The organism is Nostoc sp. DSM 114159 (assembly GCF_053470285.1).
This window is the reverse complement of sequence record NZ_JBPFEH010000001.1, coordinates 5,999,421-6,057,091: the sequence shown is the minus strand read 5'-3', so window position 1 is coordinate 6,057,091 and position 57,671 is coordinate 5,999,421. Positions and strand designations below refer to the sequence as shown.

The 57,671-nt window shown below is 41.1% G+C and carries 48 protein-coding genes, 1 tRNA gene and 5 pseudogenes (1 of these 54 only partly in view); 25 read left to right on the top strand and 29 right to left on the bottom strand.

Annotated elements, in window-relative coordinates; translation table 11 throughout:
• The first annotated feature begins 400 nt into the window (after positions 1 to 400).
• Together ACR5KR_RS25400 and ACR5KR_RS25395 are read left to right on the top strand one after the other, a co-directional pair.
• Positions 401 to 2,449: a GAF domain-containing sensor histidine kinase gene (locus tag ACR5KR_RS25400; protein ID WP_448268454.1), complete on the top strand. Its 2,049-nt coding sequence runs from the start codon at positions 401 to 403 to the stop codon at positions 2,447 to 2,449.
• A gap of 8 nt (positions 2,450 to 2,457) precedes the next feature.
• Positions 2,458 to 3,045 (top strand): SRPBCC family protein, encoded by a 588-nt coding sequence (locus tag ACR5KR_RS25395; protein ID WP_445629936.1) that lies wholly within the window; start codon positions 2,458 to 2,460, stop codon positions 3,043 to 3,045.
• 93 nt (positions 3,046 to 3,138) lie between these two features.
• Here ACR5KR_RS25395 and ACR5KR_RS25390 read toward each other — a convergent pair.
• Positions 3,139 to 3,211 (bottom strand) — tRNA-Glu (locus ACR5KR_RS25390).
• A gap of 326 nt (positions 3,212 to 3,537) precedes the next feature.
• Here ACR5KR_RS25390 and ACR5KR_RS25385 point away from each other — a divergent pair.
• From ACR5KR_RS25385 to ACR5KR_RS25375, 3 genes and pseudogenes are all read left to right on the top strand, one after another.
• A complete protein-coding gene (locus tag ACR5KR_RS25385) occupies positions 3,538 to 5,457 on the top strand; it encodes a cation:proton antiporter (RefSeq protein ID WP_445629937.1) in 1,920 nt (639 codons plus the stop codon).
• Between the two features lie 433 nt (positions 5,458 to 5,890).
• Positions 5,891 to 6,457: a hypothetical protein gene (locus ACR5KR_RS25380; protein WP_448268453.1), complete on the top strand. Its 567-nt coding sequence runs from the start codon at positions 5,891 to 5,893 to the stop codon at positions 6,455 to 6,457.
• Between the two features lie 152 nt (positions 6,458 to 6,609).
• Positions 6,610 to 7,017, top strand: a pseudogene (locus tag ACR5KR_RS25375) (IS4-like element ISSysp3 family transposase); the annotation flags it as partial.
• 422 nt (positions 7,018 to 7,439) lie between these two features.
• Here the strand turns inward: ACR5KR_RS25375 and ACR5KR_RS25370 are convergent.
• The 5 genes from ACR5KR_RS25370 to ACR5KR_RS25350 all read right to left on the bottom strand — a co-directional run bounded on the left by ACR5KR_RS25370 (position 7,440) and on the right by ACR5KR_RS25350 (position 13,136).
• Positions 7,440 to 9,119, bottom strand: coding sequence for an iron uptake porin (locus tag ACR5KR_RS25370; protein ID WP_448270331.1), 1,680 nt, complete (start codon positions 9,117 to 9,119; stop codon positions 7,440 to 7,442).
• Between the two features lie 132 nt (positions 9,120 to 9,251).
• On the bottom strand, positions 9,252 to 9,881 hold the full coding sequence (locus ACR5KR_RS25365; protein ID WP_448268452.1) for a Crp/Fnr family transcriptional regulator: 630 nt from the start codon (positions 9,879 to 9,881) through the stop codon (positions 9,252 to 9,254).
• A 432-nt stretch (positions 9,882 to 10,313) separates the two neighbouring features.
• Positions 10,314 to 10,982: a phosphate signaling complex protein PhoU gene (phoU, locus tag ACR5KR_RS25360; protein ID WP_445629942.1), complete on the bottom strand. Its 669-nt coding sequence runs from the start codon at positions 10,980 to 10,982 to the stop codon at positions 10,314 to 10,316.
• A 28-nt stretch (positions 10,983 to 11,010) separates the two neighbouring features.
• The gene (locus ACR5KR_RS25355; RefSeq protein WP_448268450.1) at positions 11,011 to 12,330 is read right to left on the bottom strand and encodes a sensor histidine kinase; all 1,320 of its coding nucleotides are present in this window, start codon (positions 12,328 to 12,330) and stop codon (positions 11,011 to 11,013) included.
• Between the two features lie 53 nt (positions 12,331 to 12,383).
• Positions 12,384 to 13,136, bottom strand: a complete 753-nt coding sequence (locus ACR5KR_RS25350) for a winged helix-turn-helix domain-containing protein (protein WP_094349166.1) — start codon at positions 13,134 to 13,136, stop codon at positions 12,384 to 12,386.
• 514 nt (positions 13,137 to 13,650) lie between these two features.
• Between ACR5KR_RS25350 and ACR5KR_RS25345 the strand changes: the two genes are divergently transcribed.
• The 4 genes from ACR5KR_RS25345 (at position 13,651) to ACR5KR_RS25330 (ending at position 16,926) form a co-directional block, all read left to right on the top strand.
• Positions 13,651 to 14,634, top strand: coding sequence for a hypothetical protein (locus ACR5KR_RS25345; RefSeq protein ID WP_445629944.1), 984 nt, complete (start codon positions 13,651 to 13,653; stop codon positions 14,632 to 14,634).
• Positions 14,635 to 14,687: 53 nt separating this feature from the next.
• On the top strand, positions 14,688 to 15,767 hold the full coding sequence (locus ACR5KR_RS25340; RefSeq protein ID WP_448268449.1) for a hypothetical protein: 1,080 nt from the start codon (positions 14,688 to 14,690) through the stop codon (positions 15,765 to 15,767).
• 514 nt (positions 15,768 to 16,281) lie between these two features.
• Positions 16,282 to 16,485 carry a hypothetical protein gene (locus ACR5KR_RS25335; RefSeq protein WP_448268448.1) on the top strand — a complete coding sequence of 68 codons (204 nt, stop codon included), beginning with the start codon at positions 16,282 to 16,284 and terminating at the stop codon, positions 16,483 to 16,485.
• A 99-nt stretch (positions 16,486 to 16,584) separates the two neighbouring features.
• Positions 16,585 to 16,926, top strand: coding sequence for a hypothetical protein (locus tag ACR5KR_RS25330; RefSeq protein ID WP_448268447.1), 342 nt, complete (start codon positions 16,585 to 16,587; stop codon positions 16,924 to 16,926).
• A gap of 93 nt (positions 16,927 to 17,019) precedes the next feature.
• Here the strand turns inward: ACR5KR_RS25330 and ACR5KR_RS25325 are convergent.
• The 5 genes and pseudogenes from ACR5KR_RS25325 to acpP all read right to left on the bottom strand — a co-directional run.
• A pseudogene (locus tag ACR5KR_RS25325) lies at positions 17,020 to 17,181 on the bottom strand (VapC toxin family PIN domain ribonuclease); the annotation flags it as partial.
• Positions 17,182 to 17,187: 6 nt separating this feature from the next.
• Positions 17,188 to 17,472 carry a hypothetical protein gene (locus ACR5KR_RS25320; protein ID WP_448268446.1) on the bottom strand — a complete coding sequence of 95 codons (285 nt, stop codon included), beginning with the start codon at positions 17,470 to 17,472 and terminating at the stop codon, positions 17,188 to 17,190.
• A gap of 122 nt (positions 17,473 to 17,594) precedes the next feature.
• Positions 17,595 to 19,622 (bottom strand): transketolase, encoded by a 2,028-nt coding sequence (tkt, locus tag ACR5KR_RS25315; protein WP_448268445.1) that lies wholly within the window; start codon positions 19,620 to 19,622, stop codon positions 17,595 to 17,597.
• 347 nt (positions 19,623 to 19,969) lie between these two features.
• Positions 19,970 to 21,220, bottom strand: coding sequence for a beta-ketoacyl-ACP synthase II (gene fabF, locus ACR5KR_RS25310; protein ID WP_448268444.1), 1,251 nt, complete (start codon positions 21,218 to 21,220; stop codon positions 19,970 to 19,972).
• A gap of 235 nt (positions 21,221 to 21,455) precedes the next feature.
• Positions 21,456 to 21,710, bottom strand: a complete 255-nt coding sequence (gene acpP / locus ACR5KR_RS25305) for an acyl carrier protein (RefSeq protein WP_448268443.1) — start codon at positions 21,708 to 21,710, stop codon at positions 21,456 to 21,458.
• Positions 21,711 to 22,128: 418 nt separating this feature from the next.
• Here acpP and ACR5KR_RS25300 point away from each other — a divergent pair, with 418 nt between their 5' ends.
• Positions 22,129 to 23,034, top strand: coding sequence for a CoB--CoM heterodisulfide reductase iron-sulfur subunit B family protein (locus ACR5KR_RS25300; protein WP_448268442.1), 906 nt, complete (start codon positions 22,129 to 22,131; stop codon positions 23,032 to 23,034).
• A gap of 842 nt (positions 23,035 to 23,876) precedes the next feature.
• Here ACR5KR_RS25300 and ACR5KR_RS25295 read toward each other — a convergent pair.
• From ACR5KR_RS25295 to ACR5KR_RS25285, 3 genes are all read right to left on the bottom strand, one after another.
• Positions 23,877 to 24,608, bottom strand: coding sequence for an iron-containing redox enzyme family protein (locus ACR5KR_RS25295; RefSeq protein ID WP_448268441.1), 732 nt, complete (start codon positions 24,606 to 24,608; stop codon positions 23,877 to 23,879).
• A 674-nt stretch (positions 24,609 to 25,282) separates the two neighbouring features.
• A complete protein-coding gene (gene lpxD, locus ACR5KR_RS25290; protein WP_448268440.1) occupies positions 25,283 to 26,335 on the bottom strand; it encodes a UDP-3-O-(3-hydroxymyristoyl)glucosamine N-acyltransferase in 1,053 nt (350 codons plus the stop codon).
• A gap of 133 nt (positions 26,336 to 26,468) precedes the next feature.
• Positions 26,469 to 27,551 (bottom strand): hypothetical protein, encoded by a 1,083-nt coding sequence (locus tag ACR5KR_RS25285; RefSeq protein ID WP_448268439.1) that lies wholly within the window; start codon positions 27,549 to 27,551, stop codon positions 26,469 to 26,471.
• 379 nt (positions 27,552 to 27,930) lie between these two features.
• Between ACR5KR_RS25285 and ACR5KR_RS25280 the strand changes: the two are divergent.
• A pseudogene (locus ACR5KR_RS25280) lies at positions 27,931 to 28,329 on the top strand (SMI1/KNR4 family protein); the annotation flags it as partial.
• A gap of 140 nt (positions 28,330 to 28,469) precedes the next feature.
• Here the strand turns inward: ACR5KR_RS25280 and ACR5KR_RS25275 are convergent.
• From ACR5KR_RS25275 to ACR5KR_RS25265, 3 genes are all read right to left on the bottom strand, one after another.
• Entirely contained in the window at positions 28,470 to 29,711 is a 1,242-nt protein-coding gene (locus ACR5KR_RS25275; protein ID WP_448270330.1) for an NAD(P)/FAD-dependent oxidoreductase, read from the bottom strand.
• A 51-nt stretch (positions 29,712 to 29,762) separates the two neighbouring features.
• Positions 29,763 to 29,927 (bottom strand): rubredoxin, encoded by a 165-nt coding sequence (gene rd, locus ACR5KR_RS25270; RefSeq protein WP_292774831.1) that lies wholly within the window; start codon positions 29,925 to 29,927, stop codon positions 29,763 to 29,765.
• 292 nt (positions 29,928 to 30,219) lie between these two features.
• Positions 30,220 to 30,414: a hypothetical protein gene (locus ACR5KR_RS25265; protein WP_322683898.1), complete on the bottom strand. Its 195-nt coding sequence runs from the start codon at positions 30,412 to 30,414 to the stop codon at positions 30,220 to 30,222.
• Positions 30,415 to 30,835: 421 nt separating this feature from the next.
• On the opposite strand from ACR5KR_RS25265, the gene ACR5KR_RS25260 reads away from it, so the two are divergent.
• Positions 30,836 to 31,393 carry an SRPBCC family protein gene (locus tag ACR5KR_RS25260; RefSeq protein ID WP_448268438.1) on the top strand — a complete coding sequence of 186 codons (558 nt, stop codon included), beginning with the start codon at positions 30,836 to 30,838 and terminating at the stop codon, positions 31,391 to 31,393.
• A gap of 106 nt (positions 31,394 to 31,499) precedes the next feature.
• Here the strand turns inward: ACR5KR_RS25260 and clpB are convergent.
• A pseudogene (gene clpB, locus ACR5KR_RS25255) lies at positions 31,500 to 34,120 on the bottom strand (ATP-dependent chaperone ClpB).
• A gap of 170 nt (positions 34,121 to 34,290) precedes the next feature.
• Here clpB and ACR5KR_RS25250 point away from each other — a divergent pair.
• From ACR5KR_RS25250 to ACR5KR_RS25215, 8 genes are all read left to right on the top strand, one after another.
• Positions 34,291 to 34,515 (top strand): hypothetical protein, encoded by a 225-nt coding sequence (locus ACR5KR_RS25250; protein ID WP_445629956.1) that lies wholly within the window; start codon positions 34,291 to 34,293, stop codon positions 34,513 to 34,515.
• A gap of 209 nt (positions 34,516 to 34,724) precedes the next feature.
• Positions 34,725 to 35,273 carry a hypothetical protein gene (locus ACR5KR_RS25245; protein ID WP_445629957.1) on the top strand — a complete coding sequence of 183 codons (549 nt, stop codon included), beginning with the start codon at positions 34,725 to 34,727 and terminating at the stop codon, positions 35,271 to 35,273.
• 838 nt (positions 35,274 to 36,111) lie between these two features.
• The gene (locus tag ACR5KR_RS25240) at positions 36,112 to 36,495 is read left to right on the top strand and encodes a hypothetical protein (RefSeq protein ID WP_448268437.1); all 384 of its coding nucleotides are present in this window, start codon (positions 36,112 to 36,114) and stop codon (positions 36,493 to 36,495) included.
• 91 nt (positions 36,496 to 36,586) lie between these two features.
• Complete coding sequence (locus ACR5KR_RS25235; protein WP_322672297.1) at positions 36,587 to 36,841, top strand: TIGR02450 family Trp-rich protein; 255 nt, start codon at positions 36,587 to 36,589, stop codon at positions 36,839 to 36,841.
• A gap of 737 nt (positions 36,842 to 37,578) precedes the next feature.
• On the top strand, positions 37,579 to 38,445 hold the full coding sequence (gene bchL, locus ACR5KR_RS25230; RefSeq protein ID WP_138503144.1) for a ferredoxin:protochlorophyllide reductase (ATP-dependent) iron-sulfur ATP-binding protein: 867 nt from the start codon (positions 37,579 to 37,581) through the stop codon (positions 38,443 to 38,445).
• A gap of 32 nt (positions 38,446 to 38,477) precedes the next feature.
• On the top strand, positions 38,478 to 39,266 hold the full coding sequence (locus ACR5KR_RS25225) for a DUF5331 domain-containing protein (protein ID WP_448268436.1): 789 nt from the start codon (positions 38,478 to 38,480) through the stop codon (positions 39,264 to 39,266).
• 204 nt (positions 39,267 to 39,470) lie between these two features.
• Entirely contained in the window at positions 39,471 to 40,874 is a 1,404-nt protein-coding gene (locus tag ACR5KR_RS25220) for a ferredoxin:protochlorophyllide reductase (ATP-dependent) subunit N (protein ID WP_334912169.1), read from the top strand.
• Positions 40,875 to 41,043: 169 nt separating this feature from the next.
• On the top strand, positions 41,044 to 41,307 hold the full coding sequence (locus ACR5KR_RS25215; protein ID WP_448268435.1) for an AbrB/MazE/SpoVT family DNA-binding domain-containing protein: 264 nt from the start codon (positions 41,044 to 41,046) through the stop codon (positions 41,305 to 41,307).
• A 29-nt stretch (positions 41,308 to 41,336) separates the two neighbouring features.
• Here ACR5KR_RS25215 and ACR5KR_RS25210 read toward each other — a convergent pair whose 3' ends face one another.
• The 4 genes from ACR5KR_RS25210 to ACR5KR_RS25195 form a co-directional block, all read right to left on the bottom strand.
• Positions 41,337 to 42,341 carry a hypothetical protein gene (locus tag ACR5KR_RS25210; protein WP_448268434.1) on the bottom strand — a complete coding sequence of 335 codons (1,005 nt, stop codon included), beginning with the start codon at positions 42,339 to 42,341 and terminating at the stop codon, positions 41,337 to 41,339.
• A gap of 19 nt (positions 42,342 to 42,360) precedes the next feature.
• Positions 42,361 to 43,494, bottom strand: coding sequence for a reverse transcriptase domain-containing protein (locus ACR5KR_RS25205; RefSeq protein WP_448268433.1), 1,134 nt, complete (start codon positions 43,492 to 43,494; stop codon positions 42,361 to 42,363).
• Positions 43,495 to 43,913: 419 nt separating this feature from the next.
• Entirely contained in the window at positions 43,914 to 44,246 is a 333-nt protein-coding gene (locus ACR5KR_RS25200; RefSeq protein ID WP_448268431.1) for an element excision factor XisI family protein, read from the bottom strand.
• Positions 44,234 to 44,650, bottom strand: coding sequence for an element excision factor XisH family protein (locus ACR5KR_RS25195; protein WP_448268430.1), 417 nt, complete (start codon positions 44,648 to 44,650; stop codon positions 44,234 to 44,236). Before ACR5KR_RS25195 ends, ACR5KR_RS25200 begins: the two co-directional genes overlap by 13 nt.
• 266 nt (positions 44,651 to 44,916) lie before the next feature.
• Between ACR5KR_RS25195 and ACR5KR_RS25190 the strand changes: the two genes are divergently transcribed.
• Positions 44,917 to 47,607 (top strand): DUF3656 domain-containing U32 family peptidase, encoded by a 2,691-nt coding sequence (locus ACR5KR_RS25190; protein WP_448268429.1) that lies wholly within the window; start codon positions 44,917 to 44,919, stop codon positions 47,605 to 47,607.
• On the opposite strand, the pseudogene ACR5KR_RS25185 reads toward ACR5KR_RS25190, so the two are convergent.
• Positions 47,602 to 47,742, bottom strand: a pseudogene (locus ACR5KR_RS25185) (Uma2 family endonuclease); the annotation flags it as partial. The gene ACR5KR_RS25190 and the pseudogene ACR5KR_RS25185 overlap by 6 nt on opposite strands.
• A 113-nt stretch (positions 47,743 to 47,855) precedes the next feature.
• Complete coding sequence (locus tag ACR5KR_RS25180) at positions 47,856 to 48,743, bottom strand: LysR family transcriptional regulator (protein ID WP_448268428.1); 888 nt, start codon at positions 48,741 to 48,743, stop codon at positions 47,856 to 47,858.
• 155 nt (positions 48,744 to 48,898) lie between these two features.
• Between ACR5KR_RS25180 and ACR5KR_RS25175 the strand changes: the two genes are divergently transcribed.
• Together ACR5KR_RS25175 and ACR5KR_RS25170 are read left to right on the top strand one after the other, a co-directional pair.
• Positions 48,899 to 49,675: a class I SAM-dependent methyltransferase gene (locus ACR5KR_RS25175; RefSeq protein WP_448268427.1), complete on the top strand. Its 777-nt coding sequence runs from the start codon at positions 48,899 to 48,901 to the stop codon at positions 49,673 to 49,675.
• 54 nt (positions 49,676 to 49,729) lie between these two features.
• Entirely contained in the window at positions 49,730 to 50,275 is a 546-nt protein-coding gene (locus tag ACR5KR_RS25170) for a hypothetical protein (RefSeq protein ID WP_448268426.1), read from the top strand.
• A gap of 132 nt (positions 50,276 to 50,407) precedes the next feature.
• Here ACR5KR_RS25170 and ACR5KR_RS25165 read toward each other — a convergent pair whose 3' ends face one another.
• A complete protein-coding gene (locus ACR5KR_RS25165; RefSeq protein WP_448268425.1) occupies positions 50,408 to 51,565 on the bottom strand; it encodes an extracellular solute-binding protein in 1,158 nt (385 codons plus the stop codon).
• Positions 51,566 to 51,921: 356 nt separating this feature from the next.
• Here ACR5KR_RS25165 and ACR5KR_RS25160 point away from each other — a divergent pair, with 356 nt between their 5' ends.
• Positions 51,922 to 52,293 carry a hypothetical protein gene (locus tag ACR5KR_RS25160; protein ID WP_448268424.1) on the top strand — a complete coding sequence of 124 codons (372 nt, stop codon included), beginning with the start codon at positions 51,922 to 51,924 and terminating at the stop codon, positions 52,291 to 52,293.
• A gap of 340 nt (positions 52,294 to 52,633) precedes the next feature.
• Entirely contained in the window at positions 52,634 to 54,598 is a 1,965-nt protein-coding gene (locus ACR5KR_RS25155) for a hypothetical protein (protein WP_448268423.1), read from the top strand.
• Between the two features lie 133 nt (positions 54,599 to 54,731).
• Here ACR5KR_RS25155 and ACR5KR_RS25150 read toward each other — a convergent pair whose 3' ends face one another.
• The 4 genes from ACR5KR_RS25150 to ACR5KR_RS25135 all read right to left on the bottom strand — a co-directional run.
• Positions 54,732 to 55,322 (bottom strand): PEP-CTERM sorting domain-containing protein, encoded by a 591-nt coding sequence (locus tag ACR5KR_RS25150; RefSeq protein ID WP_448268422.1) that lies wholly within the window; start codon positions 55,320 to 55,322, stop codon positions 54,732 to 54,734.
• 81 nt (positions 55,323 to 55,403) lie between these two features.
• Positions 55,404 to 56,657: a nicotinate-nucleotide--dimethylbenzimidazole phosphoribosyltransferase gene (locus ACR5KR_RS25145; RefSeq protein ID WP_448268421.1), complete on the bottom strand. Its 1,254-nt coding sequence runs from the start codon at positions 56,655 to 56,657 to the stop codon at positions 55,404 to 55,406.
• Positions 56,658 to 56,852: 195 nt separating this feature from the next.
• Positions 56,853 to 57,593, bottom strand: coding sequence for a DUF2232 domain-containing protein (locus tag ACR5KR_RS25140; RefSeq protein ID WP_445629975.1), 741 nt, complete (start codon positions 57,591 to 57,593; stop codon positions 56,853 to 56,855).
• A 13-nt stretch (positions 57,594 to 57,606) separates the two neighbouring features.
• Positions 57,607 to 57,671, bottom strand: the 3' end of a protein-coding gene (locus ACR5KR_RS25135) for a Crp/Fnr family transcriptional regulator (protein WP_094349203.1). The gene runs 637 nt beyond the window's last position; the window shows 65 of its 702 coding nt (coding positions 638-702); its start codon lies beyond the right edge, outside the window — the gene reads right to left on this strand; it ends in the stop codon at positions 57,607 to 57,609.

The following is a 57,671-nucleotide window of genomic DNA, read 5'->3' as shown; positions in this document are numbered from 1 at the left end:
GATCGAGGAGTAGCTTGTTAAACCTACTAGTTTTTTCAATAAATGTAATAAAGCTTTATAAAGCAAGTTACGTAATTTTACGCGCTCAAAAGGGGAATTTTGCTGTGATTCCAGAGAAATTACGGTTTATGTATACTTACAGACAGGATAAAGTTAATAAATTATTTCAAGACAGTGCAGTTAAAAATAAGCTAACTTAAGCATTTATAGGATATTTTGAGTATTTTATTACTTATGTCCCAATGTAGCAATTTGCTTGATGTAGTGGAAATTTGGCCATCTGATATAGAAAAGGGCTATAACAGGTGAGAGAAAGTATTCACACAAAATTTGTCAATTATCAGGGTGTAGCAACACAACTAACGGTGAAGAATATGCCAAGAGGTTGGGTGCAAGAACAATGGGGTTACTATCCGAGGGCGTGCCAGAAATGAAAAAGCCTTTATCATCGCTGTCACATTACGTAGATGACATAGATCGACTACAACCTTACCAAGTCAAGCTGATGCAGCATCAGGAAGAACCTGCCCGCGAGTTGGTACAAAAGATTAACCAAATTATTGCTAATAGCTCTGCTACGGCTTTGATGCTGCAAGAGATTGCCCAATTGCTAGGAGTCGCTTTTCAAGCAGATTGCTGCTGCTTGGTTTCAGCGGCTGATGAAACATCAGACGAAGCAACTACTACTAATTGGTGTGCTGATGAGTTTCTAGGGTTGCCACACCCAGAAGAAATGTTTTCGATGGAACAATTGCTTATGCACTCGCCAGTGTTACAATGTGCTGCCCAACCATTGACTATTGAAGACATTTCCATTATTCAAAATAGTTTGGTAATTGGGTGTCAATATTTACCACTACCGATAAAAGCAGTTTTGGCAATTCCCACTCGCTTTGGTGGCAATAATAATGGAGTGATTAATCTGATTAAATTCCAACCTTATGAATGGAGTGAATCAGAAAAACAATTGCTCAAAGAAGTGGAGTCGGCTTGCGCGATCGCTTTTTCTGGAGTGGCACAAGCTCAACAAATTACTCATCAAGAGCAGTCCCTGCAAAAAAGTAAGCACCATCAAAGCTTGATCAAACAATTAACCATATTGAGTCGTAGCAACTTGGAGCTGAATCAAATGCTCCAGTTAGTTATCGCTTCGAGTGCCGAATCTCTACAGGCAGATCGAGGTTTGCTCATCTTACTAAAATATACAGATCCACTATTTAAGACTCAAGCTAAAAAACAAATCCCCAAAGCAAAAGCTAGTGTAATCGCCCAATGGGATAGAGAAACACAAAATTCTGGCACTAGTAAACTAGACACCTTAGCTGAGTCTTTCTTGATTTCAGACTGTGGTTTATGCCAGCGTGCCTTCATGGATTCTGGAAAACCAGTAATCTTCGATGACTATACAGATCAAAACGATACCTTAACAGCTGCTCCATTATTTGCGATAGAGAAATTGCCTGCGGTACTTTTAGTGCCATTGGAAAGTCAAGGTAAAATTTTAGGATTCTTGGTGCTACAGCAAGCTGTGATTCGCAATTGGCAACCAGAAGAATTAAATCTTGTGGAAATGGTTTGCGCTCAAGTGAGTAACGCCATAATTCAGTCACAGACATTGCGTCAAGTGCAAATGTTGGTAGATGAGCGGACGGCAAAACTCCAGAGTAGTCTAGAACTTCAAGCGAAATTGCATGAAAGAACCCGGCAGTATGTCGAGCAGTTGCGGAAACTTAATGAACTCAAAGATGAATTTTTGAGTAACATGAGCGATCGCCTACGCTACCCTTTGACAAATATGCTGATGTCAATAAAAAACTTGCGTTTGCCAGGAATAGCACCAGAGCGTCAGGGTAGATATCTAGATATTCTTGAGCAGGAATGTTCAAAAGAAATCAACTTGATTAATGACTTGTTGACACTCCAAAAGCTAGAGTCGCCTCACGAAGCCCCGCAATTAGAATCTATAGATTTAAATACTAGAATTCAGGATATAGCAGCATCTTTTGAGAAAAAACTTGGCGAAAAAGGATTAAAAATTTCTATAGATTTGCCGGAAGAATCGCTCAAACTGCAAACTGAACTGGAGAGCTTTGACCGCATCCTGCAAGAATTATTAACGAATGCCTGTAAATACTCAGAGCCTGATACGATAGTCTGCCTTGAAGCGGCTCACCGAGTCGATCGGCAAATCGATCGAGTTATCATAAAGGTGACGAATACAGGACGTGCCATCTCTGAAGAAGAAGCGACCTACATCTTTGATAAGTTCCGTCGTGGAAAAGGGCGCTGGACTCCAGGGACTGGCTTGGGACTTGCTTTAGTCAAGTCTTTAGTGCAGCATTTGAATGGAGCGATCGCTGTTGAAAGTCTGCCAATTTCGGATTCTGAACAGAGTGAAATTTGCTTCACCTTGACTCTGCCCCAATTTTCTGACGAAAGCAAACCATAATTCTGAAAGTGACTAAAAAACAGAACACAACAGAGAACCCTGACTTGCAATCTTCCACTGATATCACCAACCTAGAAGAAGATTTGCTTGCTCAGGTAGAAGTTCAAATTGAGAAAATAGCAGAGCGACAGCGGCAAATCAGTGCTAAAGTCCAAATTCCCCATCCAGTGGAGCAAATCTGGAAGGTTCTGACAAATTATGAAGCCTTACCAGACTTCCTCCCCAACCTTGCTAAGAGTTGTCTAATCGAGCATCCCGATGGTGGAATTCGACTGGAGCAAATAGGCTCCCAACGCTTACTGAATTTCAACTTTTGTGCGCGGGTAGTTCTAGATTTGGAAGAATGCTTCCCTAAAGCTATTAATTTCCGCATGGTAGAGGGAGATTTTAAAGGCTTTTCTGGTAGCTGGTGCTTAGAGCCTTATGCTTTCGGTGAGTCTTTCGGAACAAATCTGTCCTACACAATTCAAGTTTGGCCTAAACTCACTATGCCAGTGGGAATTATTGAAAATCGTCTGAGCAAAGATTTGCGGTTAAATCTTCTGGCTATTCACCAACGTGTAGAAGAACTAGCCAGCAAAGAACCGTATACATAACAACAACCAACCATCATTCAGATGTATTTCTGAATGATGGTTTTTATTGCTACATTTCAAATAAAAAAGCTTTTGCTTTTTATTGTTTTTAAGTACCCCCAGGGGAATTCGAATCCCCGTTACCTCCGTGAAAGGGAGGTGTCCTAGGCCTCTAGACGATGGGGGCATCGGACTCAGACCTTTTATAAGTTAACCAATTTCCTTGCCGTTGTCAACAGGTTTTGCCAAAAAAAGTTTGTGGCAGCTAAACTGGGTGGAAGCAAAAGCTTGAAGAAGATACAAAGATATGGAGACACATAAAAAAGTCTGTAGATGCTTTTGTAGTCAGCCGCAAGGTGCGTCAGCCTTGGGCGCTGGGAATTTTGAAGTATACACATATCTAAAAAACGCTGAAGACAGCAAGGAACAAAGGGTATGATGTTGTACCCTGTAGAGTTGATATCTACGGTTTTTTACAAAAGATTTTGAAATAAATCGCTCAAAATCTACAATATGGAAGCATCTTTTGAAATCACCATACAGATGGCGATCGCCGTCTTTGCAGGCATTAGCGCCCAAGTGCTGGCTGCATACCTTCGTGTACCCAGCATCGTCTTGTTATTGCTGTTGGGCATTTTGTTTGGCTCCGATGGTATAGGGCTATTGCATCCCCATTCGCTAGGCACTGGACTGGAAGTTATAGTCGCCCTCGCAACGGCAATTATTTTGTTTGAAGGTGGACTTAACTTGGATCTGCGTGAGTTAGGTAGAGTTTCTGTCAGCTTACAATTGCTCGTCACTCAAGGAACGCTAATTACCCTACTTGGCGGGAGTATGGCTGCTCACTGGCTGGGTGAATTTCCCTGGAACATAGCCTTTCTCTATGCTTCCATAGTCGTGGTGACAGGCCCAACCGTCGTTGGCCCATTGCTCAAACAAATCAATGTAGATCGACAAGTGGCAACACTTTTGGAAGGAGAAGGAGTTTTAATTGACCCTGTAGGGGCTATCCTCGCCTTCGTTGTCCTTGATACGATTTTGAACGGCGATGCTGACCCGCTCAATGCGATCGTCGGCTTACTGATGCGCCTGGGTGTGGGAGCAGCAATTGGTGGTGCTGGCGGTTATCTGATGAGTTTGATTTTTAAACGCGCCACCTTTCTGTCATTTGAGCTAAAAAACTTAGTGGTGTTAGCGATACTTTGGAGCTTGTTTACCTTATCGCAGATGATCCGCAGTGAATCGGGAGTCATGACAACAGTAGTTGCAGGGGCAGTCTTTGCTAACTCCTCAGTCCCGGAAGAACGTCTGTTACGCAGCTTTAAGGGTCAGCTGACAATTCTCAGCGTCTCGGTGCTATTTATCTTATTAGCTGCTGACCTATCCATTGCCAGTGTGTTTGCTTTGGGTTGGGGTAGTTTATTCACCGTTTTGGTACTAATGTTTGTCGTTCGCCCAATCAATATCCTCTTGTGTACCTGGAACAGTGACCTCAACTGGCGACAAAAACTGTTTTTAAGCTGGGTTGCTCCGAGAGGAATTGTTGCTGCCTCTGTAGCTTCTTTTTTTGCGATTTCGTTGACACAGCGAGGCATTAACGGCGGTGATTCCATCAAAGCTTTAGTTTTCCTGACAATTATCATGACTGTTGTCTGCCAGGGGCTAACAGCTGGCTGGGTTGCTAAATGGCTGCAAATCACCTCTAAGGACGTAACTGGGGCAGTGATTGTGGGTTGTAATCCCTTGAGTCTTGTGATTGCTCGTTTCTTTCAAGAACGGGGAGAAAACGTGGTGATGATTGATACCGATCCCGATTGTCTTGTGCAAGCCGAGGCGCAAAATCTCCGGGTAATTGCCAGCAGTGCGCTAGATGCTGCGGTTTTAGAAGAGGCCGGACTTGCCTCTATAGGTACTTTTTTGGCGATGACAAGTAATGGCGAGGTGAATTTTGTTTTGGCTCAAAGAGCAGCTGAGGAGTTTAAACCTCCGCGCGTCTTAGCTGTTTTTCCCCGCGATCCGCAAGCGAGTACCTCGACTAGTAATAAAGTTAATCAAGCTTTTATTCCAGACTTAGCAATTAAAACTTGGAATGAATATTTGAACGATGGGCGAGTGAAGTTGGGGACAACTACGCTAGATGAGTTGGAATTCTCGACTCAATGCGATCGCATCCAAGAAAAGATTCGGACTGGATTTTTGATACCCTTATTGCTAGAACGAGCAGAACGCTTACAGGTAATGCCAGCGAACCAAGATTGGGAAATTGGCGATCGCATTATTTATCTGTTACATGACCCCAGACCTAGCCTTTTAAAACGCTTATCTGGTGCCACCCAATCCACTCCCCTCTCTTTAGAAAAGTTACCAGAGGTTGAAGACCTATCCCTGGCCCAATTATCTCAACTTTCTACTAGTGAGGCTTCTGGAGGATGAGGGGATTGGGGAAGAGAGGCAGGGGAGCAGAGGAGCAGGGGGAAGAGGGGCAGAGGAGCAGGGAGAAAATGCTGTAGTTTCCCAGCAATAGAGGGTTCCAGAACAAATAAATTTATTTCTGCTTAATGTTAAATATTTATTTCGAGATGCATCGCACAAGAAATAATGCGTCTAAAATCAAGCGCCTAAATTTATTTATGGGCTTTTCTTCCTGCCCCCTCTACCGTGTATACACAAGTCGGATGTAAAGTAGGTGCAGAGGATTTTTGAGAAGCAAAAACATGGATAATCCAATCTTAATTCACGCTGCGATGATACCAGCAAAGGCATTTGGAGACGCTCGGTTGATAAAAAGGGGGCAGCATTATATGAAGCGATACAAAAACACCAATCGATAAATATCCGGCAAATAAGTCGAAATTGGGCAGAACAGATGGGTTATTATCGGTTTTTGGAGAATGAAAATATCACAGTATCAGAACTAGTACGTAGGATTGCGGTTGATTGCCAGCTTCGTGTAGCAGAAAAGCACGTATTAGCGATAAGTGATAGTAGCGAAATCAACTTGCAGTCTCATTTAGGTAGGCTGTCACCAGCAGGATTAGGAGTAGTAGGAAACAACACAGATGTAGGGTTTTATATTCATCCAACACTGGTATTGGATGGTGAGAGTGGATTTCCTTTGGGATTAAGCACCATACAATTGTGCAGCCGAGATATTGACCATGCAGATAAATATGAACGGGGCTATAAAAATTTACCAATTGAGGAGAAAGAATCCTACAAATGGTTAGCATCGGCATCGGAGAGCCAGAAATGCTTTGAAGCGGGTAGGGCAAAGATGGGAACTCACATTGGCGATCGCGAATCCGATCTATTTGAGGAATTTGCCACTGTACCCAACAAAAACAATCATTTACTGATCCGCGCTTGCCAAGACCGTCGATTGTTAGGGCGATCTCAATCACTGTTCGACTACTTGAGGGGAGCAACCATGTGAAGGTAATTATATCATTAACATACCTACAGACTCACGTCGAAAGCGAATGCCAAGAGAAGCAATGCTTATTGTTCGTTGTGGACAAGTTGAGATTCAACGCCCAGATAAATTAAGCGTTTTTGGCTATCCCACTAGCGTAACCCAAGTTGGCTGTTGAAGCTTTGGAAGTCCAACCACCCGCAGGACAAGAACCGATTCATTGGCGGTTACTAACCACACACGAAGTTGTTTGCTTAGAACAGGCACTGCGAGTGATTCAATGGTACGGGTGGCGATGGAAGATTGAACAACTCTTTGCCACCCTCAAAACAGCAGGATTAAATTTAGAAGCTACTCAGTTAGAGTCTGCGATCGCTATTCAACGCCTGACAATCTTGGCTTTGTCCGTAGCTGTCCGAACCTTACAAATGGTTGAAGGGCGCGACAATACTCAGCTTTCGGCTGCGCTTACCTTTTGTGAAAAGCAGCAACAATGCTTAGGAGTAATTCAATCTTCTGTTGAAGGTGATAGCGAAAAACTGCAAAATCCTTATCCCCTGGGTTGTTTACCCTGGGCTACTTGATTAGGACTTACGCATTGACAGAAAAGCCAAAATGACAAGTATACTTTTCAAGGCTTATAGCTAGATTTTTCAATAAAATTTTAGCGATCGCACCCAATCAAGGGTGATTGACAAAAGCCTGAAACAACGTATTTACGTTGATACATAAGATAGTTATTTTGTATAGTGCGTAAGTCCTAACTTGATCCAAAAGCTCGCCTGGGTGGATGGTCTGGTTACTTCTCTCAAAGACTTCCGGGGATGCATACCCTCGTTCGAGGTTTGAGGCAATTTGAATCCATCTTTTTAGGCTGGAAACTTGCTCAGGGTGGACTTGTGTATACACGGTAGCCTAGTAGGAGAGGGGAGCAAAAACTCTCCTCCCTCGCCTTTTAGGAGAGGGAGGCTGTCCGGGAGAGGTCTGTCAAACTCACGTAATTTTAGAAGGTGAAAGTAGTACGTAGAGTACCTACGTATTCAGTGTCGTTAGCGTCGTTGTGCTCTGGATTGAAAATTACCAACAAGCCAGGTGTTACCTGAATATTATCGGAAACCTTGTACTTGTAAAGACCCTCTAAGTGATAAGAAGTACTGTCGTCAAAGGTAGTATTGCCGGCAACATTTTTGATGCTACCACCAGTAACTCTGGGTGGTTGACCAAAGATCACGCCTAAAACACTGCCTTCTCCACCAAAGTCTTTCAAAGCAAGCGATCCAGCCCAGTACCAAACATCTGCGTCTGTACCCGCATTTGCACCAGTCAAAGCATCAGCAGTTGTATAACCCCCCCAACCACTAATAGTCAAGGTAGAGCCAAGTTGCAAGGAAGCTTCTATACCGTAGTTATTGGATTCAGTGCGAGTACCAACTCCAAAGGGGTTATTGGCAAAAGCGCTACCTGTTCCTTGGAAGAGACTGTTAGCTGCATTGCCAGCGAAGTAACTATGGGCGTAGGTTAGACCAATATTGAAGGCTTTGCTGGGTTTGAAAGTTAATTGACCGAAGATGGTGTTATCACCATCGAACAGCCCATTATTAATACCGGGATTATTAGCACCAAAGATATTACCAGTACCACTTGAAGGTGCTAAATAAGCACCAGTCAAACTGATAGCTTTGTTAGGATTTAAAGTAACAGTCAAAGCAGCAGAATTTTGACCTTGACGGTAAATCGGGCTAAAACGTCCATAGCGAGAGAGCGCGCCTCTAGCAGAGCTTGTAAAGTCAGGGTTGAAGGTGTTTACGTTTTCGTATAATTCACCACCACTAGCATCAACTTTGACACGCACCGCGTCAGAAAAGTTGAAAGCATAGTTGATTTTATCAATCGCAACACCATTGCCGGTATCTCCATCAAAAGCCAAGCGGGTCATGTTAGTACCAGTACCGGTTGCAACACCACCAACAACGCTACCAACATTAGAAATGGTATTGTTAGCATTCAAACGGATTTGCAACTGGTCTGTACCAGTGAAACTGCTGAGTAAGTTCAAACGAACGCGATCGCTAAAAGTGGTGTTATAATTCAAGTCTTGAGTAGGAGCACCACCAGGAACTGCTCTACTGTCACCAAAAACATCAGACACGGCGAAAATTGCTTCTCCAACCAACTTGGTGGTAGTGGAGAACTGATTAGCTTCCAACTCAGAAGTGCGGGCTTCTAATCCATCTACACGACCGCGCAGAGTTGCTAGTTCTGCAGAATATTCTTCTTGCAAGCGCTGTAAAGTAGCTAAATCTTGTTTGCTGACCAAATCGGCAGTAGCTGTAGCAATCAGTTCGTTAACCCGATCTAAACAGGCGTTCAAACCTGCGGCAAATTCATAACGGGTTAAAGCACGGTTTCCACGATAGGTACTGTTAGGATAACCTGCAATACAGCCATAGCGCTCAACTAGAGATTGTAAAGCTTGGAATGCCCAATCTGTAGGCTGCACATCCGAAAACTGAGAAACTGATGTTACCTGACTCATTTCGTTAGACTCTTGAGTTTCAGATAACTCGCCAACATTTGTTACTTGTTCGTTAACTTCAGCAGCTAAGGCACTATTAGCAACGAAAAATGTAGCAGCTAATACAATTGGACTAACTTTAAAAAGATTCCAGAATCGTTTTGTCATGTTTTTTGTTTCACTCACACCTACATTAATCCAGCCATGAGAAAATGTTTTTAACACTTCTCTTTTGTGGATTTCACACACAATCACAGCAACGATTATACCTTTACCCTGTGATTATTACAAGCAATTCATTTAACATGCTGCTGAACTATAGTTTTTAATTAATTTATTTGGTAATCGCAAGATAATGCGGCGTTTGTGACGTACAACTGTTCCTTCTTCTTCTAACTGCTGTAAGAGTCGGGTAACAGTTACTCGCGTAGTATTTAAAACTTCAGCAATATCCTGATGGGTAATATTTAAATCAATTAGCTTGCCCTTATCTATGTCACGTCCAAATTTTTCACTTAACCAGACTAAAAACTGCCATAAGCGTAGCGAAGTTGGTTTTTGATGCACAATGCTTAGTAGATCCTCTGCTTGTTGAATATGAGACAACAAAGCATTAATATCTTGATGCCACAAATGAGGTGGCACAATGCTTACTTCTACGCCCGTGAGACATTCAATCTGGTAGGGTTTCACTTTAGACAAAGGATAGCCAATCAGATCCCCTAGTCCCCAATAACCAAGAGTGATGAATGTGCCATCTTCACTCCACGTTAAGGTACGAACTGCACCATATTCAATTCGCCAAATTACGTCATTGTATGGTGGAATTACTTCCCGACGGGTAAATATCTGTTGGGGTAATTGTCCGCCCAAAGCAGAACCATTTGACACGGTAGAAGAGTTTGAAGTAGGAATTGGGGAATACATCATTAACCGTAACTACATAATTATCAGGGAATCTCGCTATTTACAATGATTAAGAATCTCTAATAATTTGTATCAAAATTTGCCTATCTTAACTGAAAGTCTATTCTTCTCAATTCAGAGCTAGGAACTAACTCAAAATCTTCTGATGGTAACAACTTTTACTTAAGGGATTTATCAGTGAGATATAGCCAAAATTTTTAGTTGTTTATCCGCTACTTTAATTGTGTAAGTTTAAGAATAGGTAAGCTTTTAGTAAAATATTCGGTTAACTTATTTTTTATTATTTGGTATTTTCTGAAGACTAAGTAAGTATGTAGGCGCAAAAATTATGAAGATATTAGGGTGGAATAGCACTTATTAAATCGCTGGATTTAGATCCCCAACTTCTTACAGACATCTGGAGGGTAGAAGTCGGGGATCTTTGCAGCATATCAATTAGGAGCGTTGACCGGTGACAATATATGCTACCCTTTGACCGATATTCGTAGCGTGATCTGCCATACGTTCCAAACAACGAATTGCCAGTGCTAGCAGTATAATTGGCTCGACTACACCAGGCACATCTCGTTGTTGGGCTAAAGTCTGATAAACGCGATCGTAAGCATCGTCTACAGTATCATCCAGATGCTTTAAACGGCGTCCACCCGCTTCATCGAAATCTCCTAAAGCCTTTAAGCTAGTTGCCAGCATCGCCTGCGCGTGAAGGGACATAGCTTCAATGTCGGGTAAAGACGTATGAGGCGCATAAGGAAAAATTTTAATCGCAATTTCAGCTAAATCCTCAGCATAATCGCCAATCCGCTCTAAGTCTCGCACCAACTGCATAAAGGCACTTAAACAGCGCAAATCTGAAGCTGTAGGCGCTTGTAGCGTCATAATCGCCGTACAGTCTGATTCGATTTGACGATAAAAGCGATCGATCTTTTTATCTAATCGGGGAAGTTCTTCAGCTGCTGTTAAGTTACGAGCAAATAACGCTTGGTGGCTGAGGCGAAATGATTGTTCTACCAAAGCACCCATGCGTAATACATCCCGTTCTAAGCGCCTAATAGCGCGTGCGAGTTGTGGTCTTTGAGGATTGGGAGTATTATCGACGGCTTTCACACTTGTTGTCTCAAAGGTGAAGATATTACTAACTATAGTCTTGGCTTAGGGAGTTTGCCATAACTTCAGGAAATTGGAGTTGCATCCACGCACCACCAGTTTCTGGATGGTTCATCGCTTTGATTGAACCACCGTGAGCGATTAGAATTTGCTCAACGATCGCTAATCCTAATCCATTGCCGACAATCGCTCCTATGGAGTTACTATCTTGGGGAGAATGGGTTCGCGCTTTATCTCCTCGATAAAATCGTTCAAAAACGTGGGGTAAATCTGCCTCAGAAAAGCCGACTCCAGAATCAATAAGATTTATTTCCAAGATTGAGGAAGCAGGATCGTTATCCTTTGTTGATAATATTTTCGCTTCAACATGAATACTTGTGCAAGGAGGACTGTACTTAATGCTATTGTCTAGCAAATTCAGAAAAACCTGGTAAATCCGGGGTTTATCTGCCTTAATCCACAGATTTTCGGGGCCAGAATAAGAAAAAGACAGATGTTGGCGTTGTGCCAAGGGTTCTAGTGTTTCCCAAACAGATGCAATCAGCGATCGCAATTCTACAGCTTTGGCTTGCAATTGCATATTTGGGTTTGCTTCCATTTGGGTAAGGTCTAACCAGCTTTGCACTAAGTTAATCAATCGGTCGACTTCTTGCATCAGGCGGTTAACCCAGCGATTTAAAGGTGGTTCTAAACGGTTTTGTAAAGTTTCTACAACCAAACGAATTGAAGTTAGCGGCGTTCTGAGTTCGTGTGCTAGATCGGAAAAAGAGCGATCGCGTACTTGATTTATATCTAATAGGGGTTGACGATTTTCTAAAAATACTCCCACTTGTCCATTGGGTAAAGGCAAGCTAGAAGCCCGCAAAGCCAGAGATTTGATTGTTGCCATCTCTGCTGCATCATCACAAGATGGATGAAATACCCATTCTCCCGTCTGGGGTTTTTGGCGATCGCGAGTTTGCTCAATTAAATGGTCAAGTTCATAAGACCTGACCAACTCCAATAACAAGCGCACCTGTTCTGGTTGCCACCTTTGCAGATACAAAATTTCCTGTGCCTGTTGATTACACCACAGCAGTTGATTTTCCTCATCCACCTGCAAATATCCCACTGGAGCAAAATCTAGCAGGTCTTGGTAAGTTTGCAATGACTGCTGCAAATCTTGTCGCTGCTGCTTCACCATTGCTATTTTCTGCTGCAATCCAGGAATCAGCAGCAGTCCCATCTTGTCAGAATGCGAGGTTAACGGTCGCAGTAAGCGCCCCAGGTAGCGGTTAAGTTGAATCTGTTGCCAAATCCAAAACCCAATGCCTACCGCTAAACCCAAAAAAAATCCCAATAAAAGCATTTGAGTTGTTAGTTTCTTGGTGACTACTAAAAACTAACAACTATCCCAACTAATTATCCAAACCTATAGCCAAAACCTCTTACAGTCACAATATATTCAGGATGACTGGGGTCTTGCTCTAATTTTTCGCGCAACCACCGAATGTGAACGTCTACAGTTTTACTATCGCCGACAAAATCCGGCCCCCAAACCTGATCGAGTAATTGCTCTCGTGACCATACCCGGCGGGCGTAACTCATAAACAATTCCAGCAAACGGAACTCTTTGGGAGAAAGACTCACTTCTTGACCGCGAACTAGCACGCGACATTCTTGGGGATTTAAAGAGACATCCTTAAATTTTAATACTGGTATTGGTGGTAAATTACTTAAGCGTTGGCGGCGGAGTAAAGCGCGACAACGAGCCACTAACTCGCGCATACTAAAGGGTTTGGTCAGGTAGTCATCTGCACCCACCTCTAACCCCAAAACACGGTCAGTTTCACTACCCTTGGCACTGAGCATTAAAATAGGTACTGGGTTGCCTTGATGACGCAGCAAACGGCAAATATCTAGCCCATTGATTTGCGGTAGCATCAAATCAAGAATAACCAGATCGAAGGGAAGTTCCCCTGAATTGGTTTCAAAACTTTTAAGATACTCTATAGCAGACCGCCCATCGGGGGCAGTTATCACCCCATAACCTTCTTCTTCCAGAGCTACAGCTAGCATTTCCTGGATTAATTCTTCATCTTCTACTACTAGAATACGGCTGGTTTGTCCAATGTCCGTTCTGGCAGAGTATTTGGTCGATTCACTGGTATACATTGATATCACAAAAGTCTAGGACTGTGCTTGTATCAATTAGGATGATTAACTCTATTATCTCGCTTGACTGCAACTGCGCTTCTACTAGGGTTAATTCTTTTAGATTTTATTTACATAAAGTAACATACACCACAGCAGTCTCCTAAATCATAAATCACTGTGCCTGCAAGCTTGTAGATAGTTTTTTAATTAAAGATTTTGAATTTTCGATTCTGTCTTCACAAGATCCAAAGACATTATTGCATGAAGGATTATCTTGACAGAGGAGATTCATTTAGGTATATTTATCTTAGTACAAAAATACTACTAAGCCTCAAAGGGAAAACTATAACTGAAAAACAGAAAGACATATATGTGGAAAATTCGTACCCACTAAGTGTCAGATGCGGATCATTTCAGTATTTCCACCGCGTTAAAAATGTTGATTAAAAGGCTACTCTGATGTCTGCATAGGGTAGTCATTGGTATGGCTTGCTACCCAATAAATCATTTGCCTATTGAAGGGAGTTGGAAGATGACTACAGTTGGAGTCAAAGACAGCAAACAACAACTAATGCAAGCATTTCAACAAATTATTATCCAAAGAAAAAAACTTGAATCTAAAATAGCAACCAAACAAGAGGAAGCAGAAAAGGCAAAAAGTCAAGAAATTCTGCAAGCAGCTTCTGCATATACAGTTGATAGTATTGTCAAAGGTTTAGCTGATTTACAATTAGAGTTTGGGAGTATTCTCAATGGATTATCTGAAAAACTAGCTCAGGAAAATTCCAAGTTAGATGAATTGAACCGAGCGATAGAAATTGAAACTCAACGTCTACAAGAACTGCAACAAATTAGAGTTGTAGCGGATACTTTAGACGTTTTAAGTCAAGAACACCAAGAAAAATTAAAAATTCTCGAACAAGATACTATTAGCAAAAGGGAAACACTAGAGAAAGAAATTACAATCAGGCGGAAAGAATGGCAAAAAGAGCAAGCAGAGTATGAAGAAAAACTTCAAGCATATAACAATTTATTAGCCAAAGATCGCCAGCAAGAACAAGAAGAATTTCAGTATAAGTTAGAAACTACTCGTAAACTCAATACCGACAGCTACGAAGGGATAAAGCGCCAACAACAAAGGGAAATACTAGAAAATTCTCAAAAGAAAGAGAAAGATTGGGCAGAACGAGAAAAAATCTTTGCTGAACGCCAACCACTCTTTGCAGATTATGAACAAAAGGTAACTACATTTCCTAGCGAACTGGAAGAAGCCGTTAAGAAGGCTAGAGAAGAAGCAATTAAAGAAACCAGTCAAAAAGCTAAAATTGAGGCTGATTTATTTGAAAGAGAATGGGAATCTAACAAACAGAGCTATGAACAAAAAATTCAATCTCTGGAAGAAACAATTAAGAAACAATCTGAGCAAATAGAAGGAATTTCTGCTCAATTGCAAACTGCATTAAAACAAGCACAAGACTTAGCTATGAGGGCTTTTGGTAGTTCTAACCCTAAATAGTTGTGAGTTCATAGCATCTTAATCATTTTGAATTCCTGAAGAGGAGATTTGTTGTGGTGGGGAAAAAACCGACTGATAAGAATACTAAAATAGAAATTCTTCAGGCGTATGAGGAGTTGGCAAAAGAAAAAGCAGCACTGAAATCAGAACTCGATAAAGTTGCCAAAGATAACCAGTCTGGAACTAAAGAACAGCCTAAATTAGAACAAAAAACAGCTATGAATCAGCTTTCTAGCGTCCAACAGAAGATGAACAATACAATTGAAAGCTTGGCAAAGATTCAATTAGGTTTTGGCAGTGCTGCTAATGAATTATCAGAACAGCTAACCACGAAAGCTTCTAAATTGGAAGAAATTAGGCGAACTTTAGAAGAAGAAATCCAACAATTAACACAACTGCATAATTTAGAAATTTCTGATGATATCTTGGATACTCTGATCCAAGCCTATGAAGATAATACTAAAGCTTATCAGGAAGAATATAGCCAACGTTCTGAAGTGTTATTCCAAGAAATACTAGAGCAAAGAAATACTTGGGGAAAAGAACAAGAGGAACAGCAACGGGCGATAAAAGAACGGAATGAAAACTTGAATAAAACTCGGCAACGCGATGCAGCAGAGTACAAGTATAATTTAGAACTCCAGCGGCAACTGCAAAATGACGAATACGAACAAGAGCAGAAAGCGCTATATAAGCAATTAGAAGAATTACTACAAGAAACAGAAAAGCAGTGGGCTGAACGGGAGAAAGCAATTTCTGAAAGAGAAAAACAATTTGAAGAGTTAAAAGCCAAGGTAGAGGCTTTTCCGAAAGATAAAGAAGCAGCCATCAAAAAAGCTACAGAAGAAGGTAAAGGCATCGCCCACTACCAAGCTAAAGTCAAATCAGATTTATATTCTAAGGAAGTGGAAGGGCAAAAACGCTTCTATGAACAAAGACTGCAATCTCTAGAACAAACTATTACTAATCAAGAGACACGAATTCAAAATCTTTCTAAACAACTGGAATCTGCTCTCAAACAAGTTCAGGATTTGGCAGTTAAAGCTATAGAAGGTACTTCCAATGTGAATTCATATCAGGCAATCAAAGAAATAGCTTTAGAACAGGCAAAGACTCAAGCAAAAAATAAATAAGCTGATTTAATTTTTGATGAAAATTGCAGAGACTTAATTGAATTTAAGCCTCTGCAAGTATCTCTAATGCTTTTTATTCAGTTTTCTTTGGTTTTTTGAGGTCTGGAGGAGGTTGTACTTTCTTCTTCTTTGTTGTGCTAACCTGCGTTTGCTTCAATGCTTTGTTGGAATTTTGTTCTTGACTAGACATAATACTAATTTTTAATATCTACTACAATATTATTTACATTACAAGTATCATTGATTACATAAATATATCACAGAGAATTTAAGTTTAACTAAAAAAAGTTAGTAAATAATGTTATTTCTGTAGCAACCTTCACTTTTAACGAGATAAATACAAATTTTAATAGGTATCGTATCTGTTGAAAAATTTATGCTTGAGTTGAGTCTAAAGGCTCAAGTTGAACTCAATCCATACTTTAATGAATCTTTATTTTAGTTACGTATTTCTTTAGTAGCATTTTCTCAAAAAATTGAATAAGCTAATAACAAGTTATTCAAAGTTTAAAAAATGGATATAATTCAAAATATCAATGAAGCATCTACCTTTGCAACAGTAGGTGCAGTGCTAGGAGTGACTGTGTACCACAGTATTGGAGGTGCAGGCCTAGCAATCGGAGGAACTGCTTACGGAATAGGTTTAGTAGGATTTGCTGGGACTGGTGCAGTTGCTGGATTAGCTATTTACGGGATGAAAAAGTCAGTTTTTGGATAATTAAGTTCGCTTTCAAATTGTTTTTAAGTTGAACAATCAGGGAAATTAAAAGAATAAATTTAAAATCCTTGTTTTCAAATAGTTTTGAAGAGAAGAGTAATGATATTAGATTTATATAGGCTTGGTAAAGAAATCGCCCAAGATGCCAGTAAATTATTCGACAACACACGCCATAACGGTAAACATGATTTGGGAGAAACAGTTTTATGTGACAGCTATAATCGTGAGTGGAAAATAAAGGTTCGCCGCACAGGTAATCGCGGACGCTACCTTAAAATCTATTCCTATCCAGATTACAAAAAAAAGCTGAGAGCATCAGCAGATCAATACAAATCATATTTACAAATTACTTCTGATGAATGGGAGGTTTTTTATCGGACAGCAGGAGGAGTAAACGATTCTCGCGCTAGGCCTATTTTAGACAAGTTAGTAGGAATTTAAGACTAGAAAGTGGGCTTTTCAGAAAAACCCACTTTCTAAACAAAAGTTTCATATCACAAGGACAAATGTAAATTTTAAATAGAGACAAAGCTATTATTTATAAGAATCTGTTGATAGCCAATTCTCCAAGCTTAGTCCTTCAACTCGCAACAAGTCAGAGTCATTGGAAACCGGAATTAATCTGCGTGCGATCGCTGTAGCCGCTATCAATACATCAGTCTTTTGTATTCTCCTACCCTTTCTCTTTAAATCTGCTCTCCTTTATACTGCTGCATCAAACATCTCTATTTGCTCTGGTGTTAAATCATTTAATGTTCCAGAAATTGCTTCTATTACTAAAATACTATCAATTCTATCTGTTAATTCCCCCTCAGAAAGAGCATTTATAAATACTGGTGAAAACTTATCCAATAAATTAACTAGATGTTGAATAATTTCTTGTTTATTTAATCTTTCTTGATAGAGACTATTGCCTTGAATTAAGTTATCCACAGTTTTTGATAATCGTGCGATCGCCATATCTCTTTTCCCTGACACTTCCTGCATAACTTCCTTCTAATTCGTAACTGATTTATTCAAATATAGTTAATCTCCCTCACCCCTCCTCTATATAAAAAAAGTGGGCTTTTCAGCCCACCTAATACTATTTTGAGAATATTCTGTTGCTATTAACCCAACAATTGTTTAGCCTTAGCTAATACATTATCAACGCTAAAACCAAACTTCTCTAAACAAACACCACCGGGAGCGGAAGCACCAAAGCGATCGATACTAACAGTATCGCCTTCAGTACCCACATATTTGTGCCAACCGAAACTAGCGCCAGCTTCTACAGATAAACGCTTGGTGACAGCTTTCGGCAGAATCGACTCTTTATAAGCCGCATCCTGTGCTTCAAACAGTTCCCATGAAGGTAGGGAGACAACACGGACTTTCTTGCCTTCAGCCTTAAGTTTTTCGGCTGCGCCGACGGCGAGGCTTAGTTCTGAACCAGTGGCAATCAGAATGAGATCGGGTGTACCTTCGCTATCCACCACAGTGTATCCACCCTTGGCTACGCCCTCAATCGATGTACCTGCCAAGTTGGGGACGTTTTGACGGGTGAACGCCAACAGAGACGGAGCATTTTCCTTTGCTTTCTCTATCGCTATTTTATAAGCGCCAGAGGTTTCGTTACCGTCTGCGGGACGAAACACTAATAAATTAGGAATAGCTCGCAAGGAAGCGAGAGTTTCGATGGGTTGGTGTGTCGGGCCATCTTCACCTTGTCCAATGGAATCGTGAGTCATCACCCAAATCACGCCAGCTTGGGAAAGGGCGGATAAGCGGATGGCAGCACGCATATAATCAGTGAAGATTAAGAAGGTAGCACCGTAGGGAATTAATCCCGAACTGTGCAGCGCTATCCCATTACAGATAGCGCCCATACCATGTTCCCGCACCCCAAAGTGGATGTTAGGATTTTCGTAGTGCCCTTTTTGGAAGTCGCCTTTACCCTTGATTTCGGTCAGGTTGGAGTGAGTCAAGTCAGCCGAACCACCAATCAATTCAGGTAAAACCGCCGCTAGTTTGTTGAGGCAGGTTTCTGAGTGTTTCCGGGTAGGTAGTCCTTTGTCTTCTGGGGTGTAAGTGGGTAGTACCTTATCCCAACCGTCGGGTAGCTTGCCGTTTAGGTAACGTTCAAATTCAGCCGCTTCTTGGCCATACTTAGCTTTGTAGTCGGCAAAGGTTTTGTTCCAGTCGTTTTCGTAACCTGCGCCGCGCTCAACTGCTTTGCGTGTGTGGTTGAGGGCTTCTTCTGGGACTACGAAAGGTTCGTATTCCCAACCCAAATTTTTCCGAGTCAAGGCAATTTCGTCTGCACCCAAGGCAGCACCGTGAACGCCAGCAGTGTTTGCTTTATTCGGGGAACCGTAACCAATAATCGTTGTTACTTTGATGAAAGAAGGCTTATCGGTAACAGCTTTAGCCGCTTCAATTGCTTTAGCGATCGCTTCTAAATCCGTGTTACCATCTTCGACGTGTTGGACGTGCCAACCGTAAGCTTCAAAGCGCTTGGAAACATCTTCGGTGAATGCCACATCTGTGGAACCGTCGATCGAAATGTGGTTGTCGTCGTACAGAGCGATGAGTTTGCCTAATCCCAAGTGTCCTGCGAAAGAACAAGCTTCACCGGAAATTCCTTCCATGTTGCAACCGTCACCCAAGATTACGTAGGTGTAATGGTCAACAATCTTGCTATCGGGTTTGTTAAATTTAGCGGCAAGGTGCGCTTCGGCGATCGCTAAACCGACTCCATTAGCAATTCCTTGACCTAGTGGGCCAGTGGTGACTTCCACACCTGGGGTCATGAAGTTTTCCGGGTGTCCAGGGGTTTTAGACTCCCATTGACGGAATTGCTTGATATCTTCAATGCTTACACTGTCGTAGCCTGTCAAGTAAAGCAGGGCGTACTGCAACATTGAGCCATGACCGGCAGATAAGACAAAGCGATCGCGATTAAACCATTTGGGATTCTTGGGATTAAACTTCATAAAGCGATCCCAGAGGACAAAAGCCATCGGAGCCGCACCCATTGGTAGTCCTGGGTGTCCCGATTTTGCTTTTTCTACGGCATCAACAGCCAAGAAGCGGATCGAGTTAATAGCCAGTTCTTCGACGGACAATTCTTTGGCGGATTGGGTTGCAACAGTCATAATCTCTTGTTTTTAACGACGGGTTAGCACTCTTCGTAGCTTCTCTTGCTGGGGTTATTTTAGATTCCCCACAGTATCCTCATCATCCCACTCCCGCTTGTCGATGGACAAGCGGGATCTCCTGAGTTTCTGGTGATAAATCAAGCTGATAATTGGGTCATGCTGAACGCTTAAGTTATATCGGAATGATATTTCTGATACTTTGGGCATTGGGCGTTAGCAGTGCTGAGTGGTGTTAGCGGTAGCAGGGCGTTTAGCCCGTGCTGAGTTAAGAGTTAAGAGTTTTGTTTATCCCCTTGTCTCCCTTGTCTCCCTCATCTCCCCTGCTCCCTGCTCTCCTGCCTCTTTTAAACGTATTTCTTAAAGGCCAGTGTGACATTATGACCGCCAAACCCAAAAGAATTGGATATTGCTATCTCAACATTTTGAGCGCGGCTAGAGTGAGGCACGTAATCTAAGTCACACTCTGGATCGGGATTTTCCAGATTGATTGTCGGTGGAATTTGGTCATTTGCGATCGCTAGTACTGTTGCAACTGCTTCAATACCTCCAGAACCGCCCAATAAATGACCTGTCATCGATTTGGTGGAGCTAATTGCCACCTTATAAGCATGTTCTCCCAAGGCTTTTTTGATTGCTGAGGTTTCAGTTGAATCATTAGCTGGGGTACTAGTGCCGTGGGCATTAATATAGCTAATTTGTTCGGGAGTTATGCCAGCATCTTTAAGCGCAAGTTCCATCGCTCTAGCGGCTCCAAGCCCACCAGGTACGGGGGAGGTGATATGGTAGGCATCACAGGTCATACCATAGCCGATCATTTCGGCATAAATGTGAGCGCCGCGACTGATGGCGTGTTGCAGTTCTTCTAGAATTAAAATTCCTGAACCTTCACCCAAAACAAATCCGTTGCGATCGCGGTCAAAAGGACGGCTAGCATGAGCTGGGTCATCATTGTTAAAAGACAGTGCCTTGCAGGCGGCAAACCCAGCTATCGACAATGGTGTGACAGCTGACTCCGTTCCCCCACAAATCATCGCCTGGGCATATCCCCCTTGAATTAAGCGAAAAGCATCTCCAATGGCATTAGAACCAGCAGCACAGGCAGTTACAGGACAAGAGTTTGGCCCTTTAGCACCCGTGTGAATTGCCGTTAATCCTGCGGCCATATTGGCGATCATCATTGGGATCATGAATGGACTACAGCGATCGGGTCCACGGTTGAGGTAGATAGTTTGCTGGTCTTCTAATACCTTAATCCCACCAACGCCAGAACCGATTATCACACCTACCTGTTCTGCATTCAGGTCATTGATCGCTAACTCCGAGTTAGCTAGAGCCTGTTTTGCTGCCGCAACCCCAAATTGGGAAAACCGATCCATACGCTTGGCCTCTTTGCGCTCCAAGTAATCATGCGGATCGAAGTTTTTCACTTCACCAGCAATTCGGCAATCATGGCTAGACGCATCAAATAATGTGATGTAGTCAATGCCATTACGTCCACTCAATAATCCATCCCAATATTCTGTTGCTGTGTTACCTATAGGTGTAATCGCGCCAACACCAGTTACAACAACGCGTTTACGTGTATGATCTGTCATGATTCAGTTAAAAATGGCGAAAAAGCAGCAGGCAAAAAATTTGAGGTTAGCGACTAGGTACTGGTGAGCCAGCGCGGTCTTAAAGGTTTCCTTTACGAGCGACTGGCATCGGATTTGCTGACTTCAAGTGACTGTCGTTAACGTCAGCATTAGTGACATTAGCAGCGTCAGGCGAAGAGTGGCTAGATATTAGAGAAAAATCTCCCCAATCCCAATCCCCAATTCCAATCCTCAGTTAAGCTGAGGCGGTAACTTTGTTATTGATGTAATCTACTGCCTCTTGAACAGATGTAATCTTCTCGGCAGCTTCGTCGGGAATTTCGATATCAAATTCTTCTTCCAAAGCCATCACCAACTCAACGGTATCGAGGGAATCTGCTCCCAGGTCATCCATAAACTTGGCTTGTGGTGTGACTTTATCTGGGGGATCAACACTCAGTTGTTCGATAACGATTTTCTTGACCTTTTCAAAAATGTCCGTTTGGCTCATAAATAAAAGTCCTTAACCACTTGCTACGATCTGCTCTTTAGAGGAGACATTGTTTTGAGCATATACATCTTATCGTCAAGCGCGATCGCCCGCATACTTCCAAGGGTTTTTCTGCTAGAAAACCTCTGCCATTTTTAAAATAAATGGGGTAAGTTTTCTCTTAACACTTGAACTGTGGAGCGCGCTACGCCATCGCCGATTCCGTGTAAATGCTTTGGTTTTCCAATTATTGCTAAAATTTTTGACAATGTCTCATCGGTATTTACAGCCTTGCTAGCAATTAAGAATATGTAGATGCTGCGACCTTTTAACCTAGACGCTTAAAAGGTAGCTAAACGTCAAACATCAGAATGATGCTAACAAGGAATGATAAAACAGTTATTGTTTAGAGCGATCGCTCTAACCCAAACATACTTCTATGCTACCTCAGACACTGAAATACGCTTACTTCCCTGGTTGTGTTGCTCAAGGGGCCTGTCGAGAACTTTACCAATCAACTCAAGCGCTCACCCAAGCACTGGGGATTGAACTAGTTGAACTTAAAAAAGCTGCTTGCTGCGGTTCCGGCACATTTAAAGAAGATTCGCAACTGCTAGAAGATACAGTCAACGCCAGAAATATTGCTTTAGCAGAAGAATTAAATCTGCCCTTGCTTACCCATTGCAGCACTTGTCAAGGTGTTATCGGTCACGTCAATGAACACCTGAAAGAATGTCAGACTTCTAACCCTGTTTACATTGAACAAGTTAATGGCTTGCTAAAAAAAGAAGGTTGTTCGCCTTATCGCGGCAGTACTGACGTTAAACATCTTCTTTATGCCTTGGTGACAGATTACGGTTTAGAGGAAATTACCAAACGCGTCACCCGGAAATTAACTGGATTAAAATGTGCGGCTTTTTATGGCTGTTATCTCCTGCGCGCCCAAAAATCTATGCCTTATGACGACCCTTTCCAACCGGAAGCGATGGAAAATATGTTTCGGGCGGTGGGTGCAACACCAATTTATTACCGAGGGCGGACACAATGTTGTGGTTGGCCGCTTGCTAGTTATGCCACTACCCAATCTTTTAAGATGGCAGGGATGCATATTCAGGACGCTTTAGCGTCTGATGCTGACTGTATAGTTACACCTTGTCCTCTGTGCCACTTAAATTTAGATTCGCGTCAGCCAGAGGTAGAAAAGGTGATTGAACAAAAGCTAGGTTTACCAGTGTTGCATTTACCCCAATTGATTGCTTTGGCACTTGGCGTTAGTCCAAAAGAACTGGGTTTAGACCGTCACGTTGTTTCCACAAAGCCAGTGTTGGAAAAATTAGGATTTTAGTTTTAGGACTAGCCCTTTTTATCTGATTGGTAAAATCTCTTTTTTCTCTCTGCGCCCTTTGCGTCTGTGCGGTTCAAAAGTATTTTATTTAACCACGGAGGCGCAGAGAACACAGAGTTAAGAGGTTAAAGAGAGTTTATTGAGCAAAATTTAATCCACCTTGAAAGGCTAGTTCTAATACCAATTTGAAAAAAGAATGCAACAAATAGACCATTTGTAGAGACGCGATTCATCGCGTCTTTACCCAAGAATGTGTTGCAATCAATCATTAATTGAATTGGTATAAATTTATGGAGTACAAGGGGCTTAGAGGTTGTTTGAAAAGTGTTTGGGTGTGATTTTAATTACCCCCCTTAATCCCCCCGATGTATTGGGCTACAGTGTACACACAAGTATGACCAGCATAAGTTTCAACTCTTTTAGTAGTTTCGTAGTGGCGTGGCAAGGCTAAATTTGTGCATTAGCAAACTCTTGTGGGATGGGCGTCTCGCCCGTCCGGTGCGGGCAAGATGCCCACACCACAAAAATCTTCTTCGGAGCGCCCTCGGTGACGTAATTGCTGTAGCTGAAGATGTCAGTTTGAGTGTGCTCACTCCTGGAATTAAATTTACTATCTAAGGCTTTTAATAGAGACTTTCAAAAATTGCCGAAGAATTCAGGAGCAAAGCAAGAATAGCTGCGCCAAGGCGTTAGTCGTACAGAATAACCTTTTTGTATTCTGACAACTGACACCTTTATTCTGTTTTGATAAAAAATTTCCAAAATTAACCAACTTACAATATATAAGACTGGTAATTTTGGATAACTTTAATTAAACTCTAATTTTGAGAATCGCTTTGGTATTAGCTTTGTAAGGTCAATGCTTCTTTTTCGAGGTTTTCATCCATCCAAGAAAACATATCGCCAATTGATTTAACCATATCTTCAACTCCTTCACGGAAGAGTTCAACATCTTTCTCAGACTTGGTATAAATTTGGGCTACTTGAATCAATTCGTCTGTATGTTCTGGATCTAAGTGGCAGTGGAGATGGAAATATTCGATAGTATGGTCATCGATACCTTTAAATATCTTACGAAGTCCTTCGATATATTTGATGAAAATTGCAGGTAAAACTTGCTCAATTGCTGCAAATCTTCCTAAAGAGCGTACTATAGGTTCATCATCACAAAATTCAAATTTTTTAAAGCGTAATGCCGGAATGAGAAACGCTCCATCATCGGCATTGATATCAATTTTAGGACAATCAATACCTTTCATAAAACGCATAAATAATGCTACATGAGCAAAATCTGAGTTGAGTTCTCCATGCTCAGTAAATGCATTTTCTAGCATAATCGTTCTAGCATGGTAACTATCCATTTTAGACGCGACTTTCAGAAAAGCCATATTGAATCTGTTTGAGCCAGGTAGCATTTTCATTGCAAACTGCCGGATTGCATCTTGTGAAAATTTTCCTTTGGCAAAGCGTTGAACAAAGGGATGTAGAGACAAATCCTGTGCTGTTGTGATTTCTAATAAAACTTGCTGTAATTGGTTGGATATCTTGGCATCCAAAGAAAGAGTTGCAGTCATTATTTTAGCAGATAAGTGGGTTGTTGTTGATGCTTGATTGTCTAATTGGGCGTGAATATCTAGACAATTATTCACGCAGCTTGCATAGCAAAAAATGCATACTCTTTGCAACTATGTTTTAGAGTATGTTTGCAAATGCTGATTAACAAATACTTGATTGACTGATTTGATGTGAATAATGAACAATCACTCAGGCAGTTCACATAGTAAAATGTGCAAACCTTTTGTAACCATATTTCACAAGTTTGCAAATCCTTATTTAGGTTAGGATCGGCTGGAAAATTGACATTATCTTCAATAATTGAGGCCAAACTTTAACTATAATGCGTTCCAAAAATTTTTGTTTTTGGTTAACTGAAGTGTACGTACAGTTATTATGAATAATTTATTACCTCTTTTGCAAATATTCCGTACAAGTTCGTACTTCGTCTTAATAAAAATTCTAGTGTCTTATTTTTTTTGTAAGCAAATAAAAAAAGATCATTAACTAAATCTTTACTTTTTTCGACAAATTTCTAAAGTTGATATAAAATTATAAACAAACTTTTTCTGTCATCTATCAATAGGAATAAAAATAAAATCCTCTTGAAGAAGAATACAAAATGGGACGTGCAAGATTCACGCCCCACAAGAATTATTTTGAATTTAGTTATGCAATTTAGATAACTTTCAGCTTAATCATTGATATTTTGGAATTTACGTTGCAATTGTTTTAGCGATTGATACATATCCGGCAGGCGACCATAAACAGCACATACCTTGAGATATAGTTTGTAAGGAAGGGCTGGAGTTCCACAGACAACTTCTCCTGGTGCAACATCGCTGTGAATTCCAGTTTTAGCAGATGTCATTGCCCCGTCTCCGATTTTCACTTGATTGGCTATTCCTGTTTGTCCAGCTAAAATAACGCGATTCCCCAGTTTCACCCCTCCCGCCATGCCAACCTGACCTGCGATCGCACAACCAGAACCGATTTGGCAACCGTGACCTATTTGGACTAAGCTATCGATTACTGTATTGCGGCCTACCCGTGTTTCTCCGACTGCTGGGCGGTCAATGCCAGTGTTACAACCAACTTCCACACCATCTTCTAAGACTGTATAGCCCGATTGTTCCATTTTGAACCAACCAGTCCGGGTAGGAACAAAACCAAAGCCTTCTGCACCAATGACAGCACCACTGTGAATGACGCAATCTGCACCGATGCGGGTGCGTTCGTGGATGGTACAGTTGGCGTGTAAGGTGGTGCGATCGCCTATTTTGGCATCTGGATAAATCACCACGTTGGGATGAATGATTGCCCCATTACCAATTTCTACCCCTTGTTGAATCACAGCATGGGGGCCAATATAAACATCACTACCAACTTTTGCGGTGGAGTGAATTACTGCGGTGGGATGAATTTCTGGGGTAGGGCGATATGGTTGATAAAAAAGTGCGATCGCTTTGGCAAACAATAATCGCGGATCTGGGGTTGCTAGCCAGACAATATCCCTTTCTTGTGCAAGCGCTTGTAATTTTTCGTCCTGGGGCAAAATTAAAGCACTAGCATTGGTATTACCGACAAAAGACCCAAATTTTGCACTTTCTACGTAACCGATCGTACCATTGGTAGCTTCATCAATGGCTGCTACCCCTGTAATTTCTGGGTCTTGGTCTGGGTTGCTAGTCAGGCTATGATTGGTAGCCGCGTCACCAAATTGACGGAGGATTTCGCTGAATTTCATTGTTGGGTGTGTTTAAAATCGATCTACAATTGCAAGATAATTTTCCCTCTTTATGCTCCAATACAATAATTTTGTAGACGCGTAGCGGTGAGGCAATCAGACTGTTTCTAGTTTCGCTTCAAGTTGGATTACTTCACTGACATTCTTCTGTTGATGGCTCTCGTGAGCTTACTTTCACTGCATCTTGTCTCAATAGCGTCTTGAGGCGTTGATTATCTTCGGTAGCGATCGTTTCACCATAGTGATGAAGTTGAAAAAGCTGGCAATACCGGTTTTGTTTAGCGCAAATCAAGCAGCCATAGGCATGATTACCGTTAGTACCACATAGCCGATGTCCCATCACCGGGCCAAGAGAAATATTTTGCTCGCTAGCAACAGTGCTGAGAATTGAACGCAGTTTTGACTCGAATTCTAACGACAAGTATTGCTTACGTCCTGGTTGTGTACGATCCCATTCTGGAACGATTAATTCCTGTTTTAACAGACTCGCTTCAATCTCTTCAGACATCACAAGCCCAGACAGAATAACGTGATGGGAAACATGGGGCAATAGTGTACGTGCTAATTGCCACATTAAAGCTTCATCAAACCACTCTTCAACTAGTGGACGCAGATACCAACAACAGGGAATGCCAAGGTTTACTAAATCTTGCAACAACTGTACCCGACTCTGAATTGAGGCTTGCTCATAGCCTGGTTTCAAGGGTGGTAGACTAACAAAGACAGTGACTCGAAGTGAATGAGGTCGCTCTAGAGTTTTTTTGAGGCGTTCTAGAAAAGATTGACCAGGATGGACTTTGGTAGTTATGTAGACTATATTGGCGGCTTTGCGGTCAATCAGTGCATCCAGAATTGATAGTACGCGTTCTCGATGGGCTGGAATAAAAGGGTCAGAGTAATCGCATAGTGAAATTGGAAAGCCCTTTTGTCCCTCTGGGGTAGCAAAAATGTGGTCTAGCAAAAGATCGAGCAAGTTAACCGGATCTGAGACATCCTGAAAGTTTTGTGGATAATGATGCCAGTCACGGTCTTGATGGCAGACACAATAGGCACATTCAATCGGGCAGCGATTTTGGACATTTGGTAGAAATGGATTGAGGCTGAAGTATTTTACAGCACGCTTCTCATCAGGAATACCAAGCACTGGAAAGCCATGCAGCATATACTGGCTTCCCTGCAACGTAATTGCAGACGCAGCATTTTTATCAGTATTCATATATTTTTTATGCGAAAATTAATACACCCTGAAAAATTTGTCTTCTCTAGGGTGGCTGGTGTGAATATAGAGTGGCAAGGTGGGAAATGCTGGAGGATTAGTAAGAATTTTGATAAGTAAATATAATTAAGTAGCGATCGCTTGTTCTTAAAGAACTGGTAAATGAGCGAGGTTAACACGGAGACGCTCTTACTAACAAGCTTTAAGAGTAGATGTTTGCCATTTTGTACTAGTCAGATAATTAATAATTAAGATAGAGATTATTTATCCTCTAAACAATTCAAGTTTTGAAATGATTAATAATATACAAGAATTAAGAGAGCGCTTGTTTACTAGTGGAATAGTAACAAATGAGCAATAGTTACAAGGATGTACCCCAGAGGAAATTGCATACATTGAGAGTAAATATGGAGTTTTACCAAGGACTTACAGAGAAATCTTAGGCTTACTTGGGCATAGCGCCGGAAAGCTTATTAGAGGATCGGAATTTGAGTTTTATTTCGACCAACTTATTAAAATGAATGAGTGGCAGCAAGAGATTATCCTTGAGTCTATTGCTGAGGGAGAAGAATGTACACCCTTACCTGAAAATGCTTTTTGTATCTGTGCTTTACGTGGAGCTCCGTGGTTTATTGTTGCCAATGGACAAGATGACTGTTCTGTTTATTTTCTACATGACGATGGCATTAGAATCAAAGAGTCCAGTAAATCTGTAATGGATTGGATAGAGGAATTTGTAGAACAAGTTGAATATTTGATAAGGAGAGGATTGAGATAATATTTCAAAATTATCTTTTTGAGAATAAATAAATTTTAACGATAACGGTTATAGTATTGTGCTACATTAATTTTTATAAGTTTGTAGTAAGCACTTTATTCCTGATTTTTTAAGCACTAAAGTGCTTACTACGAACTCTTTTAAGCTATCTGGTTAGTCGCCATTGCCACGCCTGCTAAATAACCGGTTGTCCAAGCACTTTGGAAGTTAAACCCACCGGTAACGCCATCAATATCTAAGATTTCTCCGGCAAAATAAAGACCAGGAACTAACCGACTTTCCATTGTCTTGAAATTGACTTCTTTGAGCTTGACACCGCCACAGGTAACAAATTCTTCTTTGAAGGCTCCTTTACCGTTGATTAAGTATTGTCCTTGAGTAAGTTCTTGCACCAGTTGATTTAAGGTTTTACTAGATATTTCTGCCCAACGGTCTTCTGTGGTAATGCCTACACGAGCGATAATATATTGCCAGAGACGATGGGGTAGATCGACGCCGCGATGCAATGCGATCGCTTTTTTTCCCCATTCATCCTTAACTGCTAAAACTTTTTCTCGCACTTGTTCTTGGTGCAAATTAGGCAGCCAATTAATCAATAATGTGGCTTGATAGCGGCTTTCGTGCAGAACTCTCGCACCCCAAGCAGAAAGCTTCAAAACAGCCGGGCCACTCAAACCCCAGTGGGTAATTAACAATGGCCCAGTTTGTTGTAATTGGGATTTTCCGCCCGCAGATAAACGCAATTGAGCAGGATTAACGCTAACTCCAGCTAATTCTCGCAGCTTTTGATCGAGAATATTGAAGGTAAATAACGAGGGTACTGGCGGTTCAATTTGATGACCTAACTCTCGGACAATTTTATAACCTGCAAGGCTACTACCGGTTGCTAAAAGTAGGCGATCGCATTTAATTGTCTCTCCCGACTTCAGAAAAATATCAAACCCCCCATCTACTGAGGTTCTTACTGAAGTTACATGCGTACCGATACGGAGTTTCACCCCAGCTTTCGCCACCGCTTTAATCAGACATTCCACAATCGTTTCTGAAGTATTGGTGACAGGAAACATCCGGCCATCAGCTTCCGTTTTGAGATAGACTCCACCAGCAGCAAACCAAGCTACTGTATCTTGAGGCCCAAACCGAGTCAAAGCGCCCCGTAAAGCTTTTGCACCTCTGGGGTAATTTTGCACTAACTCCTCCGGCTCAAAGCAAGCATGAGTGACGTTACAGCGTCCGCCACCAGAAATTAGCACTTTCGCTAGGGGTTGACGACTGGCTTCGAGTAAAGTAACTTGGGCATCAGGATTGGCTTTAGCACAAGCGATCGCGCCAAAAAATCCTGCTGCCCCACCCCCAATAACTACAATTTGTAACGGTAACAATTTCAAAAATGTCTCTTTTACAGCACCTACTTTCTAGGCTAGCTGTTATTTTCACTCTTCATCAGGTTCAAAGTCGTCTTTTGTTGCACCACAAGTTGGACACGACCAATCTTCTGGTATATCTTCAAAAGCTGTTCCCGGTGCTATATCGCTATCTGGATCGCCTTCTGCTGGGTCATATATATAGCCACAAACAGTACATTTATACTTTGCCATGCTCCTTTTTCCTCGTAAATTATTGGCATTGCTTCCCTATTAAATACTTTTGGCAATGAGTCAAAATAGGTAAGCCACAATTCTTAAACGAGACTACGGTATGAAAATCAAACCGCTTCGCAAAGTCATTAATCATTAATGTCCAAGAGAAACCACGTTCCTTGTGGACGTGACTTGAATTAGCCCGTAGTCATTAGTTTTTTTCGCCCAAGAGGGCAGAGGTATATACCAAAAACTTTTGTATCTTAGGCGAATGACCAATGACAAATGACCAATGACAAATGACAAATGACTAAAAACGCCACCATGTCCTTTGGGCGTAACTGATAATTCCGATCGCGATCGCCCCAAGTAGCAGTAGCCAAATAATTCCACCTGGGATAAAAGTGAGAATACCAATACCTCTCAGTACCCAAACGGCAACGCTAATGCCGAGAAGTATACCAAAAATCTGGATTAATCTACGATTTAAAGAAGATTGATTCACCTAATTTTCCTCTCAATTCAACAGACATTACACTTGATATTGATAATTAAAATATGAAGTTACGATGAAGTTATAGTTTCATCAGAAATAACACGTAAAACCGAGAGATCCTGTCCAAACGTTAGGGTAAGGGACTTGATGTTAAATCGTGTTTGTGCCATTCTAGCTGTTAACAACGCAGTTTTTCATCTACAAATATTACTTTGACAAAACTTACTGGAGTATTAATTATGTTAATTGTGATAAGAAACACAGTTTTTACAGTAAAGTAACTGAAATGATGAGCAAAAAATTATCCTTTCCGGAAAAGATAAGTATTAAACTGGAACTAATTTAATAATGGGTTGGATCTAAATCAAGTTTTATGGCTTGTAATTTCAACTCTATTTAGGTGGATGAGTTGAGGAGTAACTTAATCATTATGTCTGCGTCTTATATATCAGATTCAATTATTGCAGGTTCAGATATGGCTTGGAGTCAAGACAAGCAAAAGTTGCTGGTACAAGGTGAAATTTTGGTAGAAACGCGATCGCACAAGCTATCGGGTGGCGCGGTGACAGCCTGGATGTATTTGCCGATGGTGCGATCGCACGTTTGGCAGCAATTAACTGATTATCCCCGCTGGGTGCAATATTTTCCCGATATTACCAAGAGTGAGGTAGTACATAAAGGTGAAGTCAAACGTCTGTATCAAGCAGCACAAAAAGCCTTCTTATTTTTTACGGCTCAAGTAGAAATTTACCTCAATGTTGTAGAAGTGCTGGGGCAGCAAATCCAATTTCGTATGGTAAATGGGACTTTTGAGGACTTTAACGCCAATTTAGAACTACAAGATTGTGGTAATGGCACAATACTTGCTTATACTGTGCAAGCAACACCTCTAATTCCGATTCCATCTATTTTTATTCAACAAGCGATGAATTTAGAGTTGCCTGCAAATATGCGTAAAATGCGACAAGTTATGTGTAAGACTCAATAAAAAATTCAGACGTTGCCGATCGGATTTTCACTTTACCTATATAGATAATTCAAAAACCCGCTTTCTGTCAGAAAACGGGTTTTTGTGTGTGATTTATCAGGTGTAATTATCCGGTAAAGACTTCAACTGGTAAACGGCTAAACGACAACCTTTCATTTTGCACATCTACAAAGATGGTGTTACCGTCGTTGAATTCGCCGCGCAAGATGGATTTAGCAATTTGAGTTTCTAACTCTCGCTGAATCGCCCGCTTCAGTGGACGCGCCCCATACACTGGGTCATACCCTACTTCTGCTAAAAAGTCAAGGGCAGCATCCGAGAGTTTGAGAGATATTTTGCGATCGCTCAATCTTTGCCGCAATCTTTCCACTTGCAACAGCACAATTTGCCGCAATTCCTTCTTATCTAAACCGTGGAAGATGATGATTTCATCAATCCGGTTCAGGAACTCTGGACGGAAGCTATTTCGCATTGCTTCCATGACTCGACGGCGCATTTCATCGTAGTGGGTGTTATCCCCAGCGATATCAAGAATGTACTGCGAACCGATGTTGCTAGTCATGATGATAATAGCGTTCTTGAAGTCCACTTTATGACCTTGGGCATCAGTGACGCGACCATCATCGAGAATTTGCAGGAAGATATTGAAGACATCGGGGTGTGCTTTCTCGATTTCGTCGAAAAGAATCACTGAGTAAGGGCGGCGACGAATCGCTTCTGTAAGTTGTCCGCCTTCTTCGTAACCCACGTATCCTGGAGGCGCACCGATTAAACGAGAGACGGCGTGTTTCTCCATATACTCAGACATATCGATTCGCACCAGCGCATCTTCGCTATCGAACATATACGCCGCCAGCGCTTTCGCCAATTCGGTTTTACCCACACCCGTAGGCCCAAGGAAAATAAAGCTAGCAATAGGACGATTGGGATCGGCTAGTCCAGCGCGCGATCGCTGAATTGAATCCGCTACAGCTGTGACTGCTTCTTCTTGTCCAACTACTCGGCGGTGGAGTTCATCTTCTAAATGCAGCAGTTTTTCTTTCTCTGATTCCACCAACTTACTGATCGGAATTCCTGTCCATTTAGAAATAATTTCAGCAATATCACCTTCTGTGACTTCTTCTCTTAATAGTGATTTACCACTTCTTTGAGTGTTTGCCAATTCAGCTTCTATTGCTTCCAATTGACGATGCAAACTGGTTAAAGTGCCGTATTTCAACTCCGCAGCGCGGTTAAGGTCATAGTCGCGTTCTGCTTGCTGAATCTCTAAATTGACCTGTTCAATCTCTTTTTTTACAGACTGAATTTTGTCAATGATATCTTTTTCAGACTGCCATTGAGTATTCAGAGTTTTTTGTTCTTCTTTGAGATCGGCAATTTCTTTTTCCAATCTTCCTAAACGTTCGCGAGAAGCGGCATCGCTTTCTTTTTGCAGCGATAGCTTCTCCATTTCCAATTGCAGAATCTTGCGATCGATTTCGTCGAGTTCTTCAGGTTTGGAGGTAATCTCCATTTTTAATCTCGCGGCGGCTTCGTCTACCAAGTCAATTGCCTTATCTGGTAGGAAGCGATCGCTAATATAACGACTCGACAATACGGCGGCGGCAACTAAAGCACTATCAGAAATCTTCACCCCGTGGTGGTTTTCATAACGTTCTCTCAACCCACGCAAAATCGAAATACTATCTTCTACACTAGGCTGATCGACATAAACTTGCTGGAAGCGTCTTTCTAATGCAGCATCTTTTTCGATATATTTGCGGTATTCATCCAAAGTTGTCGCCCCAATACAGCGCAATTCGCCCCGCGCCAACATCGGTTTTAACAAGTTACCCGCATCCATCGCGCCTTGGGTTGCACCAGCGCCGACAACGGTGTGAATTTCATCAATAAATAAAACAATATTGCCGCCAGATTCAGTAACTTCTTTTAATACTGCTTTCAGGCGTTCTTCAAATTCACCCCGGAATTTTGCCCCTGCAATCAAAGCACCCATATCTAAAGCGATTAGCTTGCGGTCTTTGAGGGATTGAGGTACATCACCTGCGATAATGCGCTGTGCTAATCCTTCGGCGATCGCAGTTTTACCAACACCCGGTTCACCAATTAGCACAGGATTATTCTTGGTACGGCGAGAAAGAATTTGCACAGTCCGACGAATCTCATCATCTCGCCCAATTACTGGGTCAAGTTGACCTTTACGCGCGGCTTCTGTAAGGTCACGCCCGTATTTTTCCAGTGCTTCGTATTTGCCTTCTGGATTTTGGTCGGTCACTTTTTGGCTCCCCCGAACTTGTTTAATAATATTTTTGAGCTTGCCTTCGTCTAAAGCAAACTCTTGGAATAAAGCTTTGCCAAAACGGTCATCTTTGGCATAACCCAGCAATAAGTGTTCAATTGAAATATATTCGTCTTGAAACTCTTTGCGATATCCGTCTGCTCGATCTAGAAGTGTATCCAAGCTGCGTCCCAAGTAAACAGAACTGCTGCTACCGGATACTTTTGGCTGACGTTGGAAAAATTGTTCAGTGCGATATCGCGCAGTTTTTGGAGGTCAACACCCGCTTTTGTGAGAATCCCTGTTGCTAGACCATCTTGTTCTAGCAGCGCTTTCATTAGGTGTTCGCTTTCAATTTGTTGTTGTTGATATTGTTTAACAATATCCGGGGTATGGGCGATCGCTTCCCAAGCTTTTTCTGTAAATTGGTTAGGATTAGTAGGTTGCATAGGCTTTTTCAGGAACGTAGAGGTGCTGTAGCTTGTCAGAGGCTACCACCAGAACACCAAGTAAAGATAATTTTTGCTCTCAATAGATATTGTATGAACAGGGGAGCGATCGCCTAGATCGGTGTTCACATCTTGAAAAAGTGGTATTTTCCCCTAGTTCCGATTTTCCTATGTGGATTTCAATTACTGGCCTGCGGAATGTCAGCAGATGCCCTCTTGTGTGCGATGGCGCAAGCGCCCATGATATAGGCGATCGCATTAGTTGGGTTTATTCCAGTGAGCGCTTAGGAGTCGGTACAGAGGTTTTTGGAGTCGCCCTGGAAGCCGAATCGTGTTTACTTGACAGCGCTGGAGGAGAAAGTGTTGCGTGTGCTGAGTTGGAGACTAGCAGTTAATCTAACAAGGGAATAATGCAACAATGCTGGAAATCTATGTTCGTGCCAGTAATCCGAAAACTTTTGCGGTGCTTTGGCGATGTCTACACCCGCAAAAAAATCTAATTTTCAAAATCAAATTGCATATTTGCATATTTAATCAAAAAACTACTGAATATTCCTTTAGCTAGAGGTTTTTTCAACATCTACTTACTTAAGGAGGAAAAATAATGAATCGATTCAAATATTCCAAGAAGATTTTTGGAGTTCTTGCTGTTTTACTCGTAATTTGTGCAACTTTCTTTCCGAGAATGGCAATTGCAGATTCACAGACTGCGCCTATCAAGTCAGATTGTACCGTCATCGGTGAAGTAAAAATAATACCAGATCCAAAAGATCCCAATGAAATCGATGTTCTACCACCGACTGTGATAGTTAACAATGCCGATGGATGTAGCTTCAGTGCTAACGCGATGAAGTTATCACAAGCTCTAAGGGTTGAAAGAGCTATTATAAATTTGCCTGCGGATGTAACTGGGGTTGTTAAAAGCCTTCAGATCAGCAAAGTCGATAATGAAGGCAATAAAGCAGTCATTTATGGCTGTTCTAATTTAAAAGTTCAGGATGGTACGGATTTAAATGTATCTTGCGGGGGGCCATCTTACTTACCAGCGAACCAGTCCTTGGAATATAATGCAACTATTGCAGACTTTAAGCCAGGGACTAAGTTTGCCATTACGCTGGTAGCATCACAGTCTAAACAACTAGGTTTGCAGTAAGTATACGCCTGTTATACCAAAAAGCCTATTTGGTGTAACAGGTAAAACTGCTTAGTACAAAAAGCTTAGTACAAAAATGTTTGCTCCTTCCTAGCCGTAACTAAAAAAGACGGGCGTACCCCCTTAATTTTAAGCAAAGCCAACTGTATGGCATACACTGCCCGTAATTAGCTCTAATATCCCTTGGTTGAACAACTGAAACATTCCAGTCGTGGGTAGAAAACAATTTAGTTCTATGTTTTATCAAGAATCGTATACTTAAATTTTGTATACGATTCCTTTATTAAGCGATTAAATGACTAGCTCGCTTACTTAATTTTGATACAACTCCTATTTATTTCTGGCTAAGACTGTAGCTTTCCCCGGAACTCAGTTCTCATAAATTTAGTATAGCAATAAAACCAAAGTAAATGGCGATCGCAGCACTAATACCATGAAGCCAAATCTTATTGAATTCACAAGCAGCCATCAAAGAAACGCTCAAAGCTTTTTCGATTAATATTCATAACATTCTAGAGATGCTTATTAAACAAAATTATTTCCAATAAAAAGATTTGGAGCACGTTAAATTATATTTAAAAGATGTGAAATGGTCAAGTAGATATTTCATCAGGTCAATTACACTTAATCGCATTGAAAACAGCTTATCCCTGAAAGTTAAAGCTGACTATTTTTTTCTTAGAATGTATGGTAACTGTCTTAACAATATCTATAGAGACATGGTGATAAACAAAATTACTCCTTCATAAGTAGGAATCGAAATGCGTACACCAAGTATGACGTATTAAATCTACCTTGCCCTCATACAGAGTTACCATGATTTCAGGTCGCCTAGTGGATGCTGAAAATGATTGACCCCTACGACTTTGAAGATGATAACTTTGACTTAGAGGATGAGGATTTCTTGAAAATAAAACCCATCAGCCAAATGACTGAAGGGGAAAAGCTACAGCGATTTAAGCGGTTCTTCGACAGCAGCAGCCGTGCGATGTTGCAAGACTGTCTATTTCGCATCGTCAATGACGAAGATGGTACGGGTACGTTAGAAATTCTTTGTCCTAATGAAGTCGTAAGACTACGCCTTTCTAAGAAAAAGCGCAAAATTACCAACAACATCAACACCTGCTGGAGCCATATCAGATGGTTTTCGCTATGCGTTCAGCAAGATAATGAGTTGGATTGCCAGAAGTTTACCCGTAACGGTGATTTGGTGACATCTTAAGGTGGGGAATTAGAAATTGAGAATTGGGAATGGGGAATGGGAAATAAAGAAAGTGTTTTCCCAATGACAAATGACAAATGACAAATGACAAATGACTAAAAAACAAAAATTTCCTTACCTAGTTGGTTCTAAGTGGACAGCACAGCAAAAAGTTGATGGCTGGCGGCATTTCCAAGTTGTCAATCGGAAAAATCAGGGTAAATGGGTTTACGCCGAAATGGTTGCTGCTTGCGATCCTAAAGTCCGTTTTTGGATAAATGCCAAATTATTACAAGATAACTCCCAGTGGCAAGCTGGTTGGCAAACATTACAGGAAATCCAGGAAATTAAAACTGAGGTGTCCTAATTGCCTTAAGCCGCACAGCCAAAAGATTTTAACCTCAGTTCCATTGCTCTCTTTTTTAGGAAAGAGGCTTTGAATCTTACTCCCCAACGCTAGTAGGGAAGGGATTGGGGGTTAAGTCTGTCATATGACTCAACCCAGAAACCCTATATCTTGCAAATTAATAATATTTTACAAAATCACACTAACTCACTCTCAAGCAGCAATTAAATGGTTTGCTCTACCGACTGAAAACTGGCGATTTATCTGCGATACCTTCTCTACAAGAGGCTTCTCTTTCAGAGACGCTAACGAGAACGCCAACGGTGAGCTACGCTAACACAAATTTCAGTAGTATTTCCAGCATCAGGCTGCATATACCTCTCTTTTGCCTTAACTCTGCGCCCCAATGCCTTGAAAACAGGTTGTAAAAACATTAGCTAATTCTATGAAAAGCATTCAAAAAGGCAGATTTAAATTTTTTGTATTTTGTAACTATTTTTATAAAAATAAGTAATAAAAAGTTTTTATTATGTATTTTTAAATCTTTTAAGGTCTTTAGGGTTCATAAAAACCTAAATTAATCTAATTGAGCTTTAATTCATCCTCTAAAACCGTTTTACAGATTAGGAGCCACTTTCTTTTCTAGGTAATTTGCCCAATAATGACATCAACAGACCTCACGCATCGCCATCTCAGGAAAGGTGAAGGCAAATGTTTGAGCCACAAGTTTGACCAAAAGCTATAAGAGGGAAACAACAGTGAAACTAGCAGTCTACGGAAAAGGTGGTATCGGTAAATCCACAACTAGCTGTAATATATCCGTCGCCCTAGCTAAACGTGGCAAGAAAGTGCTGCAAATTGGCTGCGACCCCAAACATGACAGCACCTTCACCCTGACTGGGTTTTTGATTCCGACAATTATCGACACCCTCCAAGAAAAGGACTATCACTACGAAGATGTCTGGCCGGAAGATGTAATTTATAAAGGCTACGGCGGTGTTGATTGCGTAGAAGCTGGTGGTCCACCTGCGGGTGCTGGATGTGGCGGCTACGTAGTCGGTGAAACCGTAAAATTACTTAAAGAACTCAACGCCTTTGATGAGTACGATGTAATTCTCTTTGACGTTCTGGGTGACGTAGTTTGTGGTGGTTTTGCAGCACCACTCAACTATGCAGATTACTGCCTGATTGTTACAGACAATGGCTTTGATGCTTTATTTGCTGCCAATCGGATTGCTGCTTCAGTCCGCGAAAAAGCAAGAACTCACCCACTGCGTTTAGCTGGGTTAATTGGCAATCGCACATCCAAGCGCGACTTGATTGAAAAATATGTAGAAGCAGTGCCCATGCCAGTTTTGGAAGTTTTACCTTTAATTGAAGATATTCGTGTTTCCCGTGTGAAAGGTAAGACTTTGTTTGAGATGGCAGAGCAAGATCCTTCTCTAGACTACGTTTGCGACTACTATCTCAACATCGCCGACCAAATTCTAGCGCGTCCCGAAGGTGTTGTACCTAATGATTCACCAGATCGGGAGTTGTTCTCTTTGTTGTCCGATTTTTATCTAAATCCGGGTAAACCCCAGGTTCCTAATTCAGAAGAGGAACTAGACTTGATGATTGTATAAATCACCAAGTTCTCAGGATGGGGGACAATAACATGGCATTCTTTCACAGCTTTACAGATTCAATAAAGCAAAAGTGGTTACAATTTTTCCAGAATAATCGAGACTGGATTATCCTCCACATGGAAGTGGAATCGGTGTACACCCCTGATGGCGGGAAGCGACCACCTTCTTACCTCATCCTGGGAGTTCTTAACGCCCTAGAGCCAAAACTAGCGCAGTTAATGCTGCCATTTGCCAAACTCAATCCTGACGCCGATACCCTGATTGAAGTCCTGGATTTGCATTTTGACCCAGATTTAGCTCTCGGTAATCGCTTCGTCGTCAACCAAAATGTAGAAAAATACGTAGAAGAAGCAGTATCTGTCATTGATGAAAAGCCTGAAGATGAAACATTGACACACGATCATACAAATGGCTTTGCGGCGGTGGCGGTAGTTGAAGAGTTCGCAATCGTGGATTCTGAGGATGAAAGCCTGGGAATCAGCCAGTTGGAAGAAACGGAAAATGGCTTTGGCGATATTTCCTTAACCAACGGACACAACTCAAAAGATGAGTCTCTCCAAAACTCTAGTTTAGAAGCAGATGAGTTTGGGGAAATTGCCTTCGATACAACAGCTGCAACGGAAGTAAAGCTGGATGAAGAAGAGGCACTTGGAGATAGTCCACTAGATGAGAATGCGTTTAAAGACGTGTTATCAGATGTCTGGGGTGATGAAACAGCTTTACAAAAGGCTGAAGAAAATAACGATTTTTTAGGGGAAGAACTGCCAGCAGGCGTTTTTGATGAATCAGAAATTGCCCGCCTCTTCCCCAATGCTTAATTACTAAGTTAGGAGTTAGGAGTTAAGAGTTAGGAGTTAAAAAAGTTGGAGTAAAAAAGTTAGGAAAAAACTTAGGAGTTAAAAAATTTTATAGTTATTAATCAGAACTCCTAACTCCTGTACAGACGCGATTAATCGCGTCTCTACTACTAACTCCTAACTCCTAACTTCTAACTTTAAATATCAAGGGGAGAAAAAACCAAAATGACTGTCGCTCAACAACCAGAAGCTTTAAACTTTGAATGTGAAACAGGAAATTACCATACCTTTTGCCCAATTAGCTGCGTGGCGTGGTTATACCAAAAAATTGAAGATAGCTTCTTTTTGGTGATTGGGACAAAAACTTGTGGCTACTTCCTGCAAAACGCGATGGGGGTAATGATTTTTGCTGAACCCCGCTATGCAATGGCAGAGTTGGAAGAGGGCGATATTTCGGCACAGCTGAATGATTATGAAGAGTTAAAGCGGTTGTGCTTGCAAATTAAACGCGATCGCAATCCTAGTGTAATTGTCTGGATTGGCACTTGCACTACAGAAATTATCAAAACAGATTTGGAAGGTTTGGCACCGAAACTAGAATCTGAAATCGGGATTCCCATCGTTGTAGCGCGGGCAAATGGTCTAGATTACGCCTTCACCCAAGGAGAAGACACCGTATTAGCAGCAATGGCTAACCGTTGTCCTGATAAGGCTCCGGTGGCGGAAACAGAGAAAAATGAACGTAATGCGATCGCTAAATTGCTCAACTTTGGTAAGAAGAAAGAAGATGTCGCCCAAGATGAATCTGAGTACGTAGATCATCCACCCTTAGTTCTCTTTGGCTCCCTTCCCGACCCCGTGGTTACTCAGTTAACCTTGGAACTGAAGAAACAAGGCATCAAAGTTTCCGGCTGGCTACCCGCAAAGCGCTTCACTGAATTGCCAGTACTAGAAGAAGGGTATTATGTCGCTGGTGTCAACCCCTTCCTCAGCCGCACAGCTACCACCTTAATGCGCCGCCGCAAATGTAAACTCATTGGCGCACCCTTCCCCATTGGCCCCGATGGCACTCGCGCTTGGATTGAGAAAATCTGCTCGGTGTTTGGTATTACTCCCAAAGGTTTGGATGAACGGGAAGCACAAATTTGGGCAGGCTTGGAAGATTACGTCAAACTAATTCGCGGTAAGTCTGTATTCTTCATGGGTGATAACTTGCTGGAAATTTCTCAAGCAAGATTCTTAATTCGTTGTGGGATGACAGTTCACGAAATCGGCATTCCCTACATGGATAAGCGCTATCAAGGTGCTGAGTTGGCATTGCTGGAGAAAACTTGTCAGGAAATGGGTTCACCTTTACCAAAGATTGTAGAGAAGCCGGATAATTACAATCAACTTCAGCGAATTTATGAGTTGAAACCAGATTTGGTAATTACTGGTATGGCTCACGCTAACCCATTGGAAGCACGCGGTATTAATACAAAATGGTCTGTGGAGTTCACTTTTGCTCAAATTCACGGCTTTACAAATGCGCGTGACATATTAGAGTTGGTTACTCGTCCGTTGCGTCGAAATAACAATTTGAAAGATTTGGGTTGGGATAAGTTGGTGAAAGAAGAAGCGAAGATTTAGGATTTGGATTTAGCAACAAGATAATAGTATGTTATGGGCGAACTTTTCGGGTTCGTCCTTTTTTTCTATAACCGCAGAAACGCAGAGAACGCAGAGGAAGAGGAGAAATGGGGACAATCAAAAATGCTAAAATTTTTATATTACTCTTAGTTTTTTACTTCTTAAGTTAATGGAAATTACCAAATTGTCTCCTCAAGGACAAGTAATTATTCCCCAATCTTTGCGGGAAGCTCATCAATGGGAAGTAGGTCAAGAATTTATTATTATTGATATGGGTGATGGAATTCTTTTAAAGCCTAAGAAACTTTTTCCAGAAACTAAATTAGATGATGTAGCAGGCTGTTTAAAATATCAAGGAAAACCTAAAACTATTGAGGATATGGATCATGCAATTAGTCAAGGTATAGAAGAATCGTGGCATGATTGCGGTTGATAAAATCTAATCTAAATAAAAAATTGAGCCTATCTCATAGCAACGTAAAGTTGGCGTATCAACCAAGTTACAGCTTCTGCTATTCCATCATAATTATTTTCAATATTTTTAAGGTATGGCTTTTTTAATAGCATTTCTTGAAGCTTTTTGTTTCGTTCTTCCCTGTTATTTTGGTTATGTTCAATGATATTACGAAATTTTCTAGCATCATCTATAAGAGAATAAAATTCTTTATTCAAAGGTTCAAGAGAGAAAGCTAATTTAGTTGGTGGTCTCTTTAATGCCTTAGAAGATGTTTGTAAATTAGTTTTACGATGTCTAGGCTTACTATAATTGATACTATAAAAATTTTTTCCGTATAATGTAACAAAACATAACTCTAGCGTAAATATTATCTTTGCCTCTTTTAACTTAGATAATGATAAATGCTGCTCAATATTTGAGTTATAGTAGTACAAATCATCTATATTTGTATTGTTGTTAGATAATTTCTTATATTCATTTTTAGATATGTATATATCAGGAAATGTAAATAGCTTCTCTTTATATTTTTTTTCCAATAAATCACAAGCCTGCAATAAATTATCGCTATCTTGTCCAATATCAATAAACTTTTTTTCTAAAAAAATTTTGATAACTTCTTCAACTAAACTTACTGCACAATCACAAAATTTAAGAAAGTTACTTTGATAACAAGACAACATATTTTTATTATTGTTATATAAAATTTGTAGTAATAATTTATTTGTATCAATATTTTCAATAAATGAATAATCTATCAAATTATCCTTTATTTCTAATTCTGATTGGTTTTCAGGATTAAAGGTGTCATTTGATTCTGGAGAAATAGGCAAATTACTTGTAATAGAAACATCGGTATCTGATACAGCAGCATTTAAATTATCATTCTGCGTTGCTGAAGAGGCAATTAAATGCTCTTGAATATGCTTGTTGAATGCTAAAGATAAAGTATTAATGTTATTTTTGATGATAGAGATATCATTTTTAATATTATCAATATCATTTTTCTCCATACTAAAAATTCCCTTTAATTCAAACCGATATTTTATGCAACAAGTTTTTATCTCTATTATTTAGTTCAAAATATTGATTTAAATATTTTTGATAAATAGGGTCGTCTTTACCTTTGACCATACCTAAAAATTCTATTTTTCCTCGAAGAACTTCCTTAAATTTGGCTATACCTTTACTATAATACCTATCTTTAAAGTCATATTTATTTAAGTATTCCAATTCAGAATATTCAAGACCAAACTTACTCCAAGCATAAAGCATAGCACGGATCTGGCGTATGTAATTACGATCCACATTGGGAAATGTATTAACAGTTATGCTTGTAACTTCTTGATGCTCTTGAGCATTCTGTATTCGCACTTTAAGTTCATTAATTTCAAAATTATTTCCTTGAATAATTGAATATATCTCTTTACCCAAAAACACTTTTTTAAGTTTATGTTTATCTTCGGTCGTAATTATGTAAGAAGCTATTTCTTCAGGTAAGTTAGGTCTTGTTGTTGAAAAAGTAATATCATCTGCATATCTGGTATATGTAAATCTATATTTTTTGGCCAATTTTTGGAATTGACTGTCTAGTTTGGCGCAGAGCATGTTAGATACTATTGGTGAAGTAGGAGCGCCTTGGGGTAATTGGTTATCATGGCAACAAATCTGTGCTAAAACTGTTGCAACTTCAGGATTTAAAGCATAGGGTAATGCCATAAACATTCCTCTCACCCTCCCAAAATTGATTGAAACAAAAAAATCTTTTAGGTCAAAATTAAGTACATATTGCTTACCTATATGAGCTTTTGCATTAGTTACAATATTTTTGTTTTTTACAAAGCCATGAACTGAAGGCTTGACTTGATATACACACTGCAAAACTTGATTAAGTTTTTTTTGGATTAACTTTAAAGATGTTGCAGGAGTAGAGATGATACGGTTTCCTCCTAATTTTTTAGGTATTTGGAAAGTTGTATATCTAGATTCATAAGGAATTACGTATAAATAGTATACTAAATCTCCGTATGGGATTTCTAGAAGTCTTGCTACATCTCTTCCACTCCTTAAAGAGTAAAATTTTTTAATTAATTCATCACAATTTTTATCCAAACAGGGTTTAAGAGCCTTTCTCGCTTGACTCTTTTCTTCTCCATTTTGGGACATTGTTCAAACCCCTATGTTTAGATTAAAAATGAATAATGTGTACTTTTACTGATAGTTACTATATGATTGTGCGTCGAATAGACAATTCTTCAAAAAAATTGTGGAGATTTCTAGGACATTATTCCCACTTACTCAAAGAAAACACATCGCAGCAAATTCTACGTAAAGCTGACTTTTTGGCTGACCGTCGCAGGATCAACAACGGCAATCAATAAGGTTCACTAGATATCTCCTACTTAAAAAATATATGTTTTTTGCTTCACTGTCAAGAAGTAATCTTTATTAGTGATAATACTGATTATATTCAAGTAAAGATGTTTATCGGTAAGCACTTTAGGATTTATTTTATTTTGTTTAATTTCCCGAAAGCACAAAGCACAGCGAAACAAGAGAGCGATCGCAATTTTTAATAAATTCAACTAACTAATAGCAAAATCTGTATATTTACGCACAGAGGGTAACTGAAAACCTAAAACAATATCTTCTTTTGGGACACCTAATTCAACCAATTCATTAGCAATTCCTACCTCTGTTCCATCTTGCTGAATCCAGATTTTCTCGTTAATAATATCTACATGAAGAACAGGCCCATATATGCGGTCTTGCTCACGCCAACCTACATAAACTAATTGATAATGATCGTGTTCTGTATCGAAAATTATCTGTGCTTGAATGCGATTATCCCAAACAATACTAGCGTGTTGTTGAAGTAAATTCTTAATATACTGTCGGTATTCGTCTAGCTTTGCCATTGGGCGATCGCCTCCTGTTCAATATTATAAATTAGTAAACAGAGCTGATTAGTTTTAATTACAGATTGGATAAATGGAAGGATAAAAAACTCATTGTAAACAGTACTAGGAACTGCTAAATATAAAGTACGATTGGCTTCTTGTTTTTGTAAAGCAATTCGGTAAATGATAAATTGTCCTAATGCAGCATAAAGTTCTGTGATTTTTGACGGACTTAGAAAACTTTTAATTTCAACAGCTATTTTTTGTCCTTGTTTTTCGGCTGCAATAACTTTTTCTGCTCCTAAATCAACATATAATTCAAGGGTTCCTGCCTGGAGAGCATAAGGATCGTGAGTGATTAACCAGCCATCTTTCTCAAGTGCTGTTTTGACAACTGTATGAAAAGCATCTTTAGCAGACACAGGTTTAATTCCAATTTATGGCGGCACTTGATTTAAGAATTTCCATTTGACTAATACATTGACAACCTAGCGAAACTTTTTTTAACTAAATTTAATATAGTTCTGTTTCTTCTCGCCTGTCTACTTACTCCAGATGCAGAGGAGAAGAAGATTGAACAAACCGCAGAGGAGAAAGCGATGCCTACGGCAACCCCTTTGGGGAACGCCCCATCCTCTAATAACTTCGATAAAATCACTATGGTGCTAGTTAACCCTCTCTAAATCTAATGAAAAGCGATATCTCCGATGGGCTACGCCTACGCTCCCTTTCCCAACTCTCTCTTCAACGTCCTGAACTACTCGCGCCAGCAGGTAATTGGGAATGTGCTAAAGCTGCTGTGGAAAATGGGGCAGATGCGATTTACTTCGGTTTGGATCGGTTTAACGCCAGAATGCGGGCAGAAAATTTTACTGAGGCGGACTTACCCCAATTGATGACATTCCTGCACCGTCGGGGCGTAAAGGGTTATGTCACTATCAACACACTCATATTTCCTAAAGAATTAGCAGAAGCGCAGCAATATCTTTGCACAATTATTGCAGCTGGTGTGGATGCGGCGATCGTTCAAGATATTGGTATATGCCGTCTCATCCGTCACCTTTCCCCGGATTTTCCCATCCATGCTTCCACGCAAATGACAATTACCAGTGCAGCTGGGGTGGAATTTGCTAAGTCTCTTGGTTGTCAATTGGTGGTGCTGGCGCGTGAATGTTCTCTTAAAGAAATCAATAAAATACAGCAGCAGATTGCCCAACAGGAAACGTCGCTGCCTTTGGAAGTTTTTGTTCACGGTGCTTTGTGCGTAGCGTATTCCGGCCAGTGTTTGACTAGTGAGGCTTTAGGTGGACGTTCTGCTAACCGAGGTGAATGTGCCCAAGCTTGCCGGATGCCCTACGATTTAATCGCTGATGGGGAAGTTGTAAATTTAAAAGAACGCAAATATTTACTCAGTCCTCAAGACCTAGCAGGGTTAGACGTTCTGCCCGATTTGGTGAAATCAGGAGTAACCTCTCTCAAGATTGAAGGTCGCCTGAAAGCTCCAGAGTATGTTGGTAATGTCACCCGTGTTTATCGGCAAGCTTTGGATAGTGTAATGACGGAATTGGAAAGACCTAACCCCCTAACCCCCTTTTCTACTAGCGTTGAGGGAATAAAAGCTCCCCTCTCCGTTTCGGAGAGGGGTTGGGGGAGAGGTCAATCAGATCGAGAACATTACAACCTAGAAATGGCATTTTCTCGCGGACTCTACACGGGTTGGTTTGGCGGGATTAATAATCAAGAACTAGTTCACGCCCGCTTTGGTAAAAAACGTGGGGTTTATCTGGGTGAAGTTACTCGCATTCACAATGAACAGGTAACAGTCAAATTGCAAGCACCCGTAAAACCAGGAGATGGAATAGTATTTGATTGCGGTCATCCAGAAGCGAAGGAAGAAGGTGGCCGAGTTTACGCTGTGGCGTCCAAAGGTAAAGAAACTTTGCTGACATTTGGGCGAAATGACTTGAATCTGCGCCGAGTGCATATAGGCGATCGCATTTGGAAAACCAGCGATCCAGAACTCGATAAGCAAGTGCGTCAGAGTTTTGCTGGCGAGAATCCCCAATTTCAGCGTCCGATTGACTTAGAGATTTATGGAGAAGTTGGTCAGGCATTGATTGCGATCGCCCGCGATCGACTCGGTAATATTGTACAGGTAGAGTCTGCAACTTCTTTAGTTGAAGCGCACACCAAACCACTAGATACAGACCGTTTAAAAGAACAATTCGGTCGTCTTGGTAATACCCCTTTCTGTTTAGGAACACTAACCAACCACCTCAGCGGTGCTATTATGCTACCCATCAGTGAATTGAACCGGATGCGGCGGGAAATGGTAGTACAGTTGGAAGAATTGCGAAGTCAACCCAAACGCTGGCAATTACATTCTGATGTCTCTTTCCAAAATTTACTCCCCTCATCTCCCACCCTGCAAGAAGCTAAAGCTACATCTCCTTCACTCATCGTCCTAGTACGAAATCTCAAGCAACTCCAAGCCGCACTCGAAGTCGGTATTGAAACCCTATACTGTGAATTTGAAGACCCCCGCGCTTACCAAGAAGCCGTACAACTGGTGCGCCAACAACAGCAAAAAAACAAAACAGACAATTCTTCACTTTTAACTCCTTTTTGTACAGACGCGATTCATCGCGTCTCTCCCCACTCCCCACTCCCCACAATTTGGGTTGCACCACCCCGAATTACTAAACCGGGGGAAAATTGGATTTTGCAACAAGTCCGTGCTTGTAAAGCAGATGGCTATCTGATACGGAACTATGACCAATTGCAATTCTTTGCAGCAGACCGTTGTATCGGAGATTTTTCGCTCAACGTTGCTAATCCCTTAACAGCAGACTACTTTCAGCAACACTTTGGTTTAGAAAGGCTGACAGCATCATACGACTTGAATATTACCCAACTGCAAGACCTGCTTACCAGTTGTCCGCCCCAGTGGTTTGAGGTGACAATCCATCAGCATATACCGATGTTTCACATGGAGCATTGTGTTTTTTGCGCTTTTCTATCAACAGGTACAGACTATACTAACTGTGGACGACCTTGTGAAAAACAGGAAGTGAAATTAAAAGACCGTGTAGGCAGCGAACACGTCCTCAAAGCAGATGTAGGTTGCCGCAATACTGTATTTAACGGCACTGCTCAAACGGGAGCCGAGTACGTACAGCGCCTTATAGAACTGGGATTACGTCACTTCCGCATCGAATTTGTGAATGAAACACCAGAACAAGTGAGTAAAACAATACATTTTTATAGTCAATTATTGCAAGGTGAGATTACAGGTTCCCAACTCTGGCGCGAGTTGAAGTTGCAAAATCAATTGGGTGTGACTCGTGGCCCTATGGGAGTTTCAGCACTGCGTTCATAATTGATTTTCTGAACGCCCAGCTTGAAAAATCTGTTCGGCGGTTAAATTTAATTCTGGGAATGTAGGGGATATGATGCGATCGTTTCCCCTAAAAAGGTTAACTTGATACTCACCATCTAGCAAATAGTAAATGGCAGATGGAGAGGAAATTCAAGTAAAAACTCTCAATTACCTGGGGATTATTGCAGGTATTATTGATGAAATTGGGAAGTAAACTATATCGAATTTCTTAACGAGACACTCTCTGTTCATAATTGGTTTGCAACTTGTCTAACTATTTCCACAAGCTTCTGCACGGTTGGGGATGTTTCGTTTTTTCGCCAAATCATCGCAATGCCGACTTTTGAAGTAGATTCTTGTACGCTTTTATAAACTATTCCAGTCCGTTGCATATTTTGCAAAGATGCTGGCACGATCGCCACACCCATCTCGGCTGCTACTAAGCTGACAATCGTTTGCATCTGGATAGCTTCCTGGGCAACATTGGGACTAAAGCCTGCTTGTTGGCAAAGACTGATTATTAAATCGTAAAGTCCAGGCGCTAATATTCTGGGAAATAAAATAAATGGTTCATTGGCAAGCGATGTCAAACAGACATCAGACTCATTGGCTAGCAAATGTGCTTCAGGTAATGCCACCATCAGCGATTCTTGAAAAATAATCTCCCAACTAAATCTATTTTCATCAACCGGTGGACGTACAAATCCTACATCTATTCGACCTTCTCGCAACCACTCTAACTGTTGATCTGTAGTTAGTTCGTGTAACTCTAAACTCACACCAGGAACACAACTACGAAAGCTTCGCAGAATAGTTGGCAAAATATTATATGTGGCAGAACTGACAAAGCCAACCACTAACTGTCCAATTTCGCCCCGACTGGTTTGCCGTCCAACTTGAATTGCCTGTTGTAATTGCCTAAAAATTTGCTGAACTTCACATAGAAACACTTGTCCGGCTTCTGTTAACTGCACATTTCGTTTCGTGCGGTGAAACAGTTCAAAACCTAATTCCCCTTCTAGCTGCCGAATTTGTTGACTCAAGGGGGGTTGGGCAATATGCAAGCGTTCTGCTGCCCGTCCAAAGTGCAGTTCCTCTGCCAAGATGACAAAGTAGCGCAAATGCCGTAGTTCCATCTGTTACCCAAACTCATATCTTTTAAATATTAGTTAAGGTCAAAATATATATTGGACATAGTTAAAAATCTTTTTTACTGTAGTGATTAGGCATTCATGAACCTCAAGCAGATGGTTGAGGATTGGCGAATCAACACATTGTAATTTCACAATTTATGAATAATATTTCAACAAGCAATAATTGGGATACTTCGCTTTACGAAGATAAACACGCCTTTGTTTGGCAATATGGCGAAGACTTACTAAAATTACTCAACCCCCAGCCAGGAGAATCGATTTTGGATCTTGGCTGTGGTACTGGACAACTCACAGAAAAAATTGCCCAAGCTGGGGCTGAAGTAATGGGAGTTGATTATGCATCTGAGATGATTGAAAAGGCAAGAGAAAACTATCCCCATATCCGCTTTGATGTTGCTGATGCTAGAAGTTTTCAAGTAGATAAGCCATTGGATGCTGTATTTTCCAACGCTGTACTACATTGGGTGAAAGAAGCCGATCGCGCGATCGCCTCCATATACCAATCCCTAAAACCCGGAGGCCGTTTTGTTGCAGAATTTGGAGGTAAAGGGAATATAAAGGCGATCGCCACAGCTTTATACAGTGCTTTAGAGTCCATTGGTATCCCTCAAGCACAAGTAGAGAATCCTTGGTATTACCCCAGCATTGGCGAATACAGTAGCCTCCTAGAACAGCAAGGCTTTGATGTCATTTATGCTATCCTGTTTCCTCGCCCAACTCCCCTAGCAGAAGGAGAAGCAGGCATCGCAAACTGGATTAAAATGTTCGCTAATCCATTTTTAACCGGACTTTCACCTGAGCAACAAATACAAATAATTCCCGTCGTTGAGGAATATCTAAAGCCAACACTATATCAACAAGGAACTTGGACAGCAGATTATCGAAGAATTCGTATAGTTGCCATTAAACTATAAAATGTACGATTTTTTACTAGTGCTTTAATTACGAATTACGAATTAGTATCAGCTATGCATATACCTAAATTCTGCGATCGCCCTTGGCGTAGCCATCGCCAAACATCATTTTTATTACTACTAACTATTACCCTTACAGCTTTACTAATCCCGCCCTCACTAGCGCAAACCCCCTCAATCCCGTCGCCTTCTAGTGCGCCTTTAGAATTAGACTTATTGACCAAGCCAAAAGACTATATAATCACAGCTACCACTATTCATCCAGAACGATTAACCGTTCCCAGTTTATGGTGGGCACAACAAAACTCTGAGAAAAAGCTATTGGATAATTGGATCGCATATCCAGCTTCTAACAAAGAACCTGCACGAGTAGACTTGATCGTAAATCAGCAAATTTGGAGCTTACTAGAGTATATAGAGCGCTACGACTTCGTAAATCGCTTGGGTAGCGCTGCACGGAACTTTGGTTACAACGTTCGGGTATTTAATTATCAAAAAGAACCCTTGGCGACCTACACTTGCAACTTTAGTACAAGTCCAGCTTTATGTAGTATCCAAACCACTATTAAAAACAAGATAGGGTTACAGCGTTTACTCTAGTAAATAATTAGGAGTTAGGAGTTAGGAGTTAGAAATTGGGGGACATGAAGGAGAAATCAATTCAAAATTCAAACATATTAGAACTTCTATCTCCTGCCTCCTCTTTCCCAATGCCCCATGCCCAATTTCCAATTAAACTTTCATTTTGGCGAATAAAGACTCGTATTGTTTTATTACTGATGGAGGTAAAGGAAGTAAAAATTCACTTTTATCGAAAACTTTGCGATCGCTCTCTAACAAACTCCATAATGGTTCTTGAATATCGGAAGCGGCAATATTTGTAGGAATTGGTGAATTAGTTTTAGTCAACACTGAAATTTCTTTAGCTGTGCTTGGTTGCCAACAAAAATCAATCCATTGATCTGATAAACTATCCTTAGTAATCCCTGCGGGACGTACCCATAAGTCCGCCCAGATTGCTGTTCCTGACTGGGGGATAACTGCGGCAAGCTGCGGATAACGTCCCAAAATAGGCAATACATCGCTTGACCAACCAACCGCTAGCCAAGTATCTTCCATAATTAGAGGTTCCAAATAGTTATTGGAACTGTAAAACTTCACTTGTTGGTTTAATATCTGTAATTCCTTTTCCAAGTCTGGTACTTGGTCAAGATTCTCTGTATTATAAGATTTTCCTAACTTTTTTAAGACCAAACCAATAACTTCTCGTGGTTGATTGAGTAGAGAAATACGCTGCTGCATTCCATCTCGCCACAAATCACTCCAATCTTTAGGTGTCCATCCCAATTTTTGCAACTTGTCACGGTTATAAACAATTACCGTGCTACCCCACCTGTAAGGCGCACCCCACACCTTCCCTTGAGTATCCAAAATACCCTGGTCGTTGCGCGTTACTAGTTGTTTCCACCTTTCATTTAAAGTAGACCACTGCTTTAATTGGTTTCCCTGCACTTCTTGGAGTGGTTGAATCAATTTCTGTTCAATAGCCGCTTGTAGCCAGTAATCTCCCAATGTCACTAGGTTTGTGTCAGCGGCTTTTTGACCTTGCCTAAAGGGTATAAAACGACGCCATCCCTGCTCATCGCTGGTCTTTGGCTTCTGCTGCCAATTTTGTAATTGTTGAAATAAATCCTGTATATGCTCAACTGGAGCAAATTTTAACTGCACCCGTTGCTGCAAACCTTTGTGGAATTGATTCACCACCTGACCAGGTATAGAACCTTTTAATAACTGTACTTTTAGTTGCGTTTGCTTGTTTCCACCACAGCCAAAAAGCAGTTGTGAAAGCGCCAGTGTGCTTGTACCCAGCAAAAAAGACCGTCGATCCATTGATTTTGGATTTTGAGATTTTTGATTATACCTAATATTAAGCAGAGATTCACCAATGGCTGACTAGCTGAAAAAGTGAATCTGGAGAATTATCAGTATTTTTTCTTGATAATACGGGTAATTTTGAATATTTGACTCAAATTAGCAATCTTTTGGCAAATTTCTACCTCAAGATTAATTTTTATCCATAAATTTACTTGATGGTACTTATAGTGAAACCTTACTTGTATTTAGAAGTAATGATTTAAATGTCACATTTCCAGCAAAAATTATCAATACTTAAATAATCCATAAGTATCGTTAAGGTTGAGAGTAAATTGAATACCATAGAGAAAATGTACGAATAAAGGTATTAAATGGAGCTATTACAGCAGCAGATCCTGATTCTAAGCCAAAAGCTGGATGACCTGTGCCAAGTAATTGAGCAGCTTGATGGTAAAGTCACTCAAACTTACTCAGAGTGTTCTTTAGCCAATACACAAGCAAAGGATAATTCCCAACAAAATGACGCGGCTGGAGGCTACCAGTTTAAAGGACGTAACAATTTAAATCCAGAAATGGAACACAAAGATGTATTGACAGATGGCATTTATCTAGACATGCATCGTCAAAGTGGAGATAACATAACACCAGAAATTCAAATACAACGACTGACAGCGCAATTAACAGCAGCGTACAATCGCATTGCTGCTTTAGAAGAACAATTACTTAGAGAGAGAATTCATTAAATTTAACCTGAAGTTCAACGAATAAAAAAATAGATTGAGGTAGGTAAGACAAGCCTTTAGGTTCAATATTGAGTGATGGTTTTATGAGCATATACTTAGATACAAGTAAGTAATTCAGCCATCAAATTGATAAAAAAATTAAACACACTATTACATATCTTTACGTAATAGTGTGATATATCTACCTATAGGTTTTTAGTCAGTACCTCAGTATGAAACAAAAAAAAACAACCCTAAGACTGATGTCGTTAGGGTATTGTATGGTTCAAAAACCAAGATTTTTTTATTAATCTGCGTTTTTCTCATTAGCGTTTTTGGCATCTTGTTATCAAATTGGTTGATGACAAGACAGACAGCTTTCGCAAAAATTGACCTTTTGCAACCTGCTCCGACTCAACCGTTAGGTTATTACGACTATTTCGGCAAACTGCTGAGTCCTCAAGAAGCATCACAACTAGTTGCAAATAAGGGACTCAATCCTAATAACCCCATTTCCTATCAACGGGTAGGGGCAGTTAAAATTACTAAGGAATTAATCGCCCAAGGTGAAGATATATTCTTCAACCGGAAGATTGGTGATACATTTGGTTTGCAAGGGGTATTTGGTTTAGGGCAAGGCTTTAATGTTCTATCAAATGAAATAGGTGCAGCGATCGCTAATTTGCGTGGAAAATCAACGACAAACCTAAAAATTACCCTCCAGAAGGATTTAACTATAGGTAGTCGAACTTTTCCCAAAGGAACTGTTATTCCTACAGGTTTCAAAGTTCAACAGGGACAAATTGTTCCAATAGGAAACGCACCTAACGGCGACATTACTTGTGCGGTCTGTCATGCAAGCCTTTCTAGGGATGGCAAAATCCTTGCAGGAGTACCTAACGGTGAACTTGCCATCCCCCTTTTCATTGCCTTATCACCAAATACAGCCGCAGGGTTTGCACGGTTAAACTTTAACCCTCTAGACCCACAATACAAAGGCAATGGTAAGACTATTATTGACAGTAAAGGTAATAAAGTAGAATTACCCGATCCTGAAAAGTTTGAAAAAGCCTTCGATGATGCTGTTTTAGATGTACCTTTTGGTAATTTCGAGAGTTCACCGGATGGTATTAGAGACACTACTCAAATCCCTAGTGTTTTCACCTTTAAAGATCATCCTTATTTATCTGATGGACAGTTTGCTGTGGGGCCATTTGCTGGACTCAGCGCTGTCAACAATGGTGTTCATTCTTCAGAAATCAATCTGTTGGCAGCCGCTCAACTCAGTGCAAAAACTCTTGGTATTGACCCAGAAGTTTATATTGGTACATTTCTTCAAAACGCTGCCGTTAAGAGCCTACGTTTACCAGAAGGAGTGATAGTAAAACCCTCTGAATGGCTGCGGGGGGTAATTGCACCGAATCCTACACAAGCAGAATTAGAAGATCAAATTCCTGTCCCTGGTACAGGAACTTACCCAAACCTGCGCCCTAGTTTGTTTACTTACAACGGTTTAGTTTTCAGCCCAAATACTCAAAAGCCTGGTGATATTGCTAGTGGCACTTTCTTATTTGCTGCCAATGCTATGTCTGCTTTCCAAAATAGCTTAGTGCCACCTGCCAACCAGACTTCAGAAAACTGGCAAGCGTTAAACAGCAATTCTGTTAAGCGTGGCGCAAAAGTATTCGAGAAAGCCAATTGTGCAACTTGCCATATTCCACCATTCTTTACTGACAACAAAATTCATCCAATTGATGAAATTCGTACTAACCCCGCTCGTGCCCAATCTCGCTTGGGACTGAGTAAATTGTTAGTACCACCCAAGCTATACACTTTTAACACTCCCGTTCCCATACCTGCTAAGGCTGAAGTCCTGGATGTACCAACGCAGGGTATCTCTGATACTCCCACAACTCTACCTAAAGGTATATTGCCAAAAGGCGGTTACAAAACTACTTCCTTGCGTGGTCTTTATTTAAGCGCCCCATATTTGCACGATGGTGGTGCAGCTGTACGGGCAGGAAGCCTGAAAGTGAACTCAAATGGTAGTTTCACGGTTGTTAACAAGAGTGGTTTAGGGCTATCTGGGACTCTCAGTCAAGGTATATCTGCCGATCCTGCTAGCAGCTTACGTGCCTTGGTAGATCGCGATCTTCGTGCCTTAGTTGTGAAAGCGAACAAAGCTAATCCTAGTTTAGTGCGTAGTAACCTTGATGGCACTGGTCATTACTTCTACGTAGATAGACAGGCTGGGTTTAATTCCAACCAGCAAGCAGACCTGATTAATTTCTTGCTGGCACTTGATGACAATCCTGGAAGTTTTTAATCAAGCTACGGTTGATCTCATATTCTAATACCAAGTCGTCTAGCGATACATCATGAAGGCGACTTGGTATTACTTTAAGCAAGAGTAAGATGCCAGGTATAACGCAATCTAGATCGGAAATGCACTGTAAACCTTACAGATAGATACCTTTACGAGGCTGCTTCTGGGAAGCTAGTGCTTGCTTTCGCTTCATCCACCAGCCAAAACCAAGAGCAACCAATGAGCCACTTACTGTGTATGGTTCGGGAACAGGGCGTGGAGTGACAACACTAAAACTTCCATAATCAACATTGCTAGAAAGCTCTGAATAACCTTCATTTAAACTACTGTAAAATACGTTAACGTTGCCATTTCCGTCTTCCCCGCTTCCAGAAACCAGGTAAGAAAAACCGTTCCGGGTTAGGAGCGGTGTAGTTGTATTTAAAAAATTATCATTGGTTCCGTATGTAGCGGGTGAAAGCAGCCCGATGATTGTCTCAGTAATTCCTTGGGCTGTCCTTGTGCCAGTTATTCCTGTGATTGTATAATTATTTTTTATCGGATCTAGATCGGTGGTTGTAAGGGTGCCGCTAGCGGAAATCGTTGTACCATTTGCTTCATAACTGGGAAAAGAGTACTGAAAATCAAATAGTTGTACAGCTTGGACTGGAGAAGAGGCACTGACATAAGTTATACCTATAACAGTACTAACGGTAGCAATACCAAGATTTTTGACTAATTCCATCAGATAATTCTCCTGAAAAACTAAAAGATAAACAAAATTGTATATAGCACTTTCCAACTCGGAGAGGGACGACTTTAATCTTTAGTTCAAGGCAATACTTAGCCGTTCAAGTTGGGCTTCAATGGCTGCCAAAAGTTGGTGTTGCTGCCAATCTTGGCTAAGATGGGCGGCTATGCAAGCGGCTCCAGCACCCATACCTTCTTTGACAAAGCCCTGCTCATAAGCTCTCAGTTGGGGATAACGAGAATCAGCAAAACTCAGATGAGTTGCTAATAGAGGAGGGGTTTTTCCACTCGCAGTTAAGCTGTTTTTTCCTAAGTTAAGGGCTAAGTCAACTGTACCGCCAGTAGGATCTTCAGCCACCCAGCGGGTTGTGCCTACAACCACTGCTTCTGGTTGCCATGATAAGGCGTAAGCTTGAGCGATCGCACTCATCAACGCATAAACCGCCAGCATTTGCGTCCCTCCAGCCAGCATTACACCACAACTACGGCTAGCAGCGATCGCCATCCCAGCTACCACCGCTTGCATCGGATCGCCTACGGCGGCGACAAGTTGTAAGGGATCTACAGAATTTTGGATTTTAGATACTTCGACTACTTCGACTTCGCTCAGTACAAGTTCGCTCAGTACAAGTTTTGGATTTTGGATTTGAGATTGGAAGTTTATCTCCCCCTGCTCCCCTCGCCTCCCCTGCTCCCTGCTCCCCTTCATCTTCTCCAGCCCAGCTTGCACTAGTGCCCACTTTTGCGCGTGGTTACAAACAGGGTGGCTACTGTTAACTTTTCCAGCAGCATCTATACCTAAACCTGTTAAGATTGCCAGGGCAGTTGTAGTACCTCCGACGACGCACTCACCGACAATCAAATACCCCTGTTGAATATTGGCGGCTAGGCGTTCTCCCCAAAGTAGTCCTTGTTCAAATAAGTGATGTACTGTTGTAATTTCCATAGCAGCCCCTTGACTTAAACACTTAGCAGGAGCGCCACCCAAATCAATTACTGGCACAGCAGGAGCTTGGGGTAAACCAGCATTAAATAAATAAATTGGTATCTTTAGTGACTCAAATACAGCGCGAGAAATCAGCACAGGTGAAGCCCCAGCCGCTAATGGTGGTAGGGGATATTGGGCTTTATGTTCTGGGCCGTGATACAAAAACTCAGCATCGGCACAAGCTGTATATTTCCGATCCTCCGGAGTGCGGCCAGCTGCTGAAATCCCTGGAATTAAACCAGTTTCAGTAAATCCTAAAACACAAGCAAATACTGGTAGACAACCACGATACCTTCGCAGCCATTGTTCACCCTGTTCTTTTTGAGTATAAATACTAATCATTTGGAAAGTTAAAAGTTAGGAGTTAGGAGTTAGGAGTTTAATTCACGCCATGTGCAACTTTTACTCAAACATAACCCCCAGCCCAAACCCTACAAGGGTTGAGGGATAATTCAAAGCTCTATCCTTTTAGGATAGAGGTCAGAATATTAAGTTGCACATCGCGTTAATTCATAACTCCTAACTCCTAACTCCTCACTATCCCTCATAATCCATGAGAACTTGTACCCAGTGTGGTGGGCGGGGAATAGGGTTGCCCAGGCGGTCAAAAAGCAACCATGCTGCCAGGTGTACCACAAAAAGGTAGATAAAGTTGTTGAGTATTATTAAAGCGATCGCTCCTACTTGAATCAAAAATACACTGGGACTGGTCAACAAACTCAAGTTAAAAAATACCCACTCAATGAACTCAGTCACCTGGGTAATCACATAAATCCACAGGTCTTCACCTGACAAAACAGACAGCAACCACAGCCGAAAAAAGACTCCTAAAGTACCTAATAGCGTACCCAAAGTGATAGAAACAATCCAGGGAAGACGACGACGACACCACGTAGCGCCCAAAAGCACGCCCATGAACCCGTAGGGCATGACAAACAGCAAACTGCGGGCTGGCCCCATCAGTACCGTCAGCAATAACCCAGAGGTGAGTGCTGCCATCCATGCCGCACGTTTGCCCCAACGCAGATAAACTAGAGCGATCGGCACTGGAAAAAATATCCGCAAAACTGGGCCCAAAGGAAAGTAAAAATTTATAAACCAAATTAAGCTAGCGGTACTGGCTAAAAATGCTGTTTCCACCATCCTCAAGGGCGCATCAGCCTTGATTTGAGGAGGCATTAACTGCTGTTCTTTATCTAACCAGTGATTTTGAGGAGTTGAAGATTCAGAAGATGGATCTTCCTCCGGTTCATCTGGGAGAGAATCTAAAATACTCATATCTGACAAGTTTTTAAACGATCATTCTTTCCAAGGCTGACAAATCGGGAATACAAATAGTGTCTTGATCCCGTTTAA

Bases quoted from the DNA above. Each gene is read 5' to 3' on its own strand.
- ACR5KR_RS25260 (WP_448268438.1), top strand. From the start codon at position 30,836: ATGTCTGCGTCTTATATATCAGATTCAATTATTGCAGGTTCAGATATG.
- ACR5KR_RS25295 (WP_448268441.1), bottom strand. From the start codon at position 24,608: ATGACTGCAACTCTTTCTTTGGATGCCAAGATATCCAACCAATTACAG.
- ACR5KR_RS25225 (WP_448268436.1), top strand. From the start codon at position 38,478: ATGGCATTCTTTCACAGCTTTACAGATTCAATAAAGCAAAAGTGGTTA.
- ACR5KR_RS25240 (WP_448268437.1), top strand. From the start codon at position 36,112: ATGCTGAAAATGATTGACCCCTACGACTTTGAAGATGATAACTTTGAC.
- ACR5KR_RS25235 (WP_322672297.1), top strand. From the start codon at position 36,587: ATGACTAAAAAACAAAAATTTCCTTACCTAGTTGGTTCTAAGTGGACA.
- ACR5KR_RS25165 (WP_448268425.1), bottom strand. From the start codon at position 51,565: ATGGATCGACGGTCTTTTTTGCTGGGTACAAGCACACTGGCGCTTTCA.
- ACR5KR_RS25250 (WP_445629956.1), top strand. From the start codon at position 34,291: ATGTGGATTTCAATTACTGGCCTGCGGAATGTCAGCAGATGCCCTCTT.
- ACR5KR_RS25370 (WP_448270331.1), bottom strand. From the start codon at position 9,119: ATGACAAAACGATTCTGGAATCTTTTTAAAGTTAGTCCAATTGTATTA.
- ACR5KR_RS25215 (WP_448268435.1), top strand. From the start codon at position 41,044: ATGGAAATTACCAAATTGTCTCCTCAAGGACAAGTAATTATTCCCCAA.
- ACR5KR_RS25335 (WP_448268448.1), top strand. From the start codon at position 16,282: ATGGATATAATTCAAAATATCAATGAAGCATCTACCTTTGCAACAGTA.
- lpxD (WP_448268440.1), bottom strand. From the start codon at position 26,335: ATGAAATTCAGCGAAATCCTCCGTCAATTTGGTGACGCGGCTACCAAT.
- ACR5KR_RS25190 (WP_448268429.1), top strand. From the start codon at position 44,917: ATGAAAAGCGATATCTCCGATGGGCTACGCCTACGCTCCCTTTCCCAA.
- ACR5KR_RS25355 (WP_448268450.1), bottom strand. From the start codon at position 12,330: ATGCTTTTATTGGGATTTTTTTTGGGTTTAGCGGTAGGCATTGGGTTT.
- acpP (WP_448268443.1), bottom strand. From the start codon at position 21,710: ATGAGCCAAACGGACATTTTTGAAAAGGTCAAGAAAATCGTTATCGAA.
- ACR5KR_RS25205 (WP_448268433.1), bottom strand. From the start codon at position 43,494: ATGTCCCAAAATGGAGAAGAAAAGAGTCAAGCGAGAAAGGCTCTTAAA.
- ACR5KR_RS25175 (WP_448268427.1), top strand. From the start codon at position 48,899: ATGAATAATATTTCAACAAGCAATAATTGGGATACTTCGCTTTACGAA.
- ACR5KR_RS25285 (WP_448268439.1), bottom strand. From the start codon at position 27,551: ATGAATACTGATAAAAATGCTGCGTCTGCAATTACGTTGCAGGGAAGC.
- ACR5KR_RS25145 (WP_448268421.1), bottom strand. From the start codon at position 56,657: ATGATTAGTATTTATACTCAAAAAGAACAGGGTGAACAATGGCTGCGA.
- ACR5KR_RS25160 (WP_448268424.1), top strand. From the start codon at position 51,922: ATGGAGCTATTACAGCAGCAGATCCTGATTCTAAGCCAAAAGCTGGAT.
- ACR5KR_RS25140 (WP_445629975.1), bottom strand. From the start codon at position 57,593: ATGAGTATTTTAGATTCTCTCCCAGATGAACCGGAGGAAGATCCATCT.
- ACR5KR_RS25155 (WP_448268423.1), top strand. From the start codon at position 52,634: ATGACAAGACAGACAGCTTTCGCAAAAATTGACCTTTTGCAACCTGCT.
- ACR5KR_RS25345 (WP_445629944.1), top strand. From the start codon at position 13,651: ATGACTACAGTTGGAGTCAAAGACAGCAAACAACAACTAATGCAAGCA.
- ACR5KR_RS25200 (WP_448268431.1), bottom strand. From the start codon at position 44,246: ATGGCAAAGCTAGACGAATACCGACAGTATATTAAGAATTTACTTCAA.
- ACR5KR_RS25170 (WP_448268426.1), top strand. From the start codon at position 49,730: ATGCATATACCTAAATTCTGCGATCGCCCTTGGCGTAGCCATCGCCAA.
- ACR5KR_RS25245 (WP_445629957.1), top strand. From the start codon at position 34,725: ATGAATCGATTCAAATATTCCAAGAAGATTTTTGGAGTTCTTGCTGTT.
- ACR5KR_RS25320 (WP_448268446.1), bottom strand. From the start codon at position 17,472: ATGCAGGAAGTGTCAGGGAAAAGAGATATGGCGATCGCACGATTATCA.
- tkt (WP_448268445.1), bottom strand. From the start codon at position 19,622: ATGACTGTTGCAACCCAATCCGCCAAAGAATTGTCCGTCGAAGAACTG.
- ACR5KR_RS25400 (WP_448268454.1), top strand. From the start codon at position 401: ATGGGGTTACTATCCGAGGGCGTGCCAGAAATGAAAAAGCCTTTATCA.
- rd (WP_292774831.1), bottom strand. From the start codon at position 29,927: ATGGCAAAGTATAAATGTACTGTTTGTGGCTATATATATGACCCAGCA.
- ACR5KR_RS25210 (WP_448268434.1), bottom strand. From the start codon at position 42,341: ATGGAGAAAAATGATATTGATAATATTAAAAATGATATCTCTATCATC.
- ACR5KR_RS25365 (WP_448268452.1), bottom strand. From the start codon at position 9,881: ATGATGTATTCCCCAATTCCTACTTCAAACTCTTCTACCGTGTCAAAT.
- ACR5KR_RS25300 (WP_448268442.1), top strand. From the start codon at position 22,129: ATGCTACCTCAGACACTGAAATACGCTTACTTCCCTGGTTGTGTTGCT.
- ACR5KR_RS25220 (WP_334912169.1), top strand. From the start codon at position 39,471: ATGACTGTCGCTCAACAACCAGAAGCTTTAAACTTTGAATGTGAAACA.
- ACR5KR_RS25385 (WP_445629937.1), top strand. From the start codon at position 3,538: ATGGAAGCATCTTTTGAAATCACCATACAGATGGCGATCGCCGTCTTT.
- ACR5KR_RS25380 (WP_448268453.1), top strand. From the start codon at position 5,891: ATGGGTTATTATCGGTTTTTGGAGAATGAAAATATCACAGTATCAGAA.
- fabF (WP_448268444.1), bottom strand. From the start codon at position 21,220: ATGACAGATCATACACGTAAACGCGTTGTTGTAACTGGTGTTGGCGCG.
- ACR5KR_RS25350 (WP_094349166.1), bottom strand. From the start codon at position 13,136: ATGTATACCAGTGAATCGACCAAATACTCTGCCAGAACGGACATTGGA.
- ACR5KR_RS25180 (WP_448268428.1), bottom strand. From the start codon at position 48,743: ATGGAACTACGGCATTTGCGCTACTTTGTCATCTTGGCAGAGGAACTG.
- ACR5KR_RS25150 (WP_448268422.1), bottom strand. From the start codon at position 55,322: ATGGAATTAGTCAAAAATCTTGGTATTGCTACCGTTAGTACTGTTATA.
- ACR5KR_RS25330 (WP_448268447.1), top strand. From the start codon at position 16,585: ATGATATTAGATTTATATAGGCTTGGTAAAGAAATCGCCCAAGATGCC.